The sequence below is a fragment of the Plantactinospora sp. CA-294935 genome (assembly GCF_050936445.1).
Taxonomy (GTDB): domain Bacteria; phylum Actinomycetota; class Actinomycetes; order Mycobacteriales; family Micromonosporaceae; genus Plantactinospora.
The window spans coordinates 9,071,343-9,129,013 of record NZ_JBNJMU010000001.1; the positions used below are offsets into that span (position 1 = coordinate 9,071,343).

Below are 57,671 nucleotides of genomic sequence, written 5' to 3' on the forward strand. Positions count from 1 at the left end.
CGCGGCCCGACCCCGGGCCTCGTTCTGGGTCAACGCGGTTGACAGGTGCTCGGCCGGGACGAGCTGCCGGACGGCGGCCCGCTCGCCGAGCTGGTAGAAGACGCTCAGGCTGGTCTGCACGAACGCCACGACCATGAGCTGGGGCACCCAGATCCGGTCGAACAGCACGGCCAGGGCCACGCTGCCGGTGGCGACGAGACAACCCACGTCGCAGACGATCATCATCCGGCGCCGGTCCCAGCGGTCGACGAACGCACCCGCCGGCAACTGGACGAGCAGGTGCGGCAGCAGCGCGGCGGCACCGACCAGGCCCGCGTCGCCGGCCGAGCCGGTGTACCAGAGCACCAGCATCGGATACGCGATCGAGGTGATCCGGGCCCCGACCAGGGTGCCGGCCGCCCCGACCCAGAGCAGCAGGAAGTCCCGGTTGCGGCGCAGCGGAACATCCGGCGAGGGCGGCTCGGACGGCGCCGCCGCAGCAGCGGGCGGCGCCAGAGGCCCACCAGGAGGTGTCGGCGGGGCACCACGCGGCGCCGCCCCGCCGGCTGGCGGGGCGGGCTCCTCCACGACGCTCACGAGCGGGTACCCGGCGGCCCGCCGACCGGGCCACGACGGCACCACTCGAGTACGGCCATCGCGCTGTGCAGCTTGTTCTCCGCCTGCTCGAAGGCGATGCTCGCCGGGCCGTCCAGCACCTCGGCGGTGACCTCCTCGCCCCGGTGCGCCGGCAGGTCGTGCATGAAGACCGCGTCCGGGCTGCCGGCCCACAGCCCGGCGCCGACCTGGAACGGTGCGAAGATCTCCCGCCAGTTCGGGTCGGGCTTGCTGGTGCCGGTCGTCTGCCACCGGGTGGTGTAGATGACGTCGAAGCCGCCGGGCAGCTCGGCCATGTCGTGCCGTTCACAGATCGTCGCGGTACCCCGGGCCGCCTGCGCGGTGGCGGTCGCGGTGATCTCCTCGGTCAGCCCGTAGCCGGGTGGCGTACGCAGCTCCAGGTGGGTGCCGGCGTACCGGGTCAGGGCCAGGGCGAGCGCGGCGGCGCTGTTGTTGCCCTCGCCGACGTAGAGCACGCGCAGCCCGTCGATCCGGCCGAAGTGGTCCAGCATGGTGGTCAGGTCGGTCAGCGCCTGGGTCGGGTGCTCGTCGGCGGTCATCGCGTTGATCACCGACATCCGGTCCTGGCCGGCCATCTGGCGCAGCTCCGCCGGGTCGCCGGAGGTCCGGGCCACCAGTAGGTCGAGCATCCGGGACATCACTTTGCCGGTGTCGGCGTGCGTCTCGCCGGTGTTGAGCTGGAGGTCGTCCGGCCCGTACGCGATGATCTGCGCGCCGAGCCGCAGCGCGCCGCTGGAGAACGCGGTCCGGGTCCGGGTCGAGGTCCGCTTGAAGTAGACGCCGACCACGTCGCCGTCGAGCGGCCGTTCCCGCCGGGCCTGCCCGGACCGGAACCGTACCCCCCGGGCGACGATGGACCGCAGGTCCTCGTCGGTCAGGTCGTTGATCGAGATCAGGTGCCGCACCGCCCGCGCCTCCTCCTCCGCCGTGCCGGCGGCCGGCGACGCGTCCCGGGCCTCGTTGGCCGCGAATCCGGCGCTGCCGGCCGGCTCCCCGATCCGTTTGGTCTCGCCGTCTGCGGCGGCGGCGTAACCCGCCGACTCCGCGCCGCCGCCGAGCCGCTCGGCCCAGCCGGCCAGCTCGGTGGCGACGAACGACTGCACCGCCTTGCCGGACTCGGAGTTGGTCAGCACCACGAAGCCGTCACCGGCCCGGAGCCGGCCCAGGGTCATCGCCCGGTAGCCGACCGTCTCGCCCGGATGCCCGAACTCCAGGTCCGGCCCGGTGTCGTCGACGACCGTGCCGAGACCGTAGAAGCTACCCGACGAGGCGACCGCCACCAGTTCGGCGGCGAGCGCCGGGGTGAGCAGTTCGCCATCGCCCAGGTGCGCGCGGTGGATCTCGACCAGCACCCGGGCCAGGTCCGCGGCGGTCGTCCAGAGACCACCGGCGGCCAGCGCCGGGCGGTTGCGCCAGCCATCGGGTACGGGTACCCCGCGCTCGTCGTGACCGAGCGCGACCCGTCGGGCCGGGTCGGCCGGGAACGCCGGGTCGAAGCTGCTGTCGGTCATGCCCAGCGGTGCGAAGACGAGCCGGCGGATCAGCTCCGGGAACGGTTCCCCGGTCAGGTCGACCAGCACCTGTTGCAGCACCGCGTAGTGGCTGTTGGTCTTCCGGAACGACTCCCCCGGCGCCAGCTCGGGCCGGACCGGCTCCGAGGTCGCGGGCGGGCGGCCGTACAGCACGTCGAGCAGGGACGGTGCCGGCTCGGTCGGGGCGTACCCGATGTTCGGGCTGGTGGAGAGGCCGGAGAGGTTGGCCAGCAGGTGCCGTACGGTCACCGGCCCGGGCCCGGCCGGCACCCGCCACGAGGTCAGGTACCGGTTCACGTCGGCGTCCAGCTCCAGCCGCCCCTGGCCGACCAGCCGGAGTACGCCGAGCGCGGTGACGTGCTTGCTGATCGAGGCGACCTGGAACGGGGTCTCCGGGGTGACCGGCTCGGATCCGCCGGCGACCAGTACGCCGTAGCCGCGTACCTCGGCGACCTGGCCGGCCCGGACCAGCGCGATGGCCGCGCCGGGCACGTGGTGCTCGGCCATGGTGGCCAGCGGCGACGGCCCGGCGGCGAGCCGACCGGCCGGAACCGCCTCGGCCCGGGTTGCCAGCACCGGCACGCCGGCAACCGTCACCGGTTCGGCCGGGACGGCGGTGACCGGGGCTGACCCGGCCGATCGGGTGACGGCGACGGGCACCGGGTCCGCGACGACGACGGGCTCAGGTTCGGCGACGGCGACGGCGGCGGACTCCAGTTCTGTCACGGCGAGGGCACCGGACGCAGGTTCTGCGACGGCGGCGGTCGGTTCCGGGGCCGGGGTCGCGGCGCTGCCCTTGACCGGTCCGATGACCGGGAGGAGCTGGGTCGGTTCGACGAGGACACTCGCCGGAGGCGGCGCGCCGAGGGCCACGGCCAGTTCGGCGACGGTGCCGTGCTGGTAGAGCATCCGCAACGACACCTCCAGCCCGGCCTTCCGGGCGGCGGTGACGAGCTGCACGATCCGCATCGAGTCGGCGCCCAGGTCGAAGAACTTGTCGTGCACGCCCACCCGGTCGATGCCGAGCACCTCCACGCAGACCCTGGCGATCCGCCGCTCGGTCTCGGTGCGCGGCGCCACGAACTCGCGCTCGCCGCCGAACGAGGTCCGCTCCGGTGCCGGCAGCGCGCGCCGGTCCACCTTGCCGGCCGAGTTCAGCGGCAGCGCGTCCAGGTTGACGAACGCGGCCGGCACCATGTAGCCGGGCAGCGCCGCGGCCAGGAAGTCCCGCAGCTCGGCCGGATCGATCGGCCGGCCGTCCACCGGTACGACGTAGCCGGCGAGCCACTTCTCGCCGCCCGCGTCCTCCCGGGCCACCACCACACCGTTGCGGACGTTCGGATGGGCGAGCAGCCGCTCCTCGATCTCGGGCAGCTCGATCCGGTGCCCCCGGATCTTCACCTGGTGGTCCGCCCGGCCCAGGAACTCCAGGTTGCCGTCCGGCCCGTACCGGACCAGGTCACCGGTGCGGTACATCCTGGTTCCGGCGGCCTTGCCGAACGGCTCCGGCAGGAACTTCTCGGCGGTCAACTCCGGGCGGTTGACGTACCCCCGGGCGACGCCGTCACCGGCGATGTACAGCTCGCCGACGACGCCGAGCGCGACCGGCTGGAAATCCCGGTCCAGCACGTAGGTCCGGGTGTTCGCGATCGGCCGGCCGATCGGCACCACCTCGACCTCGCCGGGCACGTCCCAGCTCGTCGACCAGATGGCGGTCTCGGTCGGACCGTACACGTTGACCAGTCGCTTCACCCGGCCGCGCAGGTCACCGGCGAGCGCCGGCGGCAGCGCCTCGCCGCCGACCAGCGCGACCACCGGCCGGTCCGCGAAGCCCGCGTCCAGCAGCAGCTTCCAGCCCGACGGCGTCGCCTGGACATGCGTGACCGGAAAGCGGTCGAGCAGGCTGAGCAGTTCGGTACTGTCCCCCACCTCGTCGTCGTCGGCCAGCACCACCCGGCCGCCGGTGACCAGCGGGAGATACAGCTCCAGCCCGGAGATGTCGAAGGAGAGCGAGGTCGCGGCGAGCCAGACGTCGTCGGTGCCGGCGTCCAGCAGCCGCCGCATCGAGAAGAGCAGGTTCAGCAGCGCCCGGTGCGAGATCTGTACGCCCTTCGGCCGGCCCGTCGAACCGGAGGTGAAGATGATGTACGCGAGCTGGTGCTGGTCGTCCCGGCCGGACACCGGCTCCGCGGACCGGGACTCGATCTCCCGCTCGTCCCGGTCGGCCAGGACGTGCCGGCCGGAGTAGACCCCGTCCAGCCGGCCGACCAGCTTCGACTCGCTCACCACCAGCTCCGCCCCGGCGGTGGACAGCATGTAGCCGAGCCGTTCCGCCGGCAGTTCTGGGTCCAGCGGCACGTAGGCCGCGCCGGCCTTCCAGACCGCCAGCAGCCAGGCCACCAGCGACGGTTCCCGGGACAGCAGCACCCCGACCACCGACTCCGGCCCGACTCCGGCCGCCCGCAGGTGCTGGGCGTACCGGTTCGCCAGCGCGTCGAGTTCGGCGTACCGGACCCGCTCGCCTCCCTGGACCACCGCCACCGACTTCGGGGTGGCCGCGGCCTGTGCCTCGACTACGTGGTGCACCGATCGACTCATGCTCTCACCACTCCACGGTCGTGTCGTTCCAGTCGGTCAACACCGTGTCCAGCTCCCCCGCCGGCACGTACGTCACCCGGGCGTCGCCGTCGGCACCGGCGGCCATCGACTCCAGCACCGCCCGGTACATCGCCACCACCCGCTCGGCGTTCTCCGGGGTCAGCGCGGAGCGCCGGACCCGCAGCATCAGGTGCCCGGGGCCGGTCGACACCGCGAGCGCGAACTCGTTGGCGGCGTCGCCCGCACCGGCCCGCACGTCGACGCGATCCGTGTCGACCTGGTGGAAGTCCTGATAGCTGAACATCACCTCGATGAGCTGCCGACCGCCGACCTGGCGCTGGATCGCCGGCATCGGATAGCGCCGGTGCGGCCAGAGCTCGACCTCGCGGTCGAAGACCTGCCGGACCAGGTCGCCCCAGGTGCCGGCCGTCCGGTCGTGTGCGAACGGCAGCGTGTTGAGGTACATCCCGTACACCTTGTCGGCGCCGTCGACCTCGGGTCGGGCGCTGCACACCAGCCCGGTGAAGAACGCCGGCTCGTCGGTGAGCTGGCTCATCACCTTCAGGTGCGCCGCGTGCAGCACCGCCTTCAACGACGTACGGGTCGCCGTGGCCAGCGCCCGCAGGCCCGGCTCCAGGTCAGGGAACCCGACCGGGATCCGGAAGCTGCCGGCGTCGTCGGCGGCGCCGCCCCAGCCGGCCGGCATGGTGAACCGAGCGTGCCGGGTGACGATCCCCTGCCAGTAGTCGCGGTCCACGGCCGACCCGAGCGAGTCGAGTTCGGCGGCGATGAAGTCCGCGTACCGGACCTCGGGCGCGGTGACCGGGTCGGGGGTCTTGCCGGCGGCGAGCTGCCGGTAGAGGTCGAGCACCTCCATCAGCAGCGACTGCTGGCTCCAGCCCTCGGTGATCGCGTGGCACTGGGTGAAGCCGAGCCGCCAGGCGTCGTCGCCCTCCACGAAGCCGGCCATCCGGAGCAGCGGCGGGCTGGCCAGGTCGAACAGGTTCGCCCGTTCCCGGGCGATCAGGTTGTGCAGGGCCTGTTCCCGGCCCCGGTCGTCCAGGTGCCGTACGTCGCACACCTCGACCGGCATCTCGGCGGTGCCGTGCACGAGCTGCATCGGCACCGAGTACGTGGTCAGGTCGAACGAGGTCCGCAGCAGCTCGTGCCGCTGCACGACGATCCGGGCCGCCTCGCGCAGCGCCTCCGGCTGGAAGGGCTGCTCGTCACGGATTCGGAAGAAGCTGGTGTTGTGGTAGCGGTTGCCACCCACCCCGCCGAGCATCTCGACGACCATGCCGAGCTGTACCTGCGACAGCGGGTACGCGTCGACCACCCCGGCCGGCAGCTCGGCCCGGTCCTGCTCGGAGACCAGGGCGAACGGCGCCACCGGACCGGCCTCGGCCGGCTGGTCGGCGGCCGACTGGCCGGCCAGCTTCTCGGCGAGTTCGGCGACGGTGCGGTACTGGAACACGTCCCGGACCGCCACCTCGAACCCGGCCGCCCGCAACTTCCCGACCAACGCCACCGCCCGAATCGAATGCCCACCCAGATCGAAGAAACTCTCCGTCACCCCAACCCGATCCAGGCCCAGCACCTCCCGCCACACCCCAGCAATCCGCTCCTCCACCCCGGTACGCGGCCCCACAAACACCGGACCCGCATCCACCGCAGCAGCATCCGGATCCGGCAACGCCCGACGATCCACCTTCCCATTCGCATTCAACGGCAGAGCATCCAACGACACGAACCCCGCCGGCACCATGTACTCCGGCAACCGCGTCGAGACATGCGCAGCCAACCCGGCCACGTCCAACTCACCGCCGCCCGGCACGCAGTACGCCACCAGACGCCTGTCCGACGCCGCACCCACCGCCACCACCACCGCATCCCGAACCGCCGGTTGCTCCAACAACACCGACCGGATCTCACCCAACTCGATCCGATAACCATGCACCTTCACCTGGTCATCCACCCGACCGACGAACTCCACATCACCGGTCGGCAACACCCGCACCAGATCACCCGTGCGGTACAGCCGAGCACCCGGAACAGACCCGAACGCATCCGGCACGAACCGCTCCGCCGTCAACTCCGGACGATTCACATAACCCCGAGCCACCCCAACCCCACCGACATACAACTCACCCAACACACCGATCGGAACCGGCGACAGATCCACATCCAGCACGTACATCGCCATCCCCGGCAACGGACGGCCGATCGGGACGACCTCGGAGTCGGGTGTGCGGGTGACGGGGTAGACGCAGGTGCCGACGGAGGCTTCGGTCGGCCCGTACTCGTTGACCAGGCGGCCGTCGCCGAGGATCCGGCGCCAGTTCTCGGCGACCGGGCCGGGCAGGGCCTCGCCGGCCACCACCACGACCTCGGCCAGCGCGGCGAGCTGGGCGTCCTCGGCCTGCTGGCCGATGATCTCCAGGTGGCCGGGGGTCAGCTTCAGGAAGCTGAACGGCCCGGCGGCCACCAACTCCCGACCCAGATCCGCCATGTCCAGATCCGGAGCCGCCAACCACACCCGCTGACCCGACACCAACGGCGCCCACACATTCGGCACCACCAGGTCGAACGCCACCGACGAGAACAACGCCGAACCACCCGCACCACGACCAGCCAACTCCCGCGCCGCCCACGACACATGGTTGACCAACCCACGATGCGACACCGCCACACCCTTCGGCCGACCCGTCGACCCCGACGTGAAGATCACGTACGCCAGCCGGTCGAGGTCGGCGGGTTCGGCGATCGGGGTCGCCGGACGGTTGCCGATCTCCAGGCGCTCGGTGTCGACGAGGACGCAGTCCAGTGCCGGGTCGAACCGGTCCGCGTGCCGGGACCGGGTGACCACCACCCGGGCACCGGCGTCGGCGAGCATCGTGTTCACCCGGTCGGCCGGGAACGACGGGTCCAGCGGCACGTACGCGCCACCGGTCTTCCAGACCGCCAGGAAGGTGGCGATCAGGTCCGGTCCCCGGTCCAGCAGCACCCCGACCAGGGACTCCGGCCCCACGCCCCGGGACCGCAGGTGCCGGGCCAGCCGGTTCGCCCGGGCGTCCAGCTCCGCGTAGTCGAGTTCCAGTTCGCCGAGTGCCACCGCGGTCCGCTCCGGGTGCGCGGCGGCCACGTCGGCAACCAGCTCCGGCACGGTACGGGTCGGCGCCGTGGCGGGGTTGACGGCGTACTCGCCGAGCAGCCGCTCCCGCTCGTCCGCCGGCAGGTGGTTGTCCCGGGCGTCGCCGCCGGCACCGGTTGCCGCCATCGCCGCCAGCACCGCCCGGTACATCGCGCCCAGTCGGGTCGCGTCCGGCCGGCTCAGCATGTGGGTGTCGGCGGTCAGCACCAGGCTGCCGGTCATCGCGGCGACGGCCAGGCCGAACTCGGTGGCCCCCTCGCCGAGGCCGGACTCCACGTCGACCAGTTCGGTGTCGACCGCGTCGAAGTCCTGGTAGCTGAACCGCACGTCCAGCAGGCGCTGGCCGTCGGCCAGCTCACGCTGGATCGCCGGCATCGGATAGCGCCGGTGCGGCCAGAGTTCGACCTCGCGGTCGAAGACCTGCCGGACCAGCTCACCCCAGGTCGCCGCTCCCCGCCGGTGGGCGAAGGGCAGGGTGTTCAGATACATCCCGTAGACCCGGTCGGCGCCGTCGACCTCGGGTCGGGCGCTGCACACCAGCCCGGTGTAGAAGGCCGGCTCGTCGGTGAGCTGGCTCATCACCTTCAGGTGCGCCGCGTGCAGCACCGCCTTCAACGACGTACGGGTCGCCGTGGCCAGCGCCCGCAGCTCCGGCTCCAGGTCGCGGACCGGCACGGTGACCGAGTACGGCTCCCGGGGCGTCGCCGGGTCGGCGGCCCAGCCGGTCGGCAGCGACAGCCGGGTGTACCCGTCCACGATGCCGCGCCAGTAGTCGCGGTCCTCCGTCGACTCCAGCGAGTCGAGTTCGGCGGCGATGAAGTCCGCGTACCGGACCGCCGGGCGGGTCGCCGGTGCCGGTGCTCCGCCGGCCCGGATCTGCTGGTACAGCTCCAGCAGCTCGGTCAGCATCGCCCGGTGGCTCCACCCCTCGGTGATCGGGTGCGAGACCGTGACGGACATCCACCACGCCTCGTCGCTCTCCTCGTGCACGGCGAACCGCAGCAGCGGAGCCACCCCGAGGTCGAACAGCTCGGCCCGTTCCGCCGCGGTGAACTCCCGGATCGCCTGCTTCCGCCCGGCGGCGTCGAGCTGCCGGATGTCGCGTACCGCGATCGGGATCTCGGCGGTGCCGTGCACGAGCTGCATCGGCACCGCGTACGTGGTCAGGTCGAACGAGGTCCGCAGCAGCTCGTGCCGCTGCACCACGATCCGGGCCGCCTCGCGCAGCGCGTCCGGCCCGAACGGCTGCTCGGTGCGCAGCCGGAACGAGGTGACGTTGTGGTACGCGTGCAGGTCGCTGTCGGCCAGCATCTCGACGACCATGCCGAGCTGTACCTGCGACAGCGGGTACGCGTCGACCACCCCGGCCGGCAGCTCGGCCCGGTCCTGCTCGGAGATCAGCGCGAACGGCGCCACGGTCGGCCCGTCGACGGTCGTACCGGTCGCCTCCGGCACCGGGCCGGCCAGCTTCTCGGCGAGTTCGGCGACGGTGCGGTACTGGAACACGTCCCGGACCGCCACCTCGAACCCGGCCGCCCGCAACTTCCCGACCAACGCCACCGCCCGAATCGAATGCCCACCCAGATCGAAGAAACTCTCCGTCACCCCAACCCGATCCAGGCCCAGCACCTCCCGCCACACCCCAGCAATCCGCTCCTCCACCCCGGTACGCGGCCCCACAAACACCGGACCCGCATCCACCGCAGCAGCATCCGGATCCGGCAACGCCCGACGATCCACCTTCCCATTCGCATTCAACGGCAGAGCATCCAACGACACGAACCCCGCCGGCACCATGTACTCCGGCAACCGCGTCGAGACATGCGCAGCCAACCCGGCCACGTCCAACTCACCGTCGGCCGACACGCAGTACGCCACCAGACGCCTGTCCGACGCCGCACCCACCGCCACCACCACCGCATCGCGGACCGCATCATGCTCCAGCAGCACCGACCGGACCTCACCCAACTCGATCCGATACCCGTGCACCTTCACCTGGTCGTCCACCCGACCAACAAACTCCACATCACCGGTCGGCAACACCCGCACCAGATCACCGGTCCGGTACAACCGGGACCCGGCAACAGCACCGAACGGGTCCGGCACGAACCGCTCCGCCGTCAACTCCGGCCGATTCACATAACCCCGAGCCACACCGATGCCACCGACATACAACTCACCCAACACACCCACCGGAACCGGCGACAAATCAACGTCCAGGACGTACATCGCCATCCCCGGCAACGGACGGCCGATCGGCAGTACGTCGGCGGTCTGCGGGCCCTGCACCGGGTAGACGCAGGTGCCGACGGACGCCTCGGTCGGCCCGTACTCGTTGACCAGTTCCGCATCGGGGGCGCACTCGCGCCAGCGCTCCAGGGTGTGCCGGCCGAACGCCTCGCCGGCCACCACCGTGATCCCGGCGAGCCCGCTGGCCTCGCCCGGGGCGAGCTGGTGCGCCAGCACCTCCAGGTGGCCGGGGGTCAGCTTCAGGAAGCTGAACGGGCCCGCCGCCAGCAGTTCGGGGCCGAGATCCGCCATGTCCAGATCCGGAGCCGCCAACCACACCCGCTGACCCGACACCAACGGCGCCCACAGGTTCGGCACCACCAGGTCGAACGCCACCGACGAGAACAACGCCGAACCACCCGCACCACGACCAGCCAACTCCCGCGCCGCCCACGACACATGGTTGACCAACCCACGATGCGACACCGCCACACCCTTCGGCCGACCCGTCGACCCCGACGTGAAGATCACGTACGCCAGCCGGTCAAGATCGGTCGGGACCGAGAGCGGCGTCGCGGGCTGGTCCGCGATGGTCGGCGCGTCCCGGTCGACCAGGACCCGCACCGGGACGTCCGGGAACCGGTCCGCGTAGCCGGAGCCGGTCACCACCACCCGGGCACCGGCGTCGGCGAGCATGTCGGCGAGCCGGTCGGCCGGGTGAGCCGGGTCGAGCGGCACGTACGCGCCGCCGGCCTTCCAGACCGCCAGCATCGAGACGAGCAGTTCCGGGCCCCGGTCCAGCAGCACCCCGACGACCGACTCCGGCACCACGCCGCAGGCGCGCAGGTGCCGGGAGAGCCGGTTCGCCCGGGCGTCCAGTTCGGCGTAGCTGAGCTGCTGGCCGGCGCACTCGACCGCCACCGTGTGCGGATTGGCCGACATCTGCGCGACGAACCGCTCCGGCACGGCCGGTCCGGCCGGCTCGGCGGTGGTGCGGTTCCACTCGACCACCAGCCGCTGCCGCTCCTCGTCGGCGATGAAGGTGCCCCGGGCGTCGCCGTTCGGGTCCGCCGCCATCGCCTCCAGCACCGCCCGGTACATGGCGCCCATCCGGTCGCCGTTGGCCCGACTCAGCACCCGGGGGTTGACCGCCATCGTCACGTAGCCGAGCCGGACCGCCACGGCAAGCGGGAACTCGGTCGGGCTGTCGTCGATGCTGGCCATGTAGTCGACCAGATCCCGGTCGACCTGGTCGAAGTCGTGGTAGCTGAACCGGACGTCCATCAGCCGCTGGCCGTCGCCGAACTCGCGCTGGATCTCCGGCATCGGGAACCGGCGGCGCGGCCAGATCTCCATCTCCCGGGCGTACGTCCGCTGGACCAGCTCAAGCCAGGTCCGGGCTCCCCGGTCGTAGCCGAACGGCAGGCTGTTCAGGTACATCCCGTAGACCCGGTCGGCGCCGACCTCCTCGGGCCGGCCGTGCAGCACCAGGCCGGTCAGGAACGACTCCTCGGCGGTGAGCTGACTCATCACCTTCAGGTGCGCGGCGAGCAGCACCGTCTTCAGTGACGCCTTCGCCCGGCTGGCCAGCTTGCGCAGGTCGGACTCCAGGTCGTGGAACGGCACCCCGAGCATCAGCGACTCGCGCGGCGCGTCCTCGTCGCCCCAGCCGGTCGGCAGGGTGAACCGGGCGTACCGGCCGACGATGTCCCGCCAGTAGTCCCGGTCGTCCGCCGAGGCCAGCGAGCGCAGTTCGGCGCCGATGAAGTCGGCGAACCGCACCGGCGGTGCCTCGACCGGGGCCGGGGTGCCGCCGTCCCGGATCTCCCGGTAGAGGTCCAGCACCTCCATCAGCAGCGAGTGGTGGCTCCAGCCCTCGATGATCGCGTGGCACTCGGTGACCGACAGCCACCAGGTCTTGTCGTCGCAGACGTGCGCGTAGAGCCGCATCAGGGTCGGCTGGGCCAGGTCGAATACGTCGGCCCGCTCCACCGCGGTGAACTCCCGCAGCGACCGGTCCAGCTCGGCGGCGTCCAGGTGCCGCAGGTCCCGCTCCCCGACCGGCATCTCGGCGGTCGGGTACACCACCTGCATCGGCACCGAGTACGTGGTCAGGTCGATCGCGGTACGCAGCACCTCGTGCCGCTCGACCACGATCCGGGCTGCCTCGCGCAGCGCGTCCAGCGCGAACGGCCGCTCGTCGCGGATCCGGAACGAGGTGACGTTGTGGTACGCGTGCAGTTCCCCGTCGGAGAGCATCTCCACCACCATGCCGGCCTGCACCCGGGACAGCGGGTACGCGTCGACCGCGCCGGTCGGTACCTTCGCCCGGTCCTCGGCGGAGAGCAGCTCGAACGGCGCCACCGGGCGCTCCGTAGCGGCCGGCGCCGACCGGCCGTCGAGGATCCCGCACAGCTCGGCGACGGTACGGTGCGCGAAGACGTCCCGGACGGAGACGTCCAGTCCGATCGCCCGCAGCTCGCCGACCAGGGCGACCGCCCGGATCGAGTGGCCGCCGAGGTCGAAGAAGCTGTCGTGCACGCCGACCCGCTCGACCCCGAGCACGTCCCGCCAGATCGCCGCCACCCGCTCCTCCACGGGGGTACGCGGGGCCACGTAGACCTGCTCGCCGGAGAGTGCGGCGCGGTCCGGTGCGGGCAGCGCGCGGCGGTCGAGCTTGCCGTTGGCGGTCAGCGGAATCCGGTCCAGTGGCACGAACGCGGCCGGCACCATGTATTCCGGCAGGCCCCGGGCGAGGAACTCGCGCAGCTCGGCCGGGCTCGGCACCTGGTCGCCCTCGGGCACCAGGTAGCCGACCAGCCGCTTGTCGCCGGGGATGTCCTCCCGGACCACCACCACCGCGTCCCGGACCCCGGGGTGCGCGGCGAGCACGGTCTCGATCTCGCCCAGCTCGACCCGGTAGCCCCGGATCTGCACCTGGTCGTCGATCCGGCCCAGGAAGTCCAGCCCACCGTCGGGCCGGCGCCTCGCCAGGTCACCACTGCGGTACATCCGGGCACCCGGCTCGACCGCGAACGGGTCCGGCACGAACCGCTGCGCGGTCAACTCCGGCCGCTTGAGGTAGCCCCGGGCCACGCCGGGACCACCGACGTGGATCTCGCCGGGCACCCCGACCGGGACCAGGTTGCCGTACTGGTCGAGGAGGTAGATCCGCAGGTCGCCGAGGGGGTACCCGACCGGGTTGCCGGGGTCGGTGATGTCCTGCGGGCGTACCTGGTGGAAGCTGGAGTGCACCGTCGTCTCGGTGATGCCGTACATGTTGAGCAGGGCCGGGCGGTCCAGGCCGAACCGGTCGGTCCAGGGCGCCAGCTCGGCCATCTCCAGCTTCTCGCCGGCGAAGACCACGGCCCGCAGCTCCAGGGCGGCGAGCCGGGGATCGTCGTCCCGGGCGAACCCGACCAGGCTGCGGAACGCCGACGGGGTCTGGTTGAGCACCGTGACCCGTTCCCGGACCAGCAACTCCAGGAACTCGTCCGGTACCCGGGTCACCTCGCGCGGCACCACCACCAGGCGGCCGCCGTAGAGCAGCGCGCCCCAGAGTTCCCAGACGGAGACGTCGAAGGCGTACGAGTGGAACAGCGGCCAGACGTCGGCGGCGGAGAACCGGTAGTGGGTCTCGCCGACGGTCAGCAGCCGGAGCACGTTGGCGTGGGTCAGGCAGACGCCCTTCGGCCGCCCCGTCGACCCCGACGTGTAGATCACGTAGATCAGGTTCTCCGGGCCGGAGAGCGGGACCGGGTTCTCCGCCGGCAGTCCCGACAGGTCCTCCTCGTCCAGGTTGACCACGGCACCGGCGGAGAAGCCGGCGACCGTCCCGGCCAGCGACGACTGCGTCACGATCACCGACGCGCCCGCGTCACCGACCATGAAGCCGAGCCGGTCCACCGGCTGCGCCGGGTCCAGCGGCAGGTACGCCGCACCGGACTTCAGCACGCCGAGCAGGGTCGGCACCAGGTCGATGCCCCGCTCCAGGCAGACCCCGACCAGGGACTCCGGCCCCGCGCCGAGCGCGCGGAGCCGGTGCGCCAGCCGGTTCGCCCGGGCGTTCACCTCGGCGTACGTCAGCTCGGTGCCCTCGAAGGCCACCGCGACGGCGTCCGGCGCGGTCGCCACCCGCTCCTCGAAGACCTGGTGCACGGTCCGGGTCGGCGGCACCGCGTCGATCCGGAACGGGTCGGCGACCCCGGTGACCTCGGCCCGCTCGGCGTCGTCCAGCAGGTCGACCGCGGAAAGCGCCCGACCCGGATCGGCGACGGCGGCCTGCAGCAGCCGGACCAGGTGCCCACCCATCCGCCGCATGGTGGACCCGTCGAAGAGCGCGGTCGCGTACTCCAGGTGGGCCCGCAGCCCACCGTCGGCGCCCTCCTGGATCTGGAGCGTCACGTCGAAGCGGGAGACCTGGGAGAGCGCGTCCAGCGGGGAGACCGCCAGCCCCGGCATCGCGTACCCGCCGGCGCCCGACTCGTGCATGGTGAAGGCGACCTGGAACAGCGGGGTACGGGACATGTCCCGCTCCGGCTGGAGCTCGTCGACGAGCTGCCCGAACGGCACCTCCTGGTGGTCGAAGGCGGCCAGCACGGTCTGCCGGTTGGCGGCCAGCAGCTCGCCGAAGGTGATGTCGGAGTCCCACCGGGCCCGCATCACCAGGCTGTTGATGCCGTAGCCGATCAGCCGGGACAGCTCGGGCCGGTTGCGCCCGGACACCACCGTGCCGACCGGGATGTCGGTGCCGCCGGTGTACCGGGACAGCAGCGCCTGGTAGCCGGTGAGCAGCACCATGAACAGGGTCGCGTCGTGCCGCTGGGCAAGGTCGCGGAGCTGGCCGCCGAGCCCGGCGGGCAGCTCCACCTCGACCACCGCGCCGGCCCAGTCCCGGGTCGCCGGCCGGGGCCGGTCCGCCGGCAGGTCCAGCGGCGGCACCCCGGCGAGCTGCCGCCGCCAGTAGTCCAGGTGCCGCTGGTGCTCCGCCTCCGACCGGTTCCGCTCCCAGGCGGCGTAGTCGGCGTACTGCACCGGCAGCGGGGCGAGGGTGCTGGGGCGGCCGGCAAGCGCGGCCGCGTACAGCTCGCTGAGTTCCTCGGCGAAGACCCCGACCGACCAGGCGTCACAGGCGACGTGGTGGAAGACCACGACCAGCAGGTGGTCGTCGTCGGCCAGCCGGACCAGCCGGGCCCGTACCGGCCACTGGGTGGCCAGGTCGAACGGGATCGACGGCTCCTCGGCGGCCCGCTCGAAGCCGCGGCGCTCCCGCTCCGCCTCGGGCAGGTCGGTCAGGTCCGACACCGCCAGCCGCACCGGACCGGCCGGGTCGATCACCTGGATCGGCTCGCCCGCGACCAGCGCGTACCGGGTACGCAGGATCTCGTGCCGGCCGACCAGCTCGGTCAGCGCCCGGCGCAGTGCGGCGGAGTCCAGCGGGCCGCGCAGCCGCAGCGCGAGCGGCACCAGGTACTCCCAGCTACCCGGGTCCAGCCGGCTCAGGAACCACATCTGCTGCTGCCCGAAGGAGAGCGGCAGCGGGCCGTTCCGGTCCACCCGGGTCAGCGCCGCGCGACGGGCGCCGCGCAGCCGCCCGGCGAGCCGGGCCCGCAGCAGTTCCTCCCGGGCCGCCTCGACACTGCGCTCGATCGTGCCCTCGCCCGTGCTCATCCTTTTTGCTCCTTCAGCAACGCCAGGCCGGCCAGCAGGTCGGATTCGGAAAGCTCGTCGATCTCGGCGCGGATCCGCTCCTCGACCGCCTCGGCGATCCGCGCGATCGTGGGCCGCTCGAAGACGGTCCGGACCGGAAGGTCGATCTCGAACTCCTCCTGGATCCGGGAGGCCAGCCGGACCGCGAGGATCGAGTGGCCGCCGACGGTGAAGAAGTTCGTCTGGGTACCGGCGTCGACGTCGAGCAGCTCGGCCCAGATCTCGGCGATCCGCTCCTCGACCGGGCCCTGCGGCGCGACGTGGCCCGCCGCGTCCAGCTCGGCGACGGTCCGGGCCGGGGTCGGCAGCGCGCGACGGTCGAGCTTGCCGTTGGCGGTGAGCGGAATCTTCGTCAGCGGCACGAACACGCCCGGCACCATGTAGTCGGGCAGCCGGCTGCCGCAGTGGCCGGCCAGCTCGGGGACGACCGGCGGGTTGTCGGCATCGGGTACGTAGTAGGCGACGATCCGGGGCTGGCCCGGCTCCGGCTCGTCGGTCAGCACCACCGCGTCCCGGACGCCCGGGCTCGCGGCGAGCACAGTCTTGATCTCGCCCAGCTCGACCCGGTAGCCCCGGATCTGCACCTGGTCGTCGATCCGGCCCAGGAAGTCCAGCCCACCGTCGGGCCGGCGCCTCGCCAGGTCACCACTGCGGTACATCCGGGCACCCGGCTCGACCGCGAACGGGTCCGGCACGAACCGCTGCGCGGTCAACTCCGGCCGCTTGAGGTAGCCCCGGGCCACCGACGGGCCGCCGACGTGGATCTCGCCGGGCACCCCGACCGGGACCAGGTTGCCGTAGCCGTCCAGCAGGTAGATCCGGGAGTCGCTCAGCGGATAGCCGATCGGGTTGCCGGATCCGGTGATGTCCTGCGGGCGCACCAGGTGATAGGTGGAGTGCACCGTCGTCTCGGTGATGCCGTACATGTTGACCAGCGCCGTCCGGTCACCGAACCGGGCCACCCAGGGCGCCAGCTCGGCCATCTCCAGCTTCTCGCCGGCGAAGACCACCGTACGCAGCGACAGCCGGTCCAGCCAGGGGTTGCCGTCCCGGGCGAATCCGACCATGGCGCGGAACGCCGACGGGGTTTGGCTGAGCACCGTCACCCGCTCCCGGACCAGCAGCTCCAGGAACTCGTCCGGCAGCCGGGTCACCTCGCGCGGCACCACCACCAGCCGGCCCCCGTAGCCCAGTGCGCCCCAGAGTTCCCAGACGGAGACGTCGAAGGCGTACGAGTGGAACAGCGTCCACACGTCGTCGGCGGAGAAGCCGAACCGCGGATGGGTGGTGCTGAACAGCCGGAGCACGTTGGCGTGGGTCAGGCAGACCCCCTTCGGCCGCCCGGTCGACCCCGACGTGTAGATCACGTAGATCAGGTCGTCGGGGCGGGAGACCGGCGTCGGGTTCTCCACCGGCTGCCCCGACAGGTCCTCCTGGTCGAGCACCAGCAGGTCGCCGTCGAAGAACCCGGAGACCGTCTCCACCAGCGACGCCTGCGTCACGACCACCGGGGCGCCCGCGTCACCGACCATGAAGCCGAGCCGGTCCACCGGCTGCGCCGGATCCAGCGGCAGGTACGCCGCACCGGACTTCAGCACCCCGATCAGGGTCGGCACCAGGTCGAGGCCCCGCTCCAGACAGACCCCGACCAGCGAGCCGGACCCGATCCCGGAGGCGCGCAGCCGGTGCGCCAGCCGGTTCGCCCGGGCGTTCACCTCGGCGTACGTCAACGAGACGTCCTGGAAGGTCACCGCCACCGCGTCCGGGGCGAGCAGCACCCGCTCCTCGAAGACCTGGTGCAGGCAGCGGTCCGGGATACCGGTACGGAACGGGTCGCTCCGGCCGGTGCCGATCACCTCGTCGACCGGGTCGAGGAAGTCCACCGCGCCGAGCCGCAGCTCCGGGTCGGCGGTGACCGCCTGGAGCAGCCGGACCAGGTGCCCGCCCATCCGGTCCACGGTGGAGCGGTCGAAGAGCGCGGTCGCGTACTCCAGGGCGCCGAGCATCGTGCCGTCTTCCTGGACCCGGATGAAGAGCGTCAGGTCGGTCTTGGCGATCTGCCACGCCTCGGTGAACGCGGCCAGGTCGTCGGCCCGCACCGCACCGCCGGTCAGCCCCTCGTCGTGCAGGTCGAACGCGACCTGGAACAGCGGGGTACGGGACATGTCCCGGTCCGGCTGGAGGTCGTCGACGAGCTGCTCGAACGGCAGCGTCTGGTGCGCGAACGCGGCCCGGCAGACCTCCCGGGTCGCCTCCAGCGCCTCGCCGAACCGCATTCCCGCGGCCAGGTTCGGCCGCAGCACCAGCGAGTTGAGGAAGAACCCGACCATGTCCTCCAGCTCGGGCCGGTTGCGGCCGGCCACCGGGGTGCCGACGGCGACGTCCCAGCGGCCGGCGTACCGGGCGAGCAGCGTGCTGAACGCGGCCAGCATCGTCATGTACGGCGAGGCGCCGTACCGCCGGCCCAGGTCGCGGATCGCGGCGGCCAGCTCGGTCGGGATGGTGAACGGGGCGAGCGCGCCCTTGGGATCGCGGCGGGCCGGTCGGGGCCGGTCGGTCGGCAGGTCCAGCGGCCCGAGCCCGTCGAGGGTCTTCCGCCAGTACGCCAGCTCGGCCGCCAGCACCTCCTCGGTCAGCCAGCCCTGCTGCCAGCTCGCGAAGTCCGGGTACTGGACCGGCTGCTCCGGCAGTTCCGGGGCACGTCCGGCAACCGTCGCCGCGCAGAGTTCCCGCAGCTCCCGCTCCAGCACCACCGACGACCAGCCGTCGCAGGCGATGTGGTGCAGGGTGAGCAGCAGTACCGACTCGCCCGCCGGGGCACGGCCGGAGGTGGCCGGAATCCGCACCGAGGTCGGCGGGGTGGGCGTCGGCGTGCCCGGGAAGCGGACCAGCAGCGCCCGCCAGACCGGGCCGGTGGCCAGGTTGAAGCCGCGCTCGAACTCGCCCCGGAACACCGTCTCCAGGTCGGCGGAGTCGGCCTCGACCACCCGCAGCTCGACCGGCCCCGGTGCGTCGATCACCTGGCGCGGCTCGCCGTCGTCCTCGACGTAGCGGGTACGGAGGATCTCGTGCCGCCCGGCCAGCGTGTCCAACGCCCGCCGGACGGTGCTCTGGTCGACCTCGGGGCCGAGCCGGACGAAGAGCGGGGCGACCCACTCGGTGTTGCCCGGCTCCAGCCGGTCCAGGAACCAGAGCCGGCGCTGCCCGAAGGAGAGCGGCAGCGGCCCGGTCCGGGACACCGGGACCATCGGCGGTCCGTCGTCGGACGGCACCGCGATCAGCTTCGCCTGCTGTTCCACGGTGGGCGCGGCGAAGAGGCCGCGCAGGGCGACCTTGCTGCCGGAGGCCGCCCGGAGCTGGTTGGCGAGCCGGGTGAGCAGCAGCGAGGAGCCGCCGAGCGAGAAGAAGTCGTCGTGCGCGCCGACCCGGTCCACCTTGAGCAGTTCCGCCCAGGAGCGGGCGACCAGCCGCTCGGCGGCGGTACGCGGCGCCACGTACGGCGGGCGGCCGTCCTCGGCCGCGGCGTCCGGCGCCGGCAGCGCGGCCCGGTCCACCTTGCCGCTGCTGTTGAGCGGGAACTCCGGCAGGGCCACGAAGGCGGCCGGGACCATCGGGTCGGGCAGCCGGTCCCGCAGGAAGGTACGCAGCCGGTCGGCGGCCGGCACCCGCTCCCCGGTGACGTACCCGACGAGCCGCTTGCCGCCCTCGGCGGTCTCCACCGCCAGCACCACGGCGGCGCTGACGTCCGGGTGGGCGACCAGCGCCGACTCCACCTCACCGGGCTCGATCCGGACCCCGTTCACCTTGACCTGGTGGTCGAGCCGCCCGATGTACTCCAGGGTGGCGTCGGCCCGCCACCGCACCAGGTCGCCGGTGCGGTAGAGCCGGGACCCGGGCGGCCCGTACGGGTCCGGGACGAACTTCTCGGCGGTCAGGTCCGGCCGGCCGAGGTAGCCCCGGGCCACCCCGACCCCGCCGGCGTGCAGTTCACCGGCGACCCCGACCGGCACCGGGTCACCGTTCGGGTCGAGTACCAGTACCCGCAGGTTGGCCAGCGGCCGGCCGATCGGCACCGGGCCGGTCGGCAGCGCCGGGTCGTACGGGTGCGCGGTCACGTCGATGGCGCACTCGGTCGGCCCGTACGTGTTCCAGAGGGTGACCTTGAGCCCGTCGGTGAGCCGGCGGCACAGCTCGGCGTGCAGGGGCTCGCCGGCCGAGAAGAGCAGCCGCAGCGAGGTGCAGTCCCGCCAGCCCGGATCGTCGGCGACCAGCCGGAGCACCGACGGCACGCCCTGGAAGACGGTGACGCCGTACCGGCTGATCGCCCGGACCAGCGCCGCCGGGTCGCGCTCGGCGCCGACCGGGGCGAGCGCCACGGTGCCGCCGCTGACCAGCGGGGCGAAGAACTCCCAGCAGGCCGCGTCGAAGGTGAGCGCGGTCTTCTGCAACACCCGGTCGGCCGGGCCGAGGCCGTGCTGCCGCACCGCCCAGTCGACCCGGTTGGCGATCGCCGCGTGGCTGATCATCACGCCCTTGGGCCGGCCGGTGGAACCCGAGGTGTAGATCGCGTAGGCGAGGTCGTCCCCGGTCGCCGGGTTGACCGGCGCCTCGTCGGGCAGCCCGGCCAGCTCGGCCGAGATGTCGTCGAGGCGGACCACCCGGGCGCCGGTGCCGGCCACCAGGTCGGCGTGAGCCGATCCGGTCAGCACGATCCCGGCGCCGGTGTCGGTCAGCACCCAGGTCGCCCAGTCCCGAGGGTGGTCCGGAGTCAGCGGTACGTAGCCGGCACCCGCCTTCCAGACGCCGAGCAGCGCGACGACCAGGTCCACGTCGCGGGGCAGGCAGACCCCGACCAGCGTGTCGGGCCCGGCACCGAGGCCACGCAGGTACCGGGCCAGCCGGTTGGCCCGGCGGTCCAGTTCGGCGTACGTCACCTCGACGTCGCCGGCCAGCACGGCGACCGCGTCGGGCGTGGCCGCCACCTGGCGGGCGACCAGCGCCGGCAGGATGTTGGCGGACCCGGCGACGGTCGCCGGCCCGCTGGAGTCGCCGACCAGGTCAGTCCGGCTTCGATCGGGGTTCATCGGTGCTCCTCACCTTGTCGCGGGGGCGGTCAGCTCTGCGCCGCCGCCATCCGCTGGCGCAGGCTCAGCGGGCGCATGTCGGTCCAGACCTCGCCGATCCGGGCGAGGCAGTCGGCACGTGGGCCCTCGGTGCCCTCGGCGTGCCAGCCCGCCGGCAGATCCCGGTCGGCGGGCCAGATGGAGTACTGCTCCTCGTCGTTGCGGACCACCCGGTACACCCGGTCGTCGGTCTGCTCGTCAGCCATCGGAACTCCTTGTGGTTGTCGGTACTCCGGCCGGGGCCGGATCACCTGGGATTCGCGGTGCCGCCGGTGGCGGGCAGGAAGTCGTCGACGCGGATGCCGAGGCCCCGCTCGACGGCGGCGGCCCGGACGAACTCCGCGAGGGCGATGTCCAGGGCGCCGAGGCCGAACGGCGAGAAGACCACCGTCCGGTCGGGATCGCGGCGGAAGCCGCCGGTGCCGCGCAGGATCTGGCCGATCGGCGCGTCGATGAAGTCCCGGTGCCCCACCTGCTGCTCGGTGAGGTGCAGCGAGGTCTGCTCCCGGCACACGTGGTCGGCGTCGTCGACCACGTTCTGACTGGCCAGGATCGTCGCCGGGGTCAGGTCGCGCAGCGAGACGTGCAGCACGAGGGTGCCGGGCCGGGCCGGGCCGAGGTCGAGGTGCGGCTCGGCCGCCGTGGTGGCGATCGAGACCAGGTCGTGCGCCGCGACGGCCCGGCCGGCGTCGGCGGCCAGCGTGACGTGCAGGGTCGGCGAGAGGTCGGCGCAGTTGCGGGCGAACGCGGCCGCCCGGGTGCAGTCGTTGTCGAAGAGGGTCACCTCGGTCAGCGTCGGCAGCGCGGCGAGCAGGAAGCGCAGCACCTCCAGGTTGATCACGCCGCAGCCGATCAGGGCCACCCCGCTCGGGCCCGGCTCGCGGACCAGCAGCCGGGCGGCGAGCGCGGCACTGGCCGCGGTCCGCTTGGCCGAGATCACCGAGCCTTCGAGCAGCGCCGTCGGCTGCCCGGTCTCCAGGTCGTTGATCAGAATGCTGGCGCTGGCCCGGGCCAGCCCGGTCGTGATGTTCCCCGGCCAGGAGGCGATCCACTTCATCCCGGCGGCCGGTGAGTTCCCGCCGACGTACGCGGGCAGCCCGATGATCCGGTTGCGGGGCTGGTCGGGAAAGCGGAGGAATATCGAGTGCGGCACCGTGGTGGCACCCTCGTCGTGCAACTTGTACGCCTCGCCGACCAACTCGATCAACGCGAGTTCGCGCTCGGCCAGGATCTGTTGCACGTCGTCATGTCGAAGGATCAGCATCAGGCCTGATCACCACCGGCAGCTTCCTTCCAGAGGTGCGAAACCTCACCGAAGCGGTTCCGTACCCAGTCGTCGGAGTAGATCGTGTCAAGGTAGCGGTCGCCACCGTCGGGGAAGATGAGCACGCATCTCGCGTCCTCGGGAATACTCCGGCTGCGCCGCTCCAGGGCCGCGACGGTGGCCCCGGAGGAACCGCCGGCCAGGATCGCCTCCCGGGCGGTGAGCCGGCGGCAGGCGGCGACGCACTCGAGGTCGGTCACGTGGATGACCTCGTCGGCGGCGTCCGGGTCGAAGAGTCCCGGCCGCAGCGACGCGCCGTGCCCGGGGAGGAGCCGCTCGATCGGCTGCTGCCCGTCGAAGATCATGCTGCCGACCGCGTCGACCGCGACGATCTTCGTGGTCAACCCGTGCTCGCGGACGTAGTCCGCACAGCCGCGCAGGGTGCCGCAGGAGCTGACCGCGCAGAACAGGTAGTCGACGGAACCGTCGAGCGCCTCCACGATCTCGCCCATGGTCTGCCGGTGCGCGATCGGGTTGAGCGGGTTCGCGTACTGGTTGGGCCAGAACGCGTGCGGGGTGTTCGACACCAGTTCGCGGACCCGGCGTACCCGCACCGGCAGGTACTCGCCGCTGTCCGGGTCGGGCCGGTTCACCACCTCGACCGACGCCTGGTACGCCCGCAGTATCGCGATGTTCTGTTCGGTCGTCTTGGCGTCCACCACACAGACGAACCGGAGCCCGAAATACCGGCAGATCTGGGCGAGCCCGACCGCCAGATTTCCCGAGCTGGACTCGACCACCACCGATCGGCCCGGCTGGAGTTCGCCGCTGCGAATTTTCTCCAGCAGCATGCTCAGCGCGGTCCGGTCCTTGACGCTGCCGCCGGGATTGAACCGCTCCAGCTTCGCGAACACCTTAATTCGTGAATCGGGTATCAGGCGTTCGAGTTCCACCAGAGGCGTGTTCCCGACGGCCGCGAGGATGCCCTTCAGTGCAGGTGGTGAACCTTTTTCAACCTCCCCTTGAGGTTGGTCGTGGCCGCCGGTGAAGGCCGGCGTGCAGGCGCCGTGCTCTCCAGGTCGTAAAAGGTCCATTGGCACGGCTTTCCCTTCGCGGGTCAGTTACGTTCCCGGGAAACGTCACCGCCAGGTGCCGTTCCCACGGTTGGCGCCGGCCTGCTTTCTCGGCTCCTTGACATCCTGCGACCCGCGGCTATACCAGCCCCATATCGAAACTATCTTCGAAAACGAGCCGGGCTCCGCCGCCCCGAAAAGTCGGGGACGGCGGAGCCCGGTGGGCCCGATGTGGGCGGGTTATTCGCGTACGCCGGCCAGCTCCACCGCGCGGGACCGGAACGCGAGCCGGACCGGCACCACGGCACCGAGCACGGCCAGCGCGGCGCTGATCACCGCGATCAGGACGACCGTGCCCCACGGCACGCTGACCGGGGTGGCCCCGACGAGCTGCCCCAGGGCGAGCCGCAGCCCGGCCAGGTTCACCGCCGACGCCCCCACCGCGAGCAGTACGCCGACCCCGGCCACCAGCAGCGACTCGGCGGCGAAGACCCGGAGCACCTGTCGCGGGGTGGCCCCGGCCAGCCGCAGGATCGCCAGGTCCCGGAGCCGGTCCGAGGTCGCCATCACCAGCGTGTTGACGATGGCGATGAAGCAGAAGACGATCGCGATGCCGAGCACCAGCACCATGCCCAGCGTGCTTGCCTGGCTGTTCTCGCTGCTCTCCTCGCCGAGCCAGTCCTCGGCCGGGACCGCGCGGGCACCCAGCCCGGCCGTGGCGCTGGCCAGGGCCGACCGGACGGTCGCCGGGTCGGTGCCCTCCTGCAGCGAGACGTAGATCCGGCGGGCCAGGCCGGTGAAGGCGTACTTGGCGGTGCCGGCGTACTTCGTGCTCAGGTAGGCGACGTCGTTGCTGCCCGAGGTGGTGTTGAGCACCGCCACCACACGCAGCGGCACCGTGCTGCCGTCGGCCATGAAGACCTCGACGGTCTCGCCGACCCCGACTCCCCAGTCGTCGTTGACGATGATGGTGTCGTCGCGCAGCTCCGCCGGGGAGCCCTCGTCGACCGGCAGGGTCAGGGTATTGGACAGCGCCGCCGGGTCGACGGCCAGCGCCTCGTAGTCGGCCAGCCGGGCGTCGTCCCGGGCGTACACCATGGTCGGCAGCGCGGCGACCACGTCGACGCCGGGGATCGCCCGGACCCGCTCGGTGACCGCCTCGTTGACCCCGGGCGTGCCGTCCGGGGTCACCACGAAGTCGGCGGTCACCTGGTTGCGCCGGCCGCTGTCCTTGGCCCGGTCGATGGTGGCGGCCGCGCCGAGCAGCGAGATGGAGAGCCCGACGGTGAGCAGCACCGGCGCGGCGGTGGCCGCGGTACGCCGCACCGCGGTCAGCGCGCTCTCCCGGACCAGCATCCCGGCGGCGCCGCCGAGCCGGCCGAGCGGCCAGGTGATCAACCGGGCGATCGGCTTGACCACCACCGGGGCGAGCAGCGCGAAGGCGAGGATCGGCAACATCAGCACCCCGATGTACCGGGTCGGCACCATCACCATGCCCGGGTTCACCACCGCCACCCAGCCGATGGTGACCAGGCCGAAGGCCAGCGCCATCAGCCCGTAGAGCCACCGGCCGGAGGTCATGGTGCGGGAGTCCACGGCGGCGTCCCGGAGCGCCTCGATCGGGCGTACGTCGCCGGCCCGGCGGGACGCCGCCCAGACCCCGGCCAGCGCCACCCCCAGCCCCACGCCGAAGGCGATCAGCAACGGCACCCAGACCGCCGGCCCGGTGGAGAACTCGACGGTGAACCACGGCGGGGCGAGCCCCAGGTCGACCATTCCGCTGGCCAGCAGCGGCGCGGCGCCCAGCCCGAGCGCGCAGCCGGCGACCGCCGAGGTGAGCCCGACCACGAACGCCTCGGCCAGCACCATCCGGCGTACCTGCCGGGGCGTGGCGCCGACCGTGCGGAGCAGGGCGATCTCCCGGCGCCGCTGGGCGACCGCGAAGGCGAAGGTCGAGGCGACCAGGAAGACCGAGACGAAGCCGGCGACCACGGCGGTGATCGGCAGCAGCGTCTGGGTGTTGTCGATCGCCTCCCGGTCGGCGTTGTAGCTCGGGTCCAGCACGTTGCGCCGCTCTCCGGTGAGCACCTCGGCGTCCCCGCCGACGGCCTGCCGCACCGCCTCCGATGCCCCGTAGGAGACCAGCGCCTCGACCCGGGGCGAGAGCCGGGCCGCCTCGGCCTCGGTGAAGAAGACCGCGGACTCGAAGTCGGCCGGCGCCGTCACCCCGGCGACCGTGTAGTCGCGCGGCCCGCCCGTGCTGAAGACGGTGACCCGCTCGCCCGGTCCGGCACCGCCGCTCGGCACCACGACCTCGTTGTCGGCCTGCGGCGGCCGGCCGGCGGCCAGCGAGTACGGGGCGAACTCGGCGCTGGACCAGCCGTGCCCGACCTGGTCGTCGGGGCCGCCGGAGAGCTGGGCGTAGAAGCTGCGGACCGGGACGGTGCGACCCAGCGCGCCGACCTCGGCGGCCAGCGCGTCGGAGATGCCCCGGGCCTGGATCAGCGAACGGCTGCCCGGGTCGTGCCGAGCCGGATCCCACTCCGGGTCGAGCGCGGCGACCACCACCGGGGCAGCGGCGAACCGCTGTGGCGCCCGCTCGGGCAGCCCCAGGGTGGCGCCGATCTCCAGCCCCATCGCGGCGATCATGCCGGCGCCCAGGGTCAGCGCGACGAACGTACCGACGAAGGCGGCCCAGCGCACCCGCAGCGTCTGCAACGCGATGCTCAGCACGCGCCGACCTCCATGCGCGTCATCCGGGCGGCGATCGCCTCCGCCGTCGGGTTGACCAGCTCACCGGCGAGCGCACCGTCGGCGAGGAAGACCACCCGGTCCGCGTTGGCGGCGGTCACCGGGTCGTGCGTCACCATCACGATGGTCTGCCCGTGCCGGTCGACCAGGCCGCGCAGCAGCGCCAGCACCTCCCGGCTGGTGCTGGTGTCCAGCGCACCGGTCGGCTCGTCCGCGAAGAGCACCGCCGGCTTCGTCACCAGGGCGCGGGCGATCGCGACCCGCTGCTGCTGGCCGCCGGAGAGCTGCGCCGGCCGGTGCCCACCCCGGTTGCCGAGCCCCACCTCGGCGAGTACCTCCGCCACCTCGGACCGGCTCGGCTTGCGGCCGGCCAGCCGCAGCGGCAGCGCCACGTTCTGCTCGGCGGTCAGCGACGGCAGCAGGTTGAATGCCTGGAAGACGAAGCCGATCTTGTCTCGCCGGAGCAGGGTCAGCGCGGTCTCGCTCAGCCCGGTCAGGTCGGTGCCGCCGATCACCACCCGGCCGCCGGTCGGCCGGTCCAGCCCCGCCGCGCACTGCAACAGGGTCGACTTGCCCGAGCCGGACGGCCCCATGATCGCGGTGAAGCTTCCGGCCCGGAGGTCGAGCGACACGTCTCTCAGGGCGGTCACCGCGTTCTGACCCGAACCGTACGTCTTGCTCAGCGACTCCAGCCGCACAGCCTGCTCCATAGCGAGCATCCAATCACTGATCGTTAGATCGACACATGAGATACCACCCTGAGAACCCCCGGACCGGCGACCCTGAGGTGTCCCGGGTTTCGGGCGGTTCCCTGGGCCGCTGAACCTTCTTCGACCGCCCTTGCGGCCGGACGCAGTACGCGAGCGCCGCGCGGTTCAGGTTGAAGAAGGTTCACTGCCCGGGCGATACTCCGCCGGTACCCAACGCGAGCAGTTGTTCCAGTTGTGCGCTGTCGACAAGGGAGACCCGGTCGATCCGGCGCTTCGGGTCGGCGGTGGCCGCCTCCAGCAGCCGGCGGTAGTGCCCGGTAAGCCGCTCTATGGTCGCACCGTCGAACAAATCCGTGTTGTACCGGAAGGCTCCGGTGAATGAATCTTCCGCCTGGCGCAGCTCCACGTTGAGGTCGAACTGCCCCTCAAGCTGCGGTACGTCGAACGCGGCCAGCCGCAGTCCCGCGTACGAAATCTCCGGGCCCACCACGGCGCCCTCCGGCACCAGCGGCAGCGGCGGGTCGAGCCGGTCCGCCGCCACCATCGTGAAAGCGATCCGGAACAGCGGCGACCGGCTGGTGCCGCGGGTCCCACCGAGCATCCGGTCCAGCAGCGGGAACGGGTACCCAACGTGGCCCAGTCCGGAGAGGAGTTCCCGGTGCGCCGCCGCCACGGCATCGGCGAAGGTGGCCCCGGACGCGAACGACGAACGCAACACCAGGGTGTTGACCAGATAGCCGACCACGTCCCGCAGCCCCCGGCCGTGCCGGGTCGCCACCGGGCAGCCGAGCGCGAAGTCGTCCTGGCCGCCGTACCGGAACAGGGTCGCCTGGAAGACCCCGAGCAGGAACGCGAACGGGGTCACCCCGGCCGCCGAGGCCGCCGCCCGGACCCGGGCCGTCAGCTCGTCGGGGAGCGTCAGGTGGTGGGTCGCCCCGTCGAAGGTCTGCCGCTCCGGCCGGGGCCGGTCGACCGGGATCGCCCCGGCCGACACCCCGGTGCAGCGGTTCCGCCAGTACCGTTCCAGCCGGTCCCGCCGGGGCGAGTCGAGCAGTACCCGCTCCGCCTCGACGTAGTCCAGGAAGCTGGCGGTCAGCGGCGCCCAGTCCGGTGCGCCGCCGGCCGCGATCCCCCGGTATCCGGCCAGCAGGTCGCGCAGCAGCAGCCACTGCGAGGTGGCGTCGCTGATGATGTGGTGGGTGACCAGCACCAGGGCGGCGTCGTCGGGCGCGCGGCGCAGCAGCACCACCCGGAAGACGTCTCCGGCACCGAGCCGGAACGGCACCTCGCCGACCGACCGGGCCAGCCCGAGCAGCGCCTCGTCGGTGCGGCCGGGCACGTCCCGGATCTCCAGCCACCGGGAGCCGCCCGCCGCCGCGGCACCGGGCGGCGGGACGAACTGCCGGGGCACCCCGTCGACCTCGGCGAAGGCCGTGCCGAGCATGGGATGCCGGGCCACCAGCGCGTCGACCGCCCGGCCCAGCGCCGCGACGTCCAGCGCGGTCCGGACCCGGACCGCGAGCGTGATGTTGTACGCCGGGCTCTCCGGCGCGAGCTGGTAGAGGAACCAGAGCGCCTCCTGCCCGACCGAGAGTGGATGGCCGGGGCCGGGCGGCGACTCCCCCGGCCCGGCCGACAGCACCGTCATCCTCGGGACCCCAGCAAGCCGTGCAGGTAGCCGGCGAGGGCGTTCACGTTCGGGTGGTCCCAGGCCATCGTGGGCTCCACCTCGAGGTCGAACCGCTCCTCCACGTCCCCGCTCAGGGTCATCGCGTAGACCGAGTCGAGGCCGATCTCGACCAGCGGCGCGTCAGTGTCGATCTCCTCGGCCGGCCGTTGCAGGTAGAAGGCGATCCGGCCGACCAGCCAGGTGCGGATGGCCTCGACGGAGGTGTCTTGGATGGTTCCGGACATGGTGCACTCCTTAGGCGTACGGACGGAGATGGTCAGCCGGCCAGACGCCGGTTGACGAGATCGAAGCCGCGGTTGTCCTGGTGACGCTCCAGCAGCTCGACGAAGAGGTGTCGCTCCAGCCCGTCCGGTGCCGCGCCCGGGTCGATGCCCAGCCGTCCGGCCAGCCGGGACAGCGCGGCGAGCAGCCACGGGGTGTCCCGCAGGAACGGGTCGTCCTGGTTGTACCGCCACACCCCGAGGCAGGCGGCGGCGGCCAGCACGGTGGCGTACCGGTCGGTCAGGTCGAAGCTGCGCCGGCCGGCGATCACCGTACGGTCCCGGGGCGGCAGGTCGGCGCAGACCTCGGCGAGCCGGTCGAGTTCGGCGGTGAAGACCCCGCAGAGCCGGGCGACCGCCGGGTCGGCACCCGGTCCGGCGCCGTACTCCCGCAGCGTGGCGGTCAGGCTGTCCACGCCCCGGGCGGAGAGCCCGATGCCGGCGAAGTCCAGCGGGGGCAGCGGGTCGCCGAGCCGGAACAGTGCCGGTGGCGCAGCCGGCGACGAGCGCCAGCCCTGCTGGGCCAGCCGGGGTAGCTGCGGGATGATCGTCGCCTGGCAGACCGCCGCGCTGGCGTGGGTGAGCGTCGCGGCGAGCAGGTCCCGCAGGTTCTTCTGGAAGATCGCGTACGGGCCGTCCCGCAGGTACGACCGGGCGCCCAGCACCACCGAGAGCCGGTGCGCCGCCTCCTGCAACACCTTCGGCACCAGGTATTTCACGGCGGCGCTGTACACACTGGTCTGGTCCGGCAGCACGTGCAGGGCCCGGGCGACCACGGTGGCCAGGCAGTCGCTGATCAGCAGGTCCAGGAAGGCGTCGACCAGGGCGGTCCGGGCGTGCGGCAGCTCGGCCACCGGCAGCCCGTACAGCCGGCGGTCGAGGGCGAACCGCAGCACCGTACGCAGTTGGGTGTCGACGATCCCGACGGCCATCCCGGGCAGCACGCCCCGGGTCACCTGGAACGCCCGCAGCACCGTCTCCATCGCGCCGCCGAGTTCCCCGACGACCGCGTCGGCCGGTACCGGGCAGTCGAGGAACTCCAGCCCGCCGAGCAGTACTCCGCGGACACCCGCGGTGCGGTAGCGGCGCAGGTGCCGGCGGTGCGCCGCCGGCAACGCGGCCATGTCCAGCAGCAGGTGCGAGTGGCTGCGGCTGCCCGGCCGGTCGTCGGTGCGGGCGAAGAGCGTCACCGCGTCCGCCCGGCTCAGGTTGCCGACCATCTCCTTGCGACCGGTCACCACGAAGCGGTCGCCGTCGAGCCGGGCCCGCAGCTCGGCCCGGCCGAAGTCGGTGCCGTGCGCCAGCTCGTTGTAGCCGGCCGACGCCTTGCCGTGCCGCAACAGCAGGTCGGCCATCCAGCGCCGCTGCTCGGCGGTGCCGTTCGTCCAGACCGGGGTGGCGGCGATGAAGGTGGTGACCCCGTAGCCGACCCCGAGGGTGGTGTCCCGGCGGAACACCGCGCGCAGCACCTGGGCCAGCCGGTCGGCCCGGTCGAACCGGCCGCCGAGGGCCCGGGGCACGAACTCGGCGTTCAGCCCGTACCCGTCGAGTGCCCGCTCGCCGGCGGCGAGCAGTTCGCCGCGCTCGTCGGCGGCGAGCAGCGCCGGATAGCCGACCGGGTTCGCCGGGTCGTGCGGATTTCCGAGGTACGTCTCCAGGTCCGGCTCGGCGGCCGGGGCCGTGCCGGGCACGGCGGCGGTGTCGACGGTCATCGGGCCACCTCGGAAAGCTGTGCGGCCGTCCCGGCGGGGCGCGCCGGAGACTCGGACGGCTGCCCGGCCGCCTCGGCGAGCCGGGACGGCGGCTCGGGCGTCTGCGCGCCCGCCTCGGCGAGCCGGGCCGGGAGCAGGGAGAAGAGCCGGCCCTCGTGGTGCTGGGCGCGCAGGTCCGGCAGCAGCCGGTCGTAGTCCTCGCCGTCGTCGGGTTCGGGTCCGGTCGCGGTGGCCGGCCGGAGTTGCCCGATCAGCCGGTGCAGGCAGGCGCGCAGCCAGCGGGCGTCCGCCCAGAGCGGCGCGGTCGGGCCGTCGGCCAGCCAGTGCCGGTTGCGCAGCCACAGGTGCAGGCAGGCGGCGGCGGCGAAGGCGAGCGCGTACTCGCCGGCCATCCGGAACGCCTCGGCCGGCACCTGCCGGGGTTGCGGCCGGTACGCGGCCATCCGCTCGTGCAGCCCGTCGACCAGCCCGGCCAGCGTCTCGGACTGGGCGGCCAGGGCCGGCGGGGCGATCCCGGCGTCGACCAGCTCCAGCACCTCGGCGACGGCGGCCGGTAGCTGCTGCACCACGCTGCACCCGGTCCGGGACAGCAGCGCGAGCCGGTTCCGGTCGAAGTCGGGCAGCGGGCGGGCCAGCTCGACCGTGTCGGCCAGCCCCGGGTCGACCACGCCCCGCCGGTAGCCCCGGACCAGGCCGGGGAACTGGTTCACCAGGGTGTTCAGGTTGACCAGGGTGTTGCCGTCGAAGATGCCGACGATCCGGTGGTCGCGTTCGATCTTCTGGAACAGCCCGTCGGCGTGGTCGGAGGTGAGCAGGGCCCGGGCCCCGAGCACCTGGCCGAGTCGCGGGATCGTCCGGTCCATCATCGTCGGCACCAGGTATTTGGCGACCGCCGAGGTGACGCTCAGCTCGCCGGGGGTGGCGTGGATGCCGCGCGCGGTCAGCACGCTGGTGGCCTCGCCGATCAGCAGGTCGACGTACGCCTCGGTCAGGGTGCGGTTCGCGTGCGGCAGGTCGACCAGCGGCCGGTCGTAGAGCCGGTGCCCGGTGGCGAAGTCGAGGACCAGCCGCAGCGCCTGGTCGGCCAGGCCGAGCGACATCGCCGCGCACATGGTGCGGGTGAGCTGGACACTCTTCAGCACGATCTCCGGGCCGGCGCCGGCCGTACCGACCAGCGCCTCGGCCGGCACCTCGGCGCCGGCGAAGGCGATCCCGCTGATGTCCGCGCCGCGTACCCCGTGGGTGCGCTCCTTGGGCAGGCAGCGGAACGTGCCGGAGGCGAGCCGCCGCTTGTCCACCATCAACAGGCTGAACCCCCGCGTGCCGCCGGCCGGCTCGGTCCGGGCCAGTACGCAGACCAGGTCCCCCCGGCTGGCGTTGTTGATCAGCCACTTCTCGCCGTCGACCCGGTAACCGGCGCCGGTCGGCACCGCCGAGACCTCACCGGCGAGCAGGTCGCTGCCGTGCTCCCGCTCGGTCAGCGCCAGCGAGATGACGCTGCCGGCGAGCACCTCGGCACCGACCCGGCGGGCCTGCTCCGGGGTGGCGCCCACCCAGGCGGATACCGCGCCGAGGTAGGTCTTGCCGTGTCCGATCGCGACGGTCAGGTCCCGGCGGGCCAGGACCCGTACCGCGTGCAGCAGTTCCTCGTAGCTGCGCAGTTCGCCGCCGAACTCGGCCGGCACGTACCAGCGGGGCAGCCCGAGCCGGTCCAGCTCGGCGCAGATCTCCGCCGGGAACTCCTCGCGGGCGTCCAGCGCGACCAAGCGGGCGAACGAGGCCACCCGGGCCGGGTCGTGCGGGTCGCCGAGGCCGTGGTCGAGGTGTTCGGCGAGGGCGAAGGCGGGATAGCGCATCCCGGTCACCCCCGCCCGGCCGGCACCGGCAGTGCGGCGTGCGCCGCCCGGTAGCGGTCCCGGATCTCCGGGTCGAGATCCTCGTACGTCGTGTCCAGCACGCCGGAGACGAAGAGTTCCCGCATCATGGTGCGCTGGATCTTTCCGCTGGTGGTGCGCCGGACCTGGCCGACCCGGACGAAGACGACGTTCGCCACCCGGACCCCGAGGATCCGACTCAGCGTCGACTTGACCGCACCGGCCAGAGCCGCGATCTCGGCGGCGTCCCGGCTCCGGGTACGGAGTTCCTGGACCACCACGATCTCCTCCCGGGGCGCCGGCACCGAGAAGACCGCGCAGGGCAGCCCGGCGAACGCCTCGGCCACCTCCCGGACCTCGCGCTCCACGTCGTGCGGGTAGAGGTTGCGGCCGTGCACGATCATCATTTCCTTGATCCGGCCGGTGACGTACAGCTCGCCGTCGTCGAGGATGCCGAGGTCACCGGTACGCAGGAAGCCGCCGTCGCCGTCCGCGGTCACCGCGCCGAAGGCCCGCCGGGTCGCCTCCGGGTCCCCCCAGTAGCCCCGGGTCACGCTGCCGCCCCGGATCCACACCTCGCCGACCCGGCCGTCCGGCAGCACCGTGGAGGTGCCGGGGTCGATGATCCGTACGTCCAGCGCGTTGACCCGGCCGCTGCCGACCAGGGCCAGCCCGGCCGGCGTACCGGCGGGCAGCGGGGCGAAGACGTCCCGGGCCAGCTCGTCGGGGTCGACGTACGCGGTGACCGGGGCGCCGGCCGGGCGGGCCCCGGTGACGCAGAGCGTCGCCTCGGCCAGCCCGTACGTCGGCAGGAACGACTCGTAGCGGAACCCGGCCGGGGCGAACCGGGCGGCGAACCGCTCCAGGGTGGCCGGGTCGATCGGCTCGGCGCCGTTGCAGGCGTACCGCCAGCGGGACAGGTCCAGCCCGGCCACCTGCTCGTCGGTGAGCAGCCGCGCGCAGAGGTCGTACGCGAAGTTCGGCGCGCAGGCCACCTCGGCGCCGTACCGGTCGATCGCCTCCAGCCACAGGTACGGCCGCTTGAGGAAGTCGTTGGGCCGGATCAGCACGGCGGTGCTGCCGAGCAGCAGCGGCGCGATCAGCATCGCGATCAGGCCCATGTCGTGGTAGAGCGGCAGCCAGCTACAGAACCGGGTCTGGTCGGTCCAGCCGAGGGTGCGGTGCACCGAGCCGATGTTGTGCAGCACGTTGCCGTGGGTGACCATCACGCCCTTCGGGTCGCTGGTCGATCCCGAGGTGTACTGGAGGAACGCGATGTCGTCCGGGCGGGCCGGATACGGCAGCCAGCCGTCCGCCGCCGTCCCGACACCGTCGGTCGGCTCCCCGCCCGGGTCGCCCGCGCCGGTGACCACGCCCGGGGCGTCCAGGTCGGTCGCCGCGAAGGCCAGGTGGTCCAGTCCCTCCTGGAGCATCCAGTCGTCGACCGCCCGCAGGTTGTCCGGATCGGTCAGCACCACCGCCACGTCCGCGTTCCGGGCGATCGCGCTGGTCCGGTCGGCGTGGTGCCGGTAGTTCGCCGGCAGCGGCACCGGCACCGGGATCACGCCCGCGTACAGGCAGCCCAGGAAGCCGGCCACGAACTCCAACCCGGTCGGATAGAGCAGCAGCGCCCGGTCACCCGGCCGGCAGCGCCGGCTCAGCCAGGCCGCCGTCGACCGGGCCACCCGGTCGAGTTCGGTGTACGTCAGGGACGACTCGACGAACCGCTCCCCCGCACCACGGCAGAACACCACCGCCTGCCGTTCCGGCGATCCGGCCACGTTGTGCCGGACCGCCTCGACGATGCTTCCCCACTCGGACACGTTTGTTTCCCCGGCTTCTCCGGTACGGCATCCACCGCGCCATCGGCGTTTCCGTGGCAGACCGTACGATCGACGTCCATATTCGGGCTATATCGGCGGGCTCAGCCGCAGCCGCCGGCATGCCCCTCGTCGGTCCGGCCCGGCGCACCCACCAGCGCCGGCTCCGGTGCCGCCCCGTTCCCCGGCACCTGCGCCGGCTCGGCGGGACGGCGCTTCGCGGCCACCGAGGCGGCGAACGCGGCCAGCCGGTCCACCCCCCAGAACCGGTCGAAGCCGTGCACGAAGAACGGCACCCCGAAGACGCCGTCGCGGTAGATGTCGAGCAGCGCCCCGACGCCCTGCCGGCGTACCTCGGGATCGTCGGCCGCCCCGGACAGCTCGGCCGGGTCGAGCCCGAGGTCGGCGGCGATCTCGGCGACCGTGGACCGGTCGCAGATGTTCCGCCCCTCCTCCCACCTGGCCCGGTACGCCCGCTCCAGGTACCCCGGCCCGGCGCCGTGCCGCGCCGCCACCAGGTAGCCCAGGTGCGGGATCTCCCAGACCGGCTCCCGGTCGACCGGCCAGCTGAACGTCAGCCCGCGCTCGGCGGTGAGCCGCCGGACGTCCTGGAGCACGTAGAGATGCTTGGCCCGGGACATCGCGGTGTAGACGAACTCGCCGCCGGCCTCGGCGAGCAGCCGCGAACTGCGCTCGTCCGGCTCCCAGAACGGCACCCAGTCCAACTCGGACACCAGCTCCGGATACCGCTGGTGCAGGTCCCGGTAGGCGAGCCAGGAGTACGGGCTGCGCAGGCTGAAGTAGAACCGTGGGGTGCGGCGCACCGCCATGGGAAACTCCTCGGGTGCTTCGGGGCGGGTGCGCTACAGCGCGATGCCGCCGTCGACTTGGAAGACCTGGCCGGTGACGTAGGAGGCCCGGTCCGAGACGAGGAAGCCGACCAGGTCGGCGGTCTCCTCCGCCCGGCCGAACCGGCCCAGCGGGATCCGGCCCAGCATCTCCTTGGTGACCGCCGGGGAGAGCCCTGCGGTCATGTCGGTCTCGATGAAGCCGGGGGCGACGACGTTGGCCCGGATGCCGTACCGGCCCATCTCCTTGGCCAGTGCCTTGGTGAAGCCGATGATCCCGGCCTTGGACGCCGAGTAGTTGGTCTGCCCGGCGTTGCCGGCCACCCCGGCCACCGAGGAGAGCGTCACCACCGAGCCGCGCCTCCGCTTCATCATCGCGAAGACCGCGGACCGGCACACCGTGTAGGTGCCGTCCAGGTTGGTCCGCAGCACGGCGTGCCAGTCGTCGTCACCCATCAGCACCAGCGGCCGGTCCCGGGTCACTCCGGCGACGGTCACCACGGCGTCGATCGGGCCCAGCTCGTCCTCGGTGGCGGCGACGAAGTCGCGTACCTGCGCCAGGTCCACCACGTCGACCTGCCGGGCCAGCACCCGGGCCCCCGCCTCGCGGGCGGCCTTGGCCGCCAGTTCCGCCGCCTCCGCGTTGGCCTGGAAGCAGAAGGCCACGTCGAAACCGTCGGCGGCCAGCCGGCTCACCACCGCCCGGCCGATGCCCCTGGATCCGCCGCTGACCAGCGCGACCCGTCGTCCGTTGTCGGTCATGTCGCTCCTCACACGCCGGCCGGGGTCAGGGCCGCCGGGCGCAACGCGTCCAGCGGGCGCAGGGTCTGGACGAACTGGCCGAGCCGCATCACCGTCTCGCCCCCGACCACGGTCTCGCCCTCGAGGATCCTCGTCTCGCCGACGACCTTGACCAGCCGGACCCGGTGTTCGAGGACGTCACCGGGGTAGACCGGGTTGCCGAAGGTGACGTTGCTGATGGACCCGGCCAGCACCACCAGCCCGGCCAGCACGTCCGGGTTGGGGGTCTCCCAGCTCGCGAGCAGCACCGCCGCCTGGGCCCACGACTCGACGATCAGCGTCGCCGGGTACGCGTAGTCGCGGTCCGCGGAGGTCTCGTCGAGCTGTTCGTAGCAGGCCTCGCTACAGCTCACCGCCTTGAGTGCGGCCAACCGTTCACCCGGTACCAGCTCGACCACCCGGTCGAGCAGCAGGATCGGATACCGCTGGGGTATCACTTTCCTGATCCCGGCAACCCCGATCATCGGTTCTCCTCTGGTCGGTAGCGCAGGCGCAGTTCGGCGGCCGGACCGCTACCTGTATTGATCTTGGCTGAGCAGCGCAGTTCCGGTCCGGACCAGGACAGCGTCGCCTCGATCCGCAGTTCGTCGCCCGGGGCGACCGGGCTGAGGAAGCGGCACCGGTCCATCGCGGCCAGCTCGGGGCGGTAGCGCTCGCCCAGCGCCGCCCGTACGGTCTGGCCGACCAGTTCGACCAGGTACACCCCGGGCAGCACCGGAAAGCCCGGGAAGTGCCCGGCGAAGACCGGGTCACCGGGATCCACCTTCGCGGTCGACACCGCCGAGGTCTCGTCGGCCTCGACCAACTCGACCTGGTCGGACAGGGGTGCGCAGCGGGGCGTCACGACCCGCCCCGCAGCTTGCCGTCGAGGAGCTGGTAGGTGCTGTCCAGCGTGCTGACGGCGATCAGCTCGCTCTCCTCCATCTTGATGCCGTACCGCTTCTCCAGCCGGACGGTGATCTCCAGGGCCATCAGGGAGTCCACCTCCAGGTCGTTGACGAAGTGCGCGTCGTCGGTGACCTCGGAGAGGTCGACGTCGATGGTGTCGGCGATGAGCTGCCGGAGGTCTTCCTTGTCGAGCCCCGTGGTGAGCTGGTCAGACATGACTTTCCGTCCTTTCGGTGTGGATCTCGTGGTCCTCCCCCCGGGCGACGTCGCCCGGGGACGGCTCGGCGAGCACGGACTCGACGACGCCGAGCTGGTAGTCGCCGGAGCGGAAGCCGGGATGGCGCAGCAGCCGGCGGTGGAAGTCGACGTTGGTGGTCACCCCCGCCGACCGGTACTCGGCCAGCGCCCGGTCCAGCCGGCGCAGCGCCTCGTCTCGGGTGGCGCCGTACGTGACGACCTTGGCCAGCAGCGAGTCGTAGAACGGCGGTACGACGTAGCCGTCGTAGAGATGGCTGTCCACCCGTACGCCGGGGCCGGCCGGCATCCGCAGCCCGTGCACCCGGCCGGTCGAACCGGCCCAGTCCCGGTCGACGTCCTCGGCGTTGATCCGCGCCTCGATCGAGTGCCCCTCGAACCGGACGTCGGACTGGGTCAGGTCCAGTCGTTCCCCGGCGGCGATCCGGATCATCCAGCCGACGATGTCGATCCCGGTGCGTACCTCGGTGATCGGGTGCTCGACCTGGAGCCGGGTGTTCATCTCCATGAAGTACGCCGCACCGTCCGGCGCGACCAGGAACTCGAAGGTGCCGGCGCTGACGTAGCCGATGTCCCGGGCGCCGGCCACCGCCGCCGCGCAGAGGCGCTGCCGCAGTTCCGGATCGAGCGCCGGGGACGGGGACTCCTCGACCAGCTTCTGGTGCCGGCGCTGGACCGAGCAGTCCCGCTCGCCGAGGTGCAGCACGGTGCCGTGCCCGTCGGCCAGCACCTGCACCTCGATGTGCCGGGCGGCCGGCAGGTAGCGCTCCAGGTAGACCCGGTCGTCGGCGAAGAGGGTCCGCGCGGTGGCCCGGGTCGTCTCGTACGCCAGCGGCAGGTCCTCGGCCTGGTGCACCACCGCGATGCCCCGGCCGCCGCCACCGGCCACCGCCTTGATGATCAGTGGGAAGCCGATCTCGCCGGCCACCGTCACCGCGTCGCCGAGGGAGTCGACGGTGCCGTCCGAGCCCGGCAGTACCGGCACTCCGGCGGCCCGCATCGCCGCCCGGGCCGCCACCTTGTCGCCCATCAACGCGATGTGCTCGGCGGCCGGGCCGACGAAGGTGAGCCCGACGCCCCGGCAGGAGGCGGCGAAGACCGGGTCCTCGGAGACGAAGCCGCAGCCCGGGTGCACCGCGTCGGCGCCGGACTTGGCGGCGGCGTAGAGGATGGCCGGGATGTTGGTGTAGCTGCGGGCGACCGGGCCCGGTCCGATGTGCACGGCCTGGTCGGCGAGCTGCACCGCCAGGCTGTCCCGGTCGGCGGAGGAGTAGACCTGCACGCTCTCCAGTCCGAGGTCGCGGCAGGCGCGGATGATCCGGACGGCGATCTCGCCCCGGTTGCAGATGAGTACCCGGTTGACCATGTCCGCCCGCCTCAGCCCGGCTCGATGCTGAGCAGCGGCTGCTCGTACTCGACGACCTCGCCGTCGGTGACGTGCACGGCCCGGACGATCCCGCCCCGATCGGTGAGGACCGGGTTCATCATCTTCATCGCCTCCACGATCGCGACCTGGTCGCCGGCCTCGACCCGCTGGCCGACCTCGGCGAAGGGCGGCTGGTCCGGGCCGGGGCGGCGGTAGAAGACCCCCATCAGCGGCGCGGTCACCGGCACGGTGCCGGCCGGCGGGGCGACCGCCGCGGCAACGGCGGCCACGGCCGCACCCGGTACCGTCGCCACGGCCGGGCCGGGCACGCCGGTCAGCGCCGCACCGGGCGCCGACGCCGCCTCGCCGGTGACGGTGACGACCGCCTCCCGGCCTCCCTCGGCCCCCTCGACCTCGATTCGGACGTCGGCCACCGTCACCCGGACCCGCCGGATCGCCGGGTCGCGGACCAGTTCGGCCACCTCGGCGGCGGCCCGTACCGCGCTGCGCAGCGCGGTGTCGGTCGGCGCGGCATCGGTCGGCCCCGCCGGCTCGACGCCGTACGCTCCGGTGCCGTTCGCGATCGCCGGCCCGGTGCCGTCGGCCCCCACCGGCCGGGCGCCGTTCGAGGCCGTCCCCTGCCGGGTGCCGTTGCCGCCCTCCGGCGGCGACGGCGTGTCGTTGGCCGCCACCGGCTCCTGCGCCGCGCCGTCGGCCGCCCGGACGGCGGCCGGTTCGCGGACCTTCTCAGACATGCGCGCCTTCCTTCCAGGGTTCCGTCACCGGGCTGCCGGTGGCGGCGCCGACCGGGGCCAGCACGCCGTATCCGCGCAGCCGGCGGTAGCGGGCGGCCAGCAGTTCCTCGACCGGGACCCCGGCGAGCTGGCGCAGCAGCCGGCCCACCGCCTCGGCGACGAGTCCGGCGGCCCGGTCCGGGTCACCGGGCGGCTCCGGCAGGATCTCGTCGACCACACCGAGCCGGCCGAGGTCCTCGGCGCGCAGCCGCAGCGCGCGGGCGGCCACCGGGGCCTGCCCGGCGTCGCCGAACAGGATCGCGGCGCAGCCCTCCGGGCTGATCACCGAGAAGACACCGTTCTCCTGGATCAGCAGCCGGTCCGCGACCGCCAGCGCCAGCGCGCCACCGCTGCCGCCCTCGCCGGTGATCACGGCGACCACCGGGGTACGCAGTCCGGCCGCCAGGGCCAGGGTCTCGGCGATCGCGCCGCTCTGGTTGCCCTCCTCGGCGGCCAGTCCCGGGTACGCCCCCGGGGTGTCCACCAGGGTCACCACCGGTACGCCCCAGCGCTGCGCCAGCTCGAACAGCCGCATCACCTTGCGGTAGCCCGCCGGGTGTGGCATGCCGAAGTTGTTCGCCACGTTCTCCTTGGTGTCCCGGCCCTTGGCGTGCCCGACCACCACCACCGGGGTACCGTCCAGCCGGGCCAGCCCGCCGACGATCGCCGAGTCGTCCCGTTCCCAGCGGTCGCCGTGCAGTTCGACGAAGTCGCCGAAGATCCGGTCGATGTGCTGCCGCACCGTCGGGCGATCGGCGGCCCGGGCCCGGCCCACCGCCGTCCAGGCGTCCACCGACCGCTCGGGCCGGTCGTCGTGCCCGGGGGCACGGGACGGCCGGCGACCGGCGACCGCGACCGGGCTCCCGGCGGAGGTGCCGGCCGCCGCGCAGAAGCCGACCAGCCGGGCCAGTACCCCGCGCAGCTCCTGCCGGCGTACCACCAGGTCGACGTGGCCGTGCTCGTGCAGGAAGCGGGCGGTCTGGAAGCCCGCCGGCAGCGGCTGCCGGATCGTCTGCTCGATCACCCGGGGCCCGGCGAACCCGGCCCGGGTCCCCTCCTCGGCGATGATCACGTCGCCGAGGCTGGCGAAGGAGGCGGCCACCCCGCCGTAGACCGGGTCGGTGAGCACGCTGACATACGGCACCCCGGCGTCCCGGAGCAGCCGGATCGCGGCGGCGGTCTTTGCCATCTGCAACAGGGAGAGCACGCCCTCCTGCATCCGGGCGCCGCCGGAGGCGCTCACCGCGACCAGCGGCACCCCGTGGTCCAGGGCGGTCTCCGCGGCCCGGGCGACCTTCTCGCCGACCACCGAGCCCATGCTGCCGCCGAGGAAGGCGAAGTCGAGCACGACCAGCGCGACCCGGTGGCCGCCGATGGTCGCCAGCCCCAGCACCGCGCCGTCGGCCCGGCCGGTCCTGGCCCGGGCCCGGGCCAGCCGCTGGGGGTACGGCATCCGGTCGGTGAACTCCAGCGGGTCGGCGGCGGCGAGGTCGGCGTCGTGCTCCACGAAACTGTCCGGATCGACCAGCAGCGCGATCCGGTCCTCGGCGCGCAGCGGCAGATGGTGGCCGCACTCCGGGCAGGTGTGCAGGGCCCGGGCCAGCCGGTCCCGGTGCAGCAGCGCCGCGCAGCGCGGGCACGGCCGCCACACGCCGGCCGGCAGCCCGTTGATCAGGTCCAGTGTGGAGGCACCCACGGCTCAGCCCACCGCGCCGAGCAGGGTGGCGCCGACCTGGCCGTCCCGGTCCACCCCGGTCACCAGCGCGATGCCGTCGGGGCGGTCGGTAAGCTCGGCGAGCGCACCGGCGAGCTGGAACGCCGACGACGCCGCCGAGGTGTCGCCGAGCAGGGTGCGGCAGTGCACCCGGGTCGGCCGGGTCGCACCCAGCACGTCGGCCAGGGCGGCCTCCTCCTGCGCGCCGAACTCGTCGCCGCTGTCCGAGGCGGCCAGCACGGTCACGTCGGCGGGGCTCAGGCCGGCTCCGGCGAGCGCCTCCGCGACCGCACGGGCCAGCACCGTGCGGACCGCCGACGGGTCCGCGAAGGCGAGGAACCGGGAGCCCCGGACCGCCGCCAGCGGCCGGCGCTGCTGCCGGACCGCACTCGAGTACGACTCGAGCAGGAAGATCGCGCACCCCTCGCCGAGCGGCGTCGTGCCGTCGGCCGGGGCGGCGCCGTCCCGGGACCGGGCGTGCCACTCCAGCCAGCCGCGCTGCACCGAGTACTCCTCGACCGCGCCGCACAGCACCGGTTCGCTGTGCCCGCACCGATGCAGCCGTACGGCGTAGTTCAGCGCCAGCAGGCCGGTCAGCGAGCCGCCCGCGATGGTGGTGTTCGGGCCCTTCAGCCCGTACCAGATCGCGCTCTGCCCGGCGGCGCGGTTCATCACCGTGTTCGGGAAGCGCGCCGGGTCGACGTGGAACGGCTTCGCCCCGGTCAGCGACTCCCGGGTGAAGTCCATGATGCTCTGCACGCTGCCGGAGTTGGTGCCCAGCACCAGGCCGAGCCGCTCGGGCTCGCCCAGCCGCTCCCGGCCGTACCGGTCGAGCAGCATCCCGACGGTGGCGACGGCGATCCCGGTGGCCCGGTCCATCGACCGGGTGCCCTTCTTGCCGAGCACCTCGGCGACGTCGAAGCCGGGGATCAGCCCGGCCCGGTCGTACGGCCCGGGCCAGACGTCCCGGTCCAGCGCGGTCACCGCACCGGTCCCGGCCCGCAGGCCGGCGGTGAACCGGTCGGCACCGAGCCCGAACGCCGACGCGGCCGACCAGCCGGAGAGCACCAGCTCGTCCGCGGCGATGGTGGTGACGGTCATCAGTCCTTCTCCCCTCAGACCGCGGCCGGCGTCGCGACCGGCGTCCCGTTCGGCTCGGCCGTTCCGTTCGGCTCGGATGTCACGTCCGGCTCGGATGTCACGTCCGGCTTGACCGCCTCGGCGTGCCGGGGACTCCAGGCCGGAATTCCGGCGATGTTCTCGGCCCCGTCGACCCCGATCGTGTTGCCGGTGATCCAGGACGAGTCGGTGCGGGACAGCAGCAGGATCGCCTCGGCCACGTCCTCCGGCCGGGTGAGCCGGCCGTGCGGGTTGGTGGCGGCGGCCTGGGCGACGAACTGGGTGTGCTCCGGGATCCGCTCCAGCGCCGGCGTGACGGTGACCCCGGCGCAGAGCGCGTTCACGGCGACGCCGTACCGGGCGAGTTCGCAGGCGAGCTGCCGGACGTGCGACTCCAGCGCGCACTTGGCGGCCGACACCGCACCGTAGCTCGGCATCACCGAGGTAGCGCCGGAGCTGGTCATCGCGTACACCTTGGCGCCCCGGTGCAGCAGTTTCGCCGCCATCAGCTCCTGCACCCAGTAGACGAGGCTGTGCGCCATCACGTCGACGGTCATCTCCATCTGCCGCTGGCCCAGCGTCTTGTCCCAGCCGGCGCGCGGCAGGTACGGCAGCAGCGAGCCGAACGCCAGCGAGTGCAGTACGACGTGCAGCCCGCGCGGGCCGGTCAGCTCGGCGATGGTGGGCAGCAGTTGCGCCCGGGCGGACCGACTGGACGCGTTGATGTTGAAGAAGTGCGCCTGTACGCCGTACCCGCGCAGCTCCGCTTCGAGGGCCTTGGCCGCCTGGGCCCGCTCGCCCATGTCCAGGTGCACCCCGATGACGTTGCCGCCCTCCCGGGCCAGTGCCAGCGCGGTCGCCCGCCCCATGCCGCTGGACGCGCCCAGCAGCAGACTCCACGTGCCTTCCAGGGGAATCAGCATCCCGCGCTCCTTCTCGTCGATCCGGCCGTCCGCCAGATCCGGACCATCGCCACGTTTCCGGTGCCGGCCGCCGTGACCAGCAGGCTGTCCCCGTCGGCGGCACGCAGCCGGTCGGCCAGCCGGAGCATCGGGGTGAGGCTGCCGGCGGTGGGCGGGCCGGCGTCCCGCACCGGGCCGACGGCGGCCGGCACCGCCCCGGCCACCAGCTCGCTGACCGCCGAGTCGTCCAGCAGCGCGTAGACCGGGACCTGGTCGGCACCGAGGCTCAGCGCCGCCTCCCGGACCACGGCCACGGCCCGCTGCCGGGCCACCCCGGCGGCGAGCCCGTGCGGCGGCAGCAGCAGGGTGCGGACCGCACACCGGCCGTAGCCGGCGGCGCCGCGCGCCTCCGCCTGCTCCGGCGGCTCCAGCACCAGCACCACCGCGCCCTCCTCCGGCGCCGCCACCTCGGGCGCCGGCACCGCCTGCTCCATCGCCCCGGCGAGCAGCAGGGTGGCGCGGCCGGCCGCGAAGGCCCGCGCGCCGACCTGCACCGACTCCAGGCCGGCGACCAGCGGCGAGATCAGGGTCAGGCTGATCCCCGTGAAGCCGTGCTCCATCGACAGCCGGCTGGTCAGCACGTTGACCGCGCCGTACGGCGCGGTGACCGGGCTCAGCTCGCTGGCGTGCTCGGCGATCACGGTGCGGTCCTGCTCGTCGTGCAGTGCCGCCACCCCGTTGTTGGTGCCGACCACCACGCCCCGGTCCTGCTCGGCGGCGCCGTCGAGGCAGTCGCCGGCGTCGTCGAGGGCGTGCCGCCCGGCCACCAGCAGGTACTGGCAGGCGGCCGGCAGGTACTTGTAACCGCGCCGGCCGAGCTGGGTACGGACGTCGAACCAGGCCCCGTCGGCCGCCGGCCGGTCCACCGGCGGCGCACAGACGCCGATCCCGGTGACCACGACCTGGCCGGCGGGCGGCATGCGGCCCGCCACCCGCCCGACCGACGGCAGCGGCCCCGGCGCGTGGTCGACCACCCCGACACCGTCCCGGCTCATCCGCCGGCCCCCGCGAGCACCAGCGACACGTTGTTGCCGCCGAAGGCGTACCCGTTGACCATGATCCGGTCGGACCGGAGCGGGGTGACCAGGCCCTGCGGCAGCCAGACCCGGCACTCCGGGTCCTGCTCGGCGATCGGCACGTTCGGCGGCACGGTCCGGTGCCGCAGGATCAGCGCCGCCGCCACCGCGGCGACCGCGGCCGCCGCCCCACCGGTGTGCCCGATCAGTGCCTTGAGGCTGTAGAGCGGCACGTCGGCGCCGAGCACCTCGTTGAGCGCCCGGCTCTCCACCACGTCGTTGAGCTGGGTACCGGTGCCGTGCGGCAGGACGCAGCCGATCCGGTCCCAGTCGGCACCGGTCTCCGCCAACGCGGCCCGCATCGCCCGGATGATCTGGGTGCCCTCCGGCTCCGGCGCGGTCAGGTGGTAGGCGTCGCAGGTCCAGCCGGAGCCCTCCACCACGGCGTGCACGGTCGCGCCCCGGGCCCGGGCGTGCTCCTCCGACTCGACCACCAGGGCGCCGGCGGCCTCGCCGAACGACGTACCCCGGCGGTGCAGGTCGAACGGGCGGCACCGGAGCGGGTCCACCGCGCCCATCCGGTTGAAGCAGGCCAGCATCACCCGGCTGTACGCGTCCGCACCGACCGCCAGCACCACGTCCGCCTCGCCGGAGCGGACCAGGTCGGCCGCGGCGCCGAGGGCGAACCCGCCGGCCGCGCAGGCGTTGCTGATCGTGGTGGCGACGGTCAACGGGCCGAGCCGGTCGGCGATCTCCGAGGCGACGCCGAGCTCCGAGGTGAAGCGGGCGCCCGGCTTGCCGCCGTCCGCCCGCCACTGCTCGTGCAGGCTCGCGTCACCCATGCAGGTGCCCAGGGCCAGGCCGATCCGGGACCCCGCCGTCGCCGGCCCGCCCAGCGGCAGGCCGGCGTCGGCGATGGCCTCGTCGACCGCGTTCAGCGCCAGCCGGGACGTCCGGGCGAGCGCCTGCGACTGCGCCGGCAGGTCGGCGTCGGGGACGCCCTGCACCACCGGCACGTCCATGTTCGCGTACGGGTCCGGCACGGGACCCGGGTCGGTAACCGGTGCCGCCATCATCGCGTCCCAGAGGGCGCGCGTACCACTGCCGTGGCACGTGACGACACCGAGGCCGGTGATGGCGACGCCGGTCATCGACGCGTACTCGGAGCAGCCGGCGTGCCTTCCAGCGCGCTGGCGAGACGGTCGTCGAAGTCCACCAGGCTCCAGTCGCGGCGGTTCTCGATCACCGCGTACCCGTGGGTGATCTTCCCCGTCGCGGTCGGCACCAGGATGCCGTCGCGGAGCACGTAGCAGTCCATCCGCGAGGTGTAGGTGAGCCGCTTGAAGACGTTCTCGACGGTGAAGACGGTGTAGAGGTCCTCCTCCATCCGCGCCTCGTCCAGCAGCGTGATTCGGGAGTGCGGCACCACCGGGATCCAGTCCTGCTCGTCCAGCAGCCGCTTGATCGAGACGCCCCGGTCGGCCAGGAAGAGGTCGACGACCTCCTCCATCTGCCGCAGGTAGCCGGACATCTGCATCCGCTCGGTGAAGTGGCAGTAGAAGTACGGGATCCGCCACTTCCAGGCGTACGCGTTGCGGCCGGCGGTGAGCGCGGCCAGCAGGTCGCCCTCGGGCGCCGGGCCGGCGGCGGCCGGACGGGTCACCTTGACCGGCGCCTGGCCCAGCCGCGCCACCGTGTACGGGGCCAGCTCGGCCGGCGCCGGCTCCGCCGGGTGCCCGTGCGGGTCGAGACGCAGCTCCACCCGGACCTTGGCGCTGACCGCCTTGATCGGCGGGGTGCCGTTGACCGAGATCTCCACCCCGAAGGCGAGCGCCTCCCCGGGCAGCGGCCGGACCTCGGCCGTCGCCACGTCGTCGATGTGGAAGGCGTGGGTGATCCGGCTGTCGATGTCGACGATGTCGACGCAGAGGCCGTGCCGCTCGTAGAGCCCGCCCGGGGCGAAGCCGCGCTGCCGCAGGTGGTCGAGGACGGCCTCCTCCACCAGGTAGTTGACGTGCTTGAAGCCGATCCAGGTGCAGATGTTGGACCCCTCGTACCGGGGCCGCAGCTCCACACGGGTCACGCCGTCCACGGCTGGTTCGGAGACGGGACGCGGTGCCAGGGTCGTCGAGTTCACGTGCGCTCCAGGTGTGTGTGTCGAGGATCGGTTCCGCAGATTGCGTCGGGGGGCGACAGCGGGTGGGCGAAGTCCGCCACCAGGGCGGCGAACCGGTCAGGGTGCTCGGCCATCGCGAAGTGGCCGCAGTCGGTGAGCAGCGCGTACCGGCCGGCGGGTGCGGCGTCGGCCAGCGCCCGCCCGTCACCGGGCCGGGCGGCGAAGTCGCCGTCGCCGGCGATCACCAGCAGCGGCAGCGCCAGGTCGGCGACGGGCAGGAACGGGGTACGCAGGTACGCGTCGAAGAAGCGCATCCAGCCGTACGGGCCGATCCGCTCCCGGACCCGCTCGCCCATCGCGGCACGTACCTCGGCGGGCAGCCCGGCCGGGGCACTGACCCGGATCCCCTCTTCGAGGATCCGGTGGAAGTGGTTGAGATAGAAGTCGATCGCCGCCCAGTCGAAGTCGTCGGCGGCCGGCCGGTAGAACGGCGAGACCAGCACCACCGCCCGGGGCAGCGGCACCGCCGCCGTGGCCGCCGGAGCCATCGCCATCGCCGGCCGGGCGGTCTCCGGCTCCGTCGCCGCGCCGGCCCGGCCAAGCAGCTCCAGCAGGGTGTTCGCGGCGAACGAGTGCGCGACCACCAGGTCGGCGCCGCCGGGGACGCCGGCCAGCGCCTGCGCCGCCCAGCCGGTGGCGTCGGCCTGGTGGCTCCAGCCGGTGTCGCCGACGCTCGCCCAGGGCAGCTCGGCGTCCCACAGCTCCAGCCACGCCGGTGCCCGCGACTCGAAGCGGTCCCAGATGCCCCGGCTGCTGCCCAGGCCGTGCAGCAGCAGGGTGCGCACCGGCCGCACGCCGGCACCGGGCCGGCGGCACCGGACCGGTACGCCCGTCCCGGGCGACACGGCACGGTCCGTCCTCGGCGGCGCGGAGATGCTCATCACCGGCCTCCGCCGGCGGTCAGCAGCAGCGCCGCCGCCGCGTCCGAGCCCTCGCCGTCGGCGGTGGCCAGTACGGCACCCCGGTCGTGCCCGTTCAGCCACGCGGTGCCGGCGACGCACTGGAGCACGCCGAGCGCCCCGGAGCAGTGCCCGTGGTACGCGGTCAGGTCGTGGCTGGTCTGCTCGGTCATTCCGGCCGGTCCACCCGCCCCGGCGCCGAACCACATGTCCACCGGTCGCGGGTCGGTACGCCGGATCGCCGCCACCGCCGCCGGCTGGTCCGCCTTGCGGGCGTACGGGCCGAGTTCGGCGAGCGCCTCGACGCCCCGGTCCCGCACCGCCGCCGCCGACTCCAGCACCAGCGCGGCGGCACCGTCGAAGAGCCGCAGGTCGTCCTCGCCGTTGCTGCGACCGCCACTGACCAGGTGCCGTACCGGCGCGTTCGCCGGCTCGACCCCGACCACCAGCACCCGGTCCACCCGGCCGGCCAGCACCAGCAGCCGGCCCCAGTTGACCGCGTCCAGCCCGGAGGTCAGGCCGTTGCACATGGTCAGGTTGGCGCCGCGCAGCCGGAACCAGATCGCCAGCCAGGACGCGATCACGTTGCTGGCGGTGGCCGGCAGGGCCATCGGGCTCAGCCCGACGTACGTCTCCTCGGCGATGGTCGACACCGTGTCGCAGACCGTGTCGACGTTGCCGTAGTTGGAGCTGACCACCACGCCGACGGTCTCGCCGGGGACGGTCAGGCCCGGGTCGCCGAGCAGTCCGGCATCGGCCAGCGCGTCCCGGCCGGCGCAGAGCGCGAGCCGGGTGGCCCGGTCCTTGTAGCGCAGCCCCTTGCCGGTGAGCCGGCGGGTCGGGTCGTCCCCGTCGGCACCGGCCGGGGTACGCCGGAGTAGGTCGTCGGGGCCGGCGATCCCGGAGACCGCCACGCCCACCCCGCTGACCACCACGTCGACCGGAGCCATCAGGACACCTTCTCCACGATCGCGACGGCGTTCAGCCCGCCGAAGCCGAACGAGTCCACCTGGGCGACCCGCAGGGTGGCCAGCTCGGCGTGCTCGCGTACCAGTCGGAAGCCGTCGACCTCGTCGATCGGGTTGTCCAGGCCGAGGATCGGCGGCACCACCCCGGAGCGCAGCGCCTCGACCGCCACCACCAGGCTGTGCAGCCCGGAGGCGCCGGCGGTGTGCCCGGTCATCGACTTGATCGCGGTCATGTACGGCGAGGGCGCCACCCCGGAGAAGACCTCCCGGACGGCCTGCGCCTCGGCCTCGTCGTTCAGCGCCGTCCCGGTGCCGTGCAGCATCAGCAGGTCGACCTCGGCCGGCTCCACCCCGGCCCGGCGGTGCGCCTCCCGGGTGACCAGCGCGATGTTCTTGGCGTCCGGCGCCGACGGGTGGTAGGCGTCGCAGTTCATCGCCACGCCCCGGACCCGGGCGTGCCGGTGCCCGGCGCCGGGGCCGTCCGCCTCCCGGCGCAGCACCACGGCGACCGCGCCCTCGCCCTGGAGCATGCCCCGGCGGTCCCGGTCGAACGGCCGCACCTGCGCGGGCGCCTCCGGGTAGCAGCGGTCCAGCAGCCCGTAGGTGCTCTCGGTGATGGTGTCGACCCCGGCTACCACGACGGTGTCGGCGGCGCCGAGCGCCAGCAGGTCCATGCCGAGGCCGAGGGCGTAGAGCGAGGCCGAGCAGGCGTTCGCCACCGTGTGCGTGTTGGTGGCGCCGAACCGCTTTCGCAGCGCGCTGCCGAAGTGCAGGTCGCGCACGTCGAACGGGACGCCGTCCCGCCAGCTCAGCTCGACCGACCGCAGTTCGCGCAGCGTGGTGCCGATCAGCACCGGCGTGTCGCCGAGGTCGTCGTCGAGGCCGGCGTCGGCCAGCGCGGCGGCGACCGCCTGCTCCAGCCACCGGCTGGCCCGCAGGGTCTCGTCGCAGCCCGGCCCCGGCCGGTCGTCGATCTCGTACGCGTGCTGTGCCCGGTACCGGCTGCGGTCGAAGCCGCGCAGTTCGGCCAGCCCGCTGTAGCCGGCGCAGAGCGAGTCGAAGAACTCGACGGTGTTGCCGCCGATGCTGGCCACCGCACCCATCCCCACCACCAGCGCGGTCATGGCGTCACCTCGTCGTACCTGCCGAGGATCAGCACCGCGTTGTTGCCGCCGAAGGCGAGCGCGTTGTTCTGCACCACCCGCAGGTCGGCGTCCTGGGCCACGTTCGGTACACAGTCGAGCCCGCACTCGGGGTCGGTCTCGACGTGGTTGACGGTCGGCGGGATGAACCGGTGGGTGATGGCCAGGGCGCAGGCCGCCGAGGCGAGGGCGCTCGCCGCCCCCATGGTGTGCCCGATCATCCCCTTGATCGAGACGGTACGCGGCGGGCGCTGCCCGAAGACCTGCCGGATGGCGCCGGCCTCGGTCACGTCGTTCGCCTTGGTCCCGGTGCCGTGCGCGGAGATGAAGTCGATGTCGCCCGGCTTCACCCCGGCGTTGCGGTGGGCCAGCTCGATGCAGCGGGCGATGCTGTTCCGGTCCGGCGCGACCGGGTGGTACGCGTCGCAGTTGAGTCCGTAGCCGAGCACCTCCGCGTAGATCCGGGCGCCCCGGGCCCGCGCCGAGTCGAGGCTCTCCATCAGCAGGATGCCGGCGCCCTCACCGGTGAGGATGCCCTTGCGGTTGCGGTCGAACGGCTGGCACGCCTCCGGGGCGATGGTGCCGAGCCGGTAGAAGCCGGTGAAGGTCTTCCGGCACAGCGCGTCGGCGCCGCCGCAGAGGGCCACCTCCACGTCGCCGCTGCGGATCGCGTCGAAGCCGTACCCGACCGCGTAGTTGCCAGCCGCGCAGGCGGTCGGGATCGTCACCGCCTCGACGTCGGTCAGCCCGAGTTCGGCGACGATGCTCGACGAGAGGCGGCCGGCGGGGACCCGACGCGCCACGACCGGGTCGAAGTGCTCGGCACCCCGGTCGACCTGTACCCCGACCAGTTGGTCGAGGTCGTGGGATTCACCGTCCGTGGTCCCCACCGACACCAGCGCGCGGCGGGACCGCAGCGCCTCGACGGACATGCCCGCGTCCGCGACCGCCATGCCGGCGGCGGCGGCCGAGAGCTGGCTCGCCCGGCCGAGCTGCGCCGGGTCGACGTGGTGCAGCCAGCGGGCCGGGTCGAAGTCGGTGATCTCGCACCCGTTGGCGTGTGCGAACCCGGTCGTGTCGAACGCGGTGATCGGCTTGACCCCGCTCCGACCGGCCCGCAGCCCGGCGAGAAACTCCTCGACCCCGATTCCGATGCTGGTCACCACGCCGAGCCCGGTGACGACCACCCGGCGGGGCGATCGAGCATCGCCTGGCAGAACGCTCATCATCGCGCCTCACTCACCTGTAGTCTTCCGACCCGACTCCGCCGTCCGCGCGACGCGCTCAGGCGTTCGACGCCTCGCCGACGACGGCGTAAACGCCCTGGAGATTCACCATTCGGCTCAGTTCCGCCTGGTCGATGGTGACGTGCAGATTCCGCTCCAGCGCCGCAAGAATTTCGATCGCCAGCAGCGAGTCCGCACCGTGGTCCTCTTTGAAGAGACTGGTCTCGGTGACCTCGTCCGCGTCGATTTCCAGAATCTCGCAGACGATCTCCTTGACCTGCTCGCGGTCGATGTCGGTGCTGGTGGTCGGGGTCGTGCTGGTCATGTCGCCTCCAGAAACGGATCGGTTGAGTGAATATCTCGATGGCTACCTCTGGCTGGCGGCGCCGTGCGCCTCATAGCCCGATACCGTTTGCCGCCTCCGCCGTCTGGCGGCACCATCGGATCGCGGTACTGTCCCGAGTCTGTGAGCCGCGACTATATTTCTCCTATATGGCAACGGGCGGTCCGCCATATCCGGTCCGACCGCCGGATTTCCGACTAGCGCGGTCACCTGCCCACCCGGATGGCAGGGTGGGGGTATGGCGGTCGACATCGTCTACGAGACGCACGCGATGACCACCGACAACGAGGCCGGGCTGGCCACCGGCTGGCAGCCCGGCCAACTTTCCGAGTACGGCCGGCGCGGCGCCCGGGAGCTGGGTGAGCGGCGCCGCGACGACGGGCTGCGCGTCGTCTTCTGCTCCGACCTGGCCCGCGCGGTGGAGACCGTCGAGATCGCGTTCCCCTTCCGGAAGCTGCCGGTGCACCAGGACACCCGGCTCCGCGAGTGCGACTACGGCGACCTGACCGGCCGCCCGGTGGCCGAGCTTGCCCCGCTGCGCGTCCGGCACCTGGACGAGCCCTTTCCGGGCGGGCAGAGCTACCGGCAGGTGGTGGAGCAGACCCGGAACTTCCTCCGGGACCTGGCCGCCGCCTGGGACGGGTCCCGGGTGTTGATCGTGGCGCACTCGGCGAACCGGTGGGCCCTCGACCACCTGCTGCACGGTGCTGCCCTCGCCGACCTGGTCGCCGCGCCGTTCGAGTGGCGCCCGGGCTGGACGTACCGGCTGCCGTCGCGCTGGGGCACCGGCCGCCCCCCGCCGGCCCGGCTGCAACCCGGGCAGCCCGCGCCGGAAGGTCGGTAACTCACGGGCGGTCGCCGCCCGGGCCTGCCTATTCTTGGCGACGACATGCAGACGCCACCGCCCGCCCCTGCCGTACCCGCCGCCGACCTTCCCGCGCTCCGGGCCCGGCTGCCGGAGTTGATGTTCCGCGACCAGCGCCGTATCCAGCGCCGGATGGAGGGGCTGGCCAAGATCCGTGATCTCGGGCGGCGGCAGGCGGCCACCGCCGAGATCGCCGCCGAGATCGGTACCGCGGAGCAGCGGCTCGCCCGCCGCCGGGCCGCCGTACCGGTGATCACCTATCCGGCCGGGCTGCCGGTCAGCGACCGCAAGGACGACCTGCTCGCCGCGATCCGGGACCACCAGGTGGTGATCGTGGCCGGCGAGACCGGCTCCGGCAAGACCACCCAGCTACCCAAGATCTGCCTGGAACTCGGTCGGGGCGTCCGGGGGCTGATCGGGCACACCCAGCCCCGCCGGCTGGCCGCGCGTACCGTGGCGGACCGGATCGCCGACGAGCTCGGCACCGAGCTGGGTGGGGTGGTCGGCTACAAGGTCCGCTTCACCGACCAGGTCGGCGACGGCACCCTGGTCAAGCTGATGACCGACGGCATCCTGCTCGCGGAGCTCCAGCAGGACCGGATGCTCCGGCAGTACGACACGCTGATCATCGACGAGGCGCACGAGCGCAGCCTCAACATCGACTTCATCCTCGGCTACCTCCGGCAACTCCTGCCGCGCCGGCCCGACCTGAAGGTGATCATCACCTCGGCGACCATCGACCCGGAGCGGTTCGCCCGGCACTTCGCCGCGGGCGGCGAGCCGGCGCCGGTGCTGGAGGTCTCCGGCCGGACCTATCCGGTCGAGACCCGCTACCGGCCGCTGGTCGAGCTGGGCGACAGCGAGGACCCGGACGACGACGGGGACACCGTACGGGACCAGATCCAGGCGATCGGCGACGCGGTGCAGGAGTTGGTCGCCGAGGGGCCCGGGGACGTCCTGGTCTTCCTCAGCGGCGAACGGGAGATCCGGGACACCGCCGACGCGCTGGGCAAACTGGTGCAGAATCGCCCCGCCCTGCGGGACACCGAGATCCTGCCGCTCTTCGCCCGACTCTCCACCGCCGAGCAGCACCGGGTCTTCCAGCCGCACCGGGGCCGCCGGGTCGTACTGGCCACCAACGTCGCCGAGACCTCGCTCACGGTCCCCGGCATCAAGTACGTGGTGGATCCGGGCACGGCCAGAATCTCCCGGTACAGCCACCGGCTCAAGGTGCAGCGGTTGCCGATCGAGCCGGTCTCCCAGGCGTCGGCCAACCAGCGCAAGGGGCGGTGCGGGCGTACCTCGGACGGGATCTGCATCCGGCTCTACGACGAGCCGGACTTCCTGTCCCGGCCCGAGTTCACCGACCCGGAGATCCTGCGTACCAATCTCGCCTCGGTCATCCTCCAGATGACCGCGATCGGGCTGGGCGACATCGCCGCGTTCCCGTTCATCGACCCGCCGGACAAGCGCAACATCGCCGACGGGGTCAACCTGCTGCGCGAGCTGGGCGCGCTGGAGGAGACCGGCGAGGAGACCGGGCACCGGCTCACCCCGCTGGGCCGCCGGCTGGCGCAGCTCCCGGTCGACCCCCGGCTGGCGCGGATGGTGCTGGAGGGCGAGCGCAACGGCTGCGCCACCGAGGTGTCGGTGATCGCGGCCGCGCTCTCCATCCAGGATCCCCGGGAGCGGCCGGCCGACAAGCAGGCCCAGGCCGACCAGGCGCACGCGCGGTTCACCGACAAGGAGTCGGACTTCGCCGCCCTGCTCAACCTCTGGCGATATCTGCAGGATCAGCAGCGCGCCCTGTCCTCCAGCGGGTTCCGCCGGATGTGCAAGGCCGAATACCTCAACTACCTGCGGGTCCGGGAGTGGCAGGACATCCACTCCCAGCTCCGCCAGGTATTGCGGACCACCGGCGGCGGGCCGCCCGACGGGCGCCCGGGGCGGGGCGGACGCGGTACCGGCGCGACCACCGACGGTGCCGCGACCGGCGGCCGCGCCGGGACCGACAGCGCCGGGACCGGACCGGGTACGCCGACCGCGACCGGCAGCGCCGGTGACCCCACGCCGGACGGGTTCGACAGCGACCGGATCCACCAGTCGCTGCTCGCCGGGCTGCTCTCGCACGTCGGGCTGAAGGAGGCGCAGAAGAACGAGTACCTGGGCGCCCGGGGGGCCAAGTTCGGCCTCTTCCCCGGCTCGGCGCTGTTCCGCAAGCCGCCGCGCTGGGTGATGGCCGCCGAGCTGGTCGAGACGTCCCGGCTCTGGGGCCGGGTCGCCGCCCGGATCGAGCCGGAGTGGGTCGAGGCGCTCGCCCAACACCTGGTGAAGCGCAGCTACAGCGAGCCGCACTGGGAGAAGAAGCAGGCTGCGGTGATGGCCTTCGAGAAGGTCACCCTCTACGGCATCCCGCTGGTCAGCAGCCGGAAAGTCAACTTCGGCCGGATCGACCCGGCGTTGAGCCGGGAACTGTTCATCCGGCACGCGCTGGTGGAGGGGGACTGGCAGACCCACCACCGGTTCTTCCACGACAACCGGGCCCTGCTCGACGAGGTCGAGGAGTTGGAGCACCGGGCCAGGCGCCGGGACATCCTGGTCGACGACGAGACGCTCTACGCCTTCTACGACCAGCGCATCCCCGCCGAGGTGGTCTCCGGCCGGCACTTCGACGCCTGGTGGAAGAAGACCCGCCGGGACCGGCCCGACCTGCTCACCTTCGATCGGCAGATGCTGGTCAACGAGGGCCGGGGCGGGGTCGACGCGGCGGACTACCCGGACGAGTGGCACTCGGACGGGGTGGCGCTGCCGTTGACGTACCGGTTCGAGCCGGGGACGGAGACGGACGGGGTGACGGTGGACATCCCGCTGCCGATGCTCAACCAGGTCGACGCGGAGAGCTTCGACTGGCTGGTACCGGGGGTGCGCGAGGAGCTTGTGGTGGCGCTGATCCGGTCGCTGCCGAAGGCCGTACGCCGGAACTTCGTCCCGGTGCCGGACTACGCCCGGGCCGTGCTGGCCACGATCACACCCGGCCGGGAGCCGCTGCTCGACGCGCTGACCCGGGAGCTGCGCCGGATGACCGGGGTGACCGTGCCGCGCGACGCCTGGGACACCGACCGGCTGCCGGCACACCTGCGCCCCACCTTCCGGGTGGTCGGCGAGGAGCGGCAGACCGTCGCCGAGGGCAAGGACCTGCCGGCGCTGCAACGGCAGCTCACCACCCAGGTACGCCGGATGGTGGCCGCCGCCGCGCCGGACGTCGAACGGTCGGGCCTGCGGGAGTGGAGCATCGGCACGCTGCCGCGCTCGATCGAGCAGGACCGGGCCGGCTACCTGGTCACCGCTTATCCGGCGCTGACCGACGAGGGCGACAGCGTCGGGGTACGGGTCTTCGAGACCGAGGCCGAGCAGAGTCGCCAGATGTGGGCCGGTACCCGACGGCTGCTCCGGCTGACCCTCGGCTCGCCGCAGAAGTTCGTCTCCGGGCGGCTCTCCAACGAGGCGAAGCTGGCGCTGAGCCGCAACCCGCACCGCAACGTGCAGGACCTGCTCGACGACGCCGCCGACGCGGCGGTGGACAAGCTGATCGCCGATGCCGGCGGACCGGCCTGGGACGCCGAGGGTTTCGCCGCGCTGCGCGACCGGGTCCGCGCGGAGCTGGTCGACACCACCGTCGAGGCCGTCGACCGGGTGCGCCGGGTGCTGGCCACCGCCTACGCCGTGGAGCAGCGGCTGGCCCGGACCAACAACCTGACGATGGTGGCGGCGCTGGCCGACATCCGCGCCCAGCTCTCCGGGCTGGTGCACCGGGGCTTCGTCACCGAGACCGGGTACGCCCGGCTGGCCGACCTGCCGCGCTATCTGACCGCGATCGAACGCCGTCTCGACCGGCTGCCGCAGAACCCGCAGCGGGACCGCGACCAGCAGGCCCGGATCGCCCAGGTGCAGCAGGAATACCGGGAGATGGTCGACGCGCTGCCGCCGGCCCGCCGGGGCGACGACGCGGTACGGCAGATCCGCTGGATGATCGAGGAACTCCGGGTGAACGTCTTCGCCCAGGCGCTCGGTACGCCGTACCCGATCTCGGAGCAGCGGATCTACCGGGCGATGGACGTGGCCGAGGCGGGCTGAGGCAAACAGTAAGGATAACTTCAAGATTGACGGGCCCGAATCGGCTCACGTAGGCTCACCAGGTCGGCGGCGGCATTTTTCCCGTTTCCTGAGTCCGGGAGCGCCCGTATGAGACGCCACCGCACGACCACCCTCGCCCTGCTCGCGATCGTGACCCTGCTGCTGGGCACGGCCCCCGTCCCCGCCTCGGCCGCGGCCCGGTTCCGGGTCCTGGTCTTCTCCAAGACCACGAACTACTACCACGACTCGATCCCGGCCGGCATCGCCGCGATCCAACGACTCGGCGCCGAGCACAACTTCGAGGTCGAGGCGACCACCGACGCCGCGGCGTTCACCGACGCCAACCTCGGCCGGTTCGACGTACTGGTCTTCAACAACACCAATTCCACCCCGGAGTCCGGCGACCTGCTCGACGCCGCACAGCGGGTCGCGTTGCAGAACTTCGTCCGGGCCGGCGGCGGCTGGGTCGGCCTGCACGCCGCCTCGGCCAGCGAACGCGACTGGGCCTGGTACGAGGGCCTGGTCGGCACCATCTTCGACTTCCATCCCGCCTTCTCCTCGACCGGCGGCACCTACCCGGGCCGGATCAAGGTGCTGGACGGGGCGCATCCGTCCACGAAGGACCTGCCGGAGCTGTGGGAGCGCGGCGAGGAGTGGTACAACTGGCGCACCAACCCGACCGGCCGGGTGCACACGCTCGCCCAGATCAAGGTCCGGGACGGCATCCCGGGGATGGACGAGGGGCACGACCACGCGTACTCGTGGTGCCAGAACTACGACGGCGGCCGCTCCTGGTTCACCGCCGGCGGGCACGCCAGCTCCGCCTTTGCCGAGCCGGCCTTCCTGGCCCACCTGCGCGGCGGCGTCGAGTGGGCGGCCGGGGCGGTCCCCGGCGACTGCGGGGCCACCCGGACCGGCAACTTCCAGCGGGTACCGCTGGTCAGCGCGGACCTGGCCGACCCGTTCGAGCTGGCCGTGGCGCCGGACCGGCGGGTCTTCTACATCCAGCGGACCGGCGCGGTCAAGGTGATCGACCAGGAGACGCTGGCCGTCCGCACGCTGATCGACTTCGCCTACAGCCCGACCCAGACCAGCCAGTCCGACGGGCTGCTCGGAATGACCCTGGACAACAACTTCGGCACCAACAACTGGATCTATCTGCTCTGGTCGGACAAGACCGCCAACCAGCTCAACCTGTCCCGGTTCACGGTCGCGGACGACGCGATCGCGATGAGCAGCGAGAAACGGTTGCTGACCATCCCCACCTACCGGGGCGAGGGGCGGGCCAACTCGCACATGGGCGGCTCGCTGACCATGGACCGGCACGGCAACCTCTACGCCGGGATCGGCGACAACACCGACCCCTTCGAGTCCAGCGGCTACACCCCGATCGACGAGCGGGCCGGCCGGCGGGCCTGGGACGCGCAGGCGACCGCCGGGAACACCAACGACCTGCGGGGCAAGATCCTGCGCATCACACCCCGCCCCGACGGCACGTACGCGGTGCCGAGCGGGAACCTCTTCGCCCCGGGTACCGCCCGGACCCGCGCCGAGATCTACGCGATGGGGATGCGCAACCCGTTCCGGATCACCGTCGACCCGCTGACCGACGCGCTGCTGGTCGCCGACTACGGGCCGGACGCCCGGGCCGCCGACCCGAACCGGGGTCCGGAGGGGACGGTCGAGTTCAACCGGATCACCAGCGCCGGCAACTACGGCTGGCCGTACTGCACCGGTGACAACGTGCCGTTCAACGACTACAACTTCGCCACCTCGACCCCGGGCCCGAAGTTCGACTGCGCCGCCCTGGTGAACAACTCCCCCAACAACACCGGGCTGAGCAACCTGCCGGCGGCCCGCTCGGCCCTGGTCTGGTACGCCTACTCCGCCTCGGCCCGCTTCCCCGAGCTGGGCACCGGCGGCGGTGGCCCGATGAGCGGCCCGGTCTACGACTTCGACCCGGCCAACCCCAGGCCGACGAAGTTCCCGGAGTACTACGAGGGCAAGTGGATCGTCTACGAACTGACCCGGCAGTGGTGGAAGA

Annotated in this window: 35 protein-coding genes and 1 pseudogene (2 of these 36 cut by a window edge); 3 read left to right on the forward strand and 33 right to left on the reverse strand. The window is 72.8% G+C overall.

Going from position 1 to position 57,671, the window contains the following annotated elements:
- From ACQEVC_RS39460 to ACQEVC_RS39620, 33 genes and pseudogenes are all read right to left on the reverse strand, one after another.
- Positions 1 to 576: the 5' end (the start) of an MFS transporter gene (locus tag ACQEVC_RS39460; RefSeq protein ID WP_432888651.1), read on the reverse strand. Its footprint begins 912 nt before the window's first position; the window shows 576 of its 1,488 coding nt (coding positions 1–576); the start codon lies at positions 574 to 576; the stop codon falls past the left edge of the window.
- A complete protein-coding gene (locus tag ACQEVC_RS39465; RefSeq protein ID WP_432891959.1) occupies positions 573 to 1,520 on the reverse strand; it encodes an ornithine carbamoyltransferase in 948 nt (315 codons plus the stop codon). Before ACQEVC_RS39465 ends, ACQEVC_RS39460 begins: the two co-directional genes overlap by 4 nt.
- Before the next feature lie 216 nt (positions 1,521 to 1,736).
- A pseudogene (locus tag ACQEVC_RS39470) lies at positions 1,737 to 4,745 on the reverse strand (non-ribosomal peptide synthetase); the annotation flags it as partial.
- Positions 4,746 to 4,749: 4 nt separating this feature from the next.
- The gene (locus tag ACQEVC_RS39475; protein ID WP_432888653.1) at positions 4,750 to 15,795 is read right to left on the reverse strand and encodes an amino acid adenylation domain-containing protein; all 11,046 of its coding nucleotides are present in this window, start codon (positions 15,793 to 15,795) and stop codon (positions 4,750 to 4,752) included.
- On the reverse strand, positions 15,792 to 20,918 hold the full coding sequence (locus ACQEVC_RS39480; RefSeq protein WP_432888655.1) for an amino acid adenylation domain-containing protein: 5,127 nt from the start codon (positions 20,916 to 20,918) through the stop codon (positions 15,792 to 15,794). The genes ACQEVC_RS39475 and ACQEVC_RS39480 overlap by 4 nt, the downstream gene beginning before the upstream one ends.
- A gap of 29 nt (positions 20,919 to 20,947) precedes the next feature.
- Positions 20,948 to 21,163 carry an MbtH family protein gene (locus ACQEVC_RS39485; RefSeq protein WP_101365415.1) on the reverse strand — a complete coding sequence of 72 codons (216 nt, stop codon included), beginning with the start codon at positions 21,161 to 21,163 and terminating at the stop codon, positions 20,948 to 20,950.
- Between the two features lie 41 nt (positions 21,164 to 21,204).
- Positions 21,205 to 22,221: a 2,3-diaminopropionate biosynthesis protein SbnB gene (sbnB, locus tag ACQEVC_RS39490; RefSeq protein WP_432888658.1), complete on the reverse strand. Its 1,017-nt coding sequence runs from the start codon at positions 22,219 to 22,221 to the stop codon at positions 21,205 to 21,207.
- Complete coding sequence (sbnA, locus tag ACQEVC_RS39495) at positions 22,221 to 23,204, reverse strand: 2,3-diaminopropionate biosynthesis protein SbnA (protein WP_432891962.1); 984 nt, start codon at positions 23,202 to 23,204, stop codon at positions 22,221 to 22,223. The genes sbnB and sbnA overlap by 1 nt, the downstream gene beginning before the upstream one ends.
- Before the next feature lie 330 nt (positions 23,205 to 23,534).
- Positions 23,535 to 26,027 (reverse strand): FtsX-like permease family protein, encoded by a 2,493-nt coding sequence (locus tag ACQEVC_RS39500; RefSeq protein ID WP_432888660.1) that lies wholly within the window; start codon positions 26,025 to 26,027, stop codon positions 23,535 to 23,537.
- A complete protein-coding gene (locus ACQEVC_RS39505) occupies positions 26,021 to 26,755 on the reverse strand; it encodes an ABC transporter ATP-binding protein (protein WP_318401235.1) in 735 nt (244 codons plus the stop codon). Before ACQEVC_RS39505 ends, ACQEVC_RS39500 begins: the two co-directional genes overlap by 7 nt.
- 181 nt (positions 26,756 to 26,936) lie before the next feature.
- Complete coding sequence (locus tag ACQEVC_RS39510) at positions 26,937 to 28,403, reverse strand: condensation domain-containing protein (protein ID WP_432888663.1); 1,467 nt, start codon at positions 28,401 to 28,403, stop codon at positions 26,937 to 26,939.
- Positions 28,400 to 28,669 (reverse strand): acyl carrier protein, encoded by a 270-nt coding sequence (locus ACQEVC_RS39515; RefSeq protein WP_432888665.1) that lies wholly within the window; start codon positions 28,667 to 28,669, stop codon positions 28,400 to 28,402. Before ACQEVC_RS39515 ends, ACQEVC_RS39510 begins: the two co-directional genes overlap by 4 nt.
- Positions 28,670 to 28,701: 32 nt before the next feature.
- Complete coding sequence (locus ACQEVC_RS39520; protein WP_432888667.1) at positions 28,702 to 30,417, reverse strand: acyl-CoA dehydrogenase family protein; 1,716 nt, start codon at positions 30,415 to 30,417, stop codon at positions 28,702 to 28,704.
- Positions 30,414 to 32,273: an acyl-CoA dehydrogenase family protein gene (locus ACQEVC_RS39525; protein ID WP_432888669.1), complete on the reverse strand. Its 1,860-nt coding sequence runs from the start codon at positions 32,271 to 32,273 to the stop codon at positions 30,414 to 30,416. The genes ACQEVC_RS39520 and ACQEVC_RS39525 overlap by 4 nt, the downstream gene beginning before the upstream one ends.
- Positions 32,274 to 32,278: 5 nt before the next feature.
- Positions 32,279 to 34,114 carry a fatty acyl-AMP ligase gene (locus ACQEVC_RS39530; RefSeq protein ID WP_432888671.1) on the reverse strand — a complete coding sequence of 612 codons (1,836 nt, stop codon included), beginning with the start codon at positions 34,112 to 34,114 and terminating at the stop codon, positions 32,279 to 32,281.
- Between the two features lie 101 nt (positions 34,115 to 34,215).
- Positions 34,216 to 34,941 carry a 2-hydroxychromene-2-carboxylate isomerase gene (locus ACQEVC_RS39535; RefSeq protein WP_432888673.1) on the reverse strand — a complete coding sequence of 242 codons (726 nt, stop codon included), beginning with the start codon at positions 34,939 to 34,941 and terminating at the stop codon, positions 34,216 to 34,218.
- A 33-nt stretch (positions 34,942 to 34,974) separates the two neighbouring features.
- Positions 34,975 to 35,721, reverse strand: a complete 747-nt coding sequence (gene fabG, locus ACQEVC_RS39540; protein WP_432888675.1) for a 3-oxoacyl-[acyl-carrier-protein] reductase — start codon at positions 35,719 to 35,721, stop codon at positions 34,975 to 34,977.
- Between the two features lie 8 nt (positions 35,722 to 35,729).
- Positions 35,730 to 36,224 carry a 3-hydroxyacyl-ACP dehydratase FabZ family protein gene (locus ACQEVC_RS39545; RefSeq protein ID WP_432888677.1) on the reverse strand — a complete coding sequence of 165 codons (495 nt, stop codon included), beginning with the start codon at positions 36,222 to 36,224 and terminating at the stop codon, positions 35,730 to 35,732.
- Positions 36,221 to 36,604: a 3-hydroxyacyl-ACP dehydratase FabZ family protein gene (locus ACQEVC_RS39550; RefSeq protein WP_318401219.1), complete on the reverse strand. Its 384-nt coding sequence runs from the start codon at positions 36,602 to 36,604 to the stop codon at positions 36,221 to 36,223. The genes ACQEVC_RS39545 and ACQEVC_RS39550 overlap by 4 nt, the downstream gene beginning before the upstream one ends.
- Positions 36,601 to 36,864, reverse strand: coding sequence for an acyl carrier protein (locus tag ACQEVC_RS39555; protein ID WP_318401217.1), 264 nt, complete (start codon positions 36,862 to 36,864; stop codon positions 36,601 to 36,603). The genes ACQEVC_RS39550 and ACQEVC_RS39555 overlap by 4 nt, the downstream gene beginning before the upstream one ends.
- Positions 36,857 to 38,269 (reverse strand): acetyl-CoA carboxylase biotin carboxylase subunit, encoded by a 1,413-nt coding sequence (locus ACQEVC_RS39560; RefSeq protein ID WP_432888680.1) that lies wholly within the window; start codon positions 38,267 to 38,269, stop codon positions 36,857 to 36,859. Before ACQEVC_RS39560 ends, ACQEVC_RS39555 begins: the two co-directional genes overlap by 8 nt.
- An 11-nt stretch (positions 38,270 to 38,280) precedes the next feature.
- Positions 38,281 to 39,024 (reverse strand): acetyl-CoA carboxylase biotin carboxyl carrier protein, encoded by a 744-nt coding sequence (locus ACQEVC_RS39565; RefSeq protein ID WP_432888682.1) that lies wholly within the window; start codon positions 39,022 to 39,024, stop codon positions 38,281 to 38,283.
- Positions 39,017 to 40,759: an acetyl-CoA carboxylase, carboxyltransferase subunit beta gene (accD, locus tag ACQEVC_RS39570; protein ID WP_432888684.1), complete on the reverse strand. Its 1,743-nt coding sequence runs from the start codon at positions 40,757 to 40,759 to the stop codon at positions 39,017 to 39,019. The genes ACQEVC_RS39565 and accD overlap by 8 nt, the downstream gene beginning before the upstream one ends.
- A 3-nt stretch (positions 40,760 to 40,762) precedes the next feature.
- Entirely contained in the window at positions 40,763 to 41,878 is a 1,116-nt protein-coding gene (locus tag ACQEVC_RS39575) for a beta-ketoacyl synthase N-terminal-like domain-containing protein (RefSeq protein WP_432888686.1), read from the reverse strand.
- 14 nt (positions 41,879 to 41,892) lie between these two features.
- On the reverse strand, positions 41,893 to 42,819 hold the full coding sequence (locus ACQEVC_RS39580) for an SDR family oxidoreductase (RefSeq protein WP_432888688.1): 927 nt from the start codon (positions 42,817 to 42,819) through the stop codon (positions 41,893 to 41,895).
- Positions 42,813 to 43,853 (reverse strand): beta-ketoacyl synthase N-terminal-like domain-containing protein, encoded by a 1,041-nt coding sequence (locus tag ACQEVC_RS39585; protein ID WP_432888690.1) that lies wholly within the window; start codon positions 43,851 to 43,853, stop codon positions 42,813 to 42,815. Before ACQEVC_RS39585 ends, ACQEVC_RS39580 begins: the two co-directional genes overlap by 7 nt.
- Positions 43,850 to 45,025: a beta-ketoacyl-[acyl-carrier-protein] synthase family protein gene (locus tag ACQEVC_RS39590; RefSeq protein ID WP_432888692.1), complete on the reverse strand. Its 1,176-nt coding sequence runs from the start codon at positions 45,023 to 45,025 to the stop codon at positions 43,850 to 43,852. Before ACQEVC_RS39590 ends, ACQEVC_RS39585 begins: the two co-directional genes overlap by 4 nt.
- Positions 45,022 to 46,011 (reverse strand): thioesterase, encoded by a 990-nt coding sequence (locus ACQEVC_RS39595; protein ID WP_432888694.1) that lies wholly within the window; start codon positions 46,009 to 46,011, stop codon positions 45,022 to 45,024. The genes ACQEVC_RS39590 and ACQEVC_RS39595 overlap by 4 nt, the downstream gene beginning before the upstream one ends.
- The gene (locus ACQEVC_RS39600) at positions 46,008 to 46,931 is read right to left on the reverse strand and encodes an alpha/beta fold hydrolase (RefSeq protein WP_432888696.1); all 924 of its coding nucleotides are present in this window, start codon (positions 46,929 to 46,931) and stop codon (positions 46,008 to 46,010) included. Before ACQEVC_RS39600 ends, ACQEVC_RS39595 begins: the two co-directional genes overlap by 4 nt.
- Positions 46,931 to 47,899: a beta-ketoacyl synthase N-terminal-like domain-containing protein gene (locus tag ACQEVC_RS39605; protein WP_432888698.1), complete on the reverse strand. Its 969-nt coding sequence runs from the start codon at positions 47,897 to 47,899 to the stop codon at positions 46,931 to 46,933. Before ACQEVC_RS39605 ends, ACQEVC_RS39600 begins: the two co-directional genes overlap by 1 nt.
- On the reverse strand, positions 47,899 to 49,041 hold the full coding sequence (locus tag ACQEVC_RS39610) for a beta-ketoacyl-[acyl-carrier-protein] synthase family protein (RefSeq protein ID WP_432888700.1): 1,143 nt from the start codon (positions 49,039 to 49,041) through the stop codon (positions 47,899 to 47,901). The genes ACQEVC_RS39605 and ACQEVC_RS39610 overlap by 1 nt, the downstream gene beginning before the upstream one ends.
- Entirely contained in the window at positions 49,038 to 50,285 is a 1,248-nt protein-coding gene (locus tag ACQEVC_RS39615; protein WP_432888702.1) for a beta-ketoacyl-[acyl-carrier-protein] synthase family protein, read from the reverse strand. Before ACQEVC_RS39615 ends, ACQEVC_RS39610 begins: the two co-directional genes overlap by 4 nt.
- 58 nt (positions 50,286 to 50,343) lie before the next feature.
- Positions 50,344 to 50,610, reverse strand: a complete 267-nt coding sequence (locus ACQEVC_RS39620; protein ID WP_203870081.1) for an acyl carrier protein — start codon at positions 50,608 to 50,610, stop codon at positions 50,344 to 50,346.
- Between the two features lie 256 nt (positions 50,611 to 50,866).
- Here ACQEVC_RS39620 and ACQEVC_RS39625 point away from each other — a divergent pair, with 256 nt between their 5' ends.
- From ACQEVC_RS39625 to ACQEVC_RS39635, 3 genes are all read left to right on the forward strand, one after another.
- Positions 50,867 to 51,472 carry a histidine phosphatase family protein gene (locus ACQEVC_RS39625; RefSeq protein WP_432888703.1) on the forward strand — a complete coding sequence of 202 codons (606 nt, stop codon included), beginning with the start codon at positions 50,867 to 50,869 and terminating at the stop codon, positions 51,470 to 51,472.
- A gap of 45 nt (positions 51,473 to 51,517) precedes the next feature.
- Complete coding sequence (gene hrpA, locus ACQEVC_RS39630; RefSeq protein ID WP_432888705.1) at positions 51,518 to 55,627, forward strand: ATP-dependent RNA helicase HrpA; 4,110 nt, start codon at positions 51,518 to 51,520, stop codon at positions 55,625 to 55,627.
- A 108-nt stretch (positions 55,628 to 55,735) separates the two neighbouring features.
- Positions 55,736 to 57,671, forward strand: partial view of a ThuA domain-containing protein gene (locus tag ACQEVC_RS39635; protein WP_432888707.1) — the 5' portion only. It continues 1,511 nt past the right edge of the window; only the first 1,936 of its 3,447 coding nucleotides appear in the window; it begins with the start codon at positions 55,736 to 55,738; its stop codon lies beyond the right edge, outside the window.

Excerpts from the sequence above, each read along its gene's own strand:
- ACQEVC_RS39475 (WP_432888653.1), bottom strand. The coding sequence starts at position 15,795 with ATGAGCACGGGCGAGGGCACGATCGAGCGCAGTGTCGAGGCGGCCCGG.
- ACQEVC_RS39480 (WP_432888655.1), bottom strand. The coding sequence starts at position 20,918 with ATGAACCCCGATCGAAGCCGGACTGACCTGGTCGGCGACTCCAGCGGG.
- ACQEVC_RS39485 (WP_101365415.1), bottom strand. The coding sequence starts at position 21,163 with ATGGCTGACGAGCAGACCGACGACCGGGTGTACCGGGTGGTCCGCAAC.
- sbnB (WP_432888658.1), bottom strand. The coding sequence starts at position 22,221 with ATGCTGATCCTTCGACATGACGACGTGCAACAGATCCTGGCCGAGCGC.
- ACQEVC_RS39505 (WP_318401235.1), bottom strand. The coding sequence starts at position 26,755 with ATGGAGCAGGCTGTGCGGCTGGAGTCGCTGAGCAAGACGTACGGTTCG.
- ACQEVC_RS39510 (WP_432888663.1), bottom strand. The coding sequence starts at position 28,403 with ATGACGGTGCTGTCGGCCGGGCCGGGGGAGTCGCCGCCCGGCCCCGGC.
- ACQEVC_RS39515 (WP_432888665.1), bottom strand. The coding sequence starts at position 28,669 with ATGTCCGGAACCATCCAAGACACCTCCGTCGAGGCCATCCGCACCTGG.
- ACQEVC_RS39520 (WP_432888667.1), bottom strand. The coding sequence starts at position 30,417 with ATGACCGTCGACACCGCCGCCGTGCCCGGCACGGCCCCGGCCGCCGAG.
- ACQEVC_RS39525 (WP_432888669.1), bottom strand. The coding sequence starts at position 32,273 with ATGCGCTATCCCGCCTTCGCCCTCGCCGAACACCTCGACCACGGCCTC.
- ACQEVC_RS39535 (WP_432888673.1), bottom strand. The coding sequence starts at position 34,941 with ATGGCGGTGCGCCGCACCCCACGGTTCTACTTCAGCCTGCGCAGCCCG.
- fabG (WP_432888675.1), bottom strand. The coding sequence starts at position 35,721 with ATGACCGACAACGGACGACGGGTCGCGCTGGTCAGCGGCGGATCCAGG.
- ACQEVC_RS39545 (WP_432888677.1), bottom strand. The coding sequence starts at position 36,224 with ATGATCGGGGTTGCCGGGATCAGGAAAGTGATACCCCAGCGGTATCCG.
- ACQEVC_RS39555 (WP_318401217.1), bottom strand. The coding sequence starts at position 36,864 with ATGTCTGACCAGCTCACCACGGGGCTCGACAAGGAAGACCTCCGGCAG.
- ACQEVC_RS39560 (WP_432888680.1), bottom strand. The coding sequence starts at position 38,269 with ATGGTCAACCGGGTACTCATCTGCAACCGGGGCGAGATCGCCGTCCGG.
- ACQEVC_RS39565 (WP_432888682.1), bottom strand. The coding sequence starts at position 39,024 with ATGTCTGAGAAGGTCCGCGAACCGGCCGCCGTCCGGGCGGCCGACGGC.
- ACQEVC_RS39575 (WP_432888686.1), bottom strand. The coding sequence starts at position 41,878 with ATGACCGTCACCACCATCGCCGCGGACGAGCTGGTGCTCTCCGGCTGG.
- ACQEVC_RS39580 (WP_432888688.1), bottom strand. The coding sequence starts at position 42,819 with ATGCTGATTCCCCTGGAAGGCACGTGGAGTCTGCTGCTGGGCGCGTCC.
- ACQEVC_RS39585 (WP_432888690.1), bottom strand. The coding sequence starts at position 43,853 with ATGAGCCGGGACGGTGTCGGGGTGGTCGACCACGCGCCGGGGCCGCTG.
- ACQEVC_RS39590 (WP_432888692.1), bottom strand. The coding sequence starts at position 45,025 with ATGACCGGCGTCGCCATCACCGGCCTCGGTGTCGTCACGTGCCACGGC.
- ACQEVC_RS39600 (WP_432888696.1), bottom strand. The coding sequence starts at position 46,931 with ATGAGCATCTCCGCGCCGCCGAGGACGGACCGTGCCGTGTCGCCCGGG.
- ACQEVC_RS39605 (WP_432888698.1), bottom strand. The coding sequence starts at position 47,899 with ATGGCTCCGGTCGACGTGGTGGTCAGCGGGGTGGGCGTGGCGGTCTCC.
- ACQEVC_RS39610 (WP_432888700.1), bottom strand. The coding sequence starts at position 49,041 with ATGACCGCGCTGGTGGTGGGGATGGGTGCGGTGGCCAGCATCGGCGGC.
- ACQEVC_RS39615 (WP_432888702.1), bottom strand. The coding sequence starts at position 50,285 with ATGAGCGTTCTGCCAGGCGATGCTCGATCGCCCCGCCGGGTGGTCGTC.
- ACQEVC_RS39620 (WP_203870081.1), bottom strand. The coding sequence starts at position 50,610 with ATGACCAGCACGACCCCGACCACCAGCACCGACATCGACCGCGAGCAG.
- ACQEVC_RS39625 (WP_432888703.1), top strand. The coding sequence starts at position 50,867 with ATGGCGGTCGACATCGTCTACGAGACGCACGCGATGACCACCGACAAC.
- hrpA (WP_432888705.1), top strand. The coding sequence starts at position 51,518 with ATGCAGACGCCACCGCCCGCCCCTGCCGTACCCGCCGCCGACCTTCCC.